Source organism: Rhizobium sp. NLR16a (assembly GCF_017948245.1).
Classification (GTDB): Bacteria; Pseudomonadota; Alphaproteobacteria; order Rhizobiales; family Rhizobiaceae; genus Rhizobium.
Genome location: NZ_CP072865.1, coordinates 912,390 through 966,918 on the forward strand (window position 1 = coordinate 912,390; position 54,529 = coordinate 966,918).

At 61.0% G+C, this 54,529-nt stretch carries 60 protein-coding genes, 1 tRNA gene and 2 pseudogenes (2 of these 63 only partly in view); 38 read left to right on the top strand and 25 right to left on the bottom strand.

The window, feature by feature from the left end; translation table 11 throughout:
* The 4 genes from J7U39_RS04180 to J7U39_RS04195 all read left to right on the top strand — a co-directional run.
* Positions 1–752: the 3' portion of a DMT family transporter gene (locus tag J7U39_RS04180; RefSeq protein ID WP_210630539.1), read on the top strand. It extends 142 nt beyond the left edge of the window; the window shows 752 of its 894 coding nt (coding positions 143–894); its start codon lies beyond the left edge, outside the window; the stop codon is at positions 750–752.
* A 2-nt stretch (positions 753–754) separates the two neighbouring features.
* On the top strand, positions 755–1,453 hold the full coding sequence (locus tag J7U39_RS04185) for a phenylalanine--tRNA ligase beta subunit-related protein (protein WP_210630540.1): 699 nt from the start codon (positions 755–757) through the stop codon (positions 1,451–1,453).
* Positions 1,454–1,533: 80 nt separating this feature from the next.
* Positions 1,534–1,932: a DUF427 domain-containing protein gene (locus J7U39_RS04190; RefSeq protein ID WP_183706683.1), complete on the top strand. Its 399-nt coding sequence runs from the start codon at positions 1,534–1,536 to the stop codon at positions 1,930–1,932.
* An 86-nt stretch (positions 1,933–2,018) separates the two neighbouring features.
* A complete protein-coding gene (locus tag J7U39_RS04195; RefSeq protein WP_020921849.1) occupies positions 2,019–2,249 on the top strand; it encodes a hypothetical protein in 231 nt (76 codons plus the stop codon).
* Positions 2,250–2,466: 217 nt separating this feature from the next.
* On the opposite strand, the gene J7U39_RS04200 is transcribed toward J7U39_RS04195, so the two are convergent.
* Positions 2,467–2,712, bottom strand: coding sequence for a hypothetical protein (locus J7U39_RS04200; protein WP_210630541.1), 246 nt, complete (start codon positions 2,710–2,712; stop codon positions 2,467–2,469).
* Between the two features lie 132 nt (positions 2,713–2,844).
* Between J7U39_RS04200 and J7U39_RS04205 the strand changes: the two genes are divergently transcribed.
* The 5 genes from J7U39_RS04205 (at position 2,845) to J7U39_RS04225 (ending at position 5,919) form a co-directional block, all read left to right on the top strand.
* Positions 2,845–3,564, top strand: a complete 720-nt coding sequence (locus J7U39_RS04205; RefSeq protein WP_210630542.1) for a Crp/Fnr family transcriptional regulator — start codon at positions 2,845–2,847, stop codon at positions 3,562–3,564.
* Positions 3,565–3,642: 78 nt separating this feature from the next.
* Positions 3,643–4,242: a DUF922 domain-containing protein gene (locus tag J7U39_RS04210; RefSeq protein WP_210630543.1), complete on the top strand. Its 600-nt coding sequence runs from the start codon at positions 3,643–3,645 to the stop codon at positions 4,240–4,242.
* 98 nt (positions 4,243–4,340) lie between these two features.
* The gene (locus J7U39_RS04215) at positions 4,341–4,763 is read left to right on the top strand and encodes a secondary thiamine-phosphate synthase enzyme YjbQ (RefSeq protein WP_210630544.1); all 423 of its coding nucleotides are present in this window, start codon (positions 4,341–4,343) and stop codon (positions 4,761–4,763) included.
* A gap of 338 nt (positions 4,764–5,101) precedes the next feature.
* The gene (locus J7U39_RS04220; RefSeq protein ID WP_085778850.1) at positions 5,102–5,407 is read left to right on the top strand and encodes a hypothetical protein; all 306 of its coding nucleotides are present in this window, start codon (positions 5,102–5,104) and stop codon (positions 5,405–5,407) included.
* Between the two features lie 167 nt (positions 5,408–5,574).
* The gene (locus tag J7U39_RS04225) at positions 5,575–5,919 is read left to right on the top strand and encodes a hypothetical protein (protein WP_097596884.1); all 345 of its coding nucleotides are present in this window, start codon (positions 5,575–5,577) and stop codon (positions 5,917–5,919) included.
* A 364-nt stretch (positions 5,920–6,283) separates the two neighbouring features.
* Here J7U39_RS04225 and J7U39_RS04230 read toward each other — a convergent pair whose 3' ends face one another.
* Both J7U39_RS04230 and J7U39_RS04235 read right to left on the bottom strand, forming a co-directional pair.
* Positions 6,284–7,021, bottom strand: coding sequence for an SIMPL domain-containing protein (locus J7U39_RS04230; RefSeq protein ID WP_210630545.1), 738 nt, complete (start codon positions 7,019–7,021; stop codon positions 6,284–6,286).
* 261 nt (positions 7,022–7,282) lie between these two features.
* Positions 7,283–7,456, bottom strand: coding sequence for a hypothetical protein (locus tag J7U39_RS04235; protein ID WP_210630546.1), 174 nt, complete (start codon positions 7,454–7,456; stop codon positions 7,283–7,285).
* 57 nt (positions 7,457–7,513) lie between these two features.
* Here J7U39_RS04235 and J7U39_RS04240 point away from each other — a divergent pair, with 57 nt between their 5' ends.
* Positions 7,514–7,765, top strand: a complete 252-nt coding sequence (locus J7U39_RS04240; protein ID WP_247241750.1) for a hypothetical protein — start codon at positions 7,514–7,516, stop codon at positions 7,763–7,765.
* Here the strand turns inward: J7U39_RS04240 and J7U39_RS04245 are convergent.
* A complete protein-coding gene (locus tag J7U39_RS04245; protein WP_168296739.1) occupies positions 7,743–7,886 on the bottom strand; it encodes a hypothetical protein in 144 nt (47 codons plus the stop codon). The two genes, J7U39_RS04240 and J7U39_RS04245, sit on opposite strands and share 23 nt — an antisense overlap.
* 249 nt (positions 7,887–8,135) lie before the next feature.
* Here J7U39_RS04245 and J7U39_RS04250 point away from each other — a divergent pair, with 249 nt between their 5' ends.
* From J7U39_RS04250 to J7U39_RS04260, 3 genes are all read left to right on the top strand, one after another.
* Positions 8,136–8,330: a hypothetical protein gene (locus J7U39_RS04250; RefSeq protein WP_085778846.1), complete on the top strand. Its 195-nt coding sequence runs from the start codon at positions 8,136–8,138 to the stop codon at positions 8,328–8,330.
* A 139-nt stretch (positions 8,331–8,469) separates the two neighbouring features.
* Positions 8,470–9,096: an outer membrane protein gene (locus J7U39_RS04255; protein ID WP_210630547.1), complete on the top strand. Its 627-nt coding sequence runs from the start codon at positions 8,470–8,472 to the stop codon at positions 9,094–9,096.
* Between the two features lie 532 nt (positions 9,097–9,628).
* Positions 9,629–10,786 carry a glycosyltransferase family A protein gene (locus tag J7U39_RS04260; protein ID WP_210630548.1) on the top strand — a complete coding sequence of 386 codons (1,158 nt, stop codon included), beginning with the start codon at positions 9,629–9,631 and terminating at the stop codon, positions 10,784–10,786.
* Between the two features lie 45 nt (positions 10,787–10,831).
* On the opposite strand, the pseudogene J7U39_RS32235 reads toward J7U39_RS04260, so the two are convergent.
* A pseudogene (locus J7U39_RS32235) lies at positions 10,832–10,978 on the bottom strand (DUF1236 domain-containing protein); the annotation flags it as partial.
* A gap of 12 nt (positions 10,979–10,990) precedes the next feature.
* Positions 10,991–11,066, bottom strand: a tRNA-Ile gene (locus J7U39_RS04265).
* A 201-nt stretch (positions 11,067–11,267) separates the two neighbouring features.
* Between J7U39_RS04265 and J7U39_RS04270 the strand changes: the two genes are divergently transcribed.
* Positions 11,268–11,633 carry a response regulator gene (locus J7U39_RS04270; protein ID WP_210630549.1) on the top strand — a complete coding sequence of 122 codons (366 nt, stop codon included), beginning with the start codon at positions 11,268–11,270 and terminating at the stop codon, positions 11,631–11,633.
* 131 nt (positions 11,634–11,764) lie between these two features.
* Here the strand turns inward: J7U39_RS04270 and J7U39_RS04275 are convergent, their stop codons facing one another.
* The 3 genes from J7U39_RS04275 to J7U39_RS04285 all read right to left on the bottom strand — a co-directional run bounded on the left by J7U39_RS04275 (position 11,765) and on the right by J7U39_RS04285 (position 13,554).
* Positions 11,765–11,956 carry a hypothetical protein gene (locus tag J7U39_RS04275; RefSeq protein ID WP_020921840.1) on the bottom strand — a complete coding sequence of 64 codons (192 nt, stop codon included), beginning with the start codon at positions 11,954–11,956 and terminating at the stop codon, positions 11,765–11,767.
* Positions 11,953–12,618, bottom strand: coding sequence for an acyl-homoserine-lactone synthase (locus J7U39_RS04280; protein ID WP_210630550.1), 666 nt, complete (start codon positions 12,616–12,618; stop codon positions 11,953–11,955). Before J7U39_RS04280 ends, J7U39_RS04275 begins: the two co-directional genes overlap by 4 nt.
* A gap of 210 nt (positions 12,619–12,828) precedes the next feature.
* A complete protein-coding gene (locus J7U39_RS04285; RefSeq protein WP_210630551.1) occupies positions 12,829–13,554 on the bottom strand; it encodes a LuxR family transcriptional regulator in 726 nt (241 codons plus the stop codon).
* Positions 13,555–13,676: 122 nt separating this feature from the next.
* Between J7U39_RS04285 and J7U39_RS04290 the strand changes: the two genes are divergently transcribed.
* Positions 13,677–13,871 (top strand): hypothetical protein, encoded by a 195-nt coding sequence (locus J7U39_RS04290; RefSeq protein WP_020921837.1) that lies wholly within the window; start codon positions 13,677–13,679, stop codon positions 13,869–13,871.
* Positions 13,872–14,313: 442 nt separating this feature from the next.
* On the opposite strand, the pseudogene J7U39_RS31670 reads toward J7U39_RS04290, so the two are convergent.
* The 3 genes and pseudogenes from J7U39_RS31670 to J7U39_RS04300 all read right to left on the bottom strand — a co-directional run.
* Positions 14,314–14,464, bottom strand: a pseudogene (locus J7U39_RS31670) (GIY-YIG nuclease family protein); the annotation flags it as partial.
* 209 nt (positions 14,465–14,673) lie between these two features.
* A complete protein-coding gene (locus J7U39_RS04295) occupies positions 14,674–14,913 on the bottom strand; it encodes a DUF2934 domain-containing protein (RefSeq protein ID WP_210630552.1) in 240 nt (79 codons plus the stop codon).
* Between the two features lie 25 nt (positions 14,914–14,938).
* Complete coding sequence (locus J7U39_RS04300; protein WP_210631590.1) at positions 14,939–15,145, bottom strand: hypothetical protein; 207 nt, start codon at positions 15,143–15,145, stop codon at positions 14,939–14,941.
* 353 nt (positions 15,146–15,498) lie between these two features.
* Here J7U39_RS04300 and J7U39_RS04305 point away from each other — a divergent pair, with 353 nt between their 5' ends.
* Both J7U39_RS04305 and J7U39_RS04310 read left to right on the top strand, forming a co-directional pair.
* The gene (locus J7U39_RS04305) at positions 15,499–15,882 is read left to right on the top strand and encodes a hypothetical protein (RefSeq protein ID WP_038690240.1); all 384 of its coding nucleotides are present in this window, start codon (positions 15,499–15,501) and stop codon (positions 15,880–15,882) included.
* A gap of 315 nt (positions 15,883–16,197) precedes the next feature.
* Positions 16,198–16,608, top strand: a complete 411-nt coding sequence (locus tag J7U39_RS04310) for a DUF4174 domain-containing protein (RefSeq protein ID WP_210630553.1) — start codon at positions 16,198–16,200, stop codon at positions 16,606–16,608.
* A 28-nt stretch (positions 16,609–16,636) separates the two neighbouring features.
* Here J7U39_RS04310 and J7U39_RS04315 read toward each other — a convergent pair whose 3' ends face one another.
* Positions 16,637–17,347, bottom strand: coding sequence for a GntR family transcriptional regulator (locus J7U39_RS04315; RefSeq protein ID WP_210630554.1), 711 nt, complete (start codon positions 17,345–17,347; stop codon positions 16,637–16,639).
* A gap of 269 nt (positions 17,348–17,616) precedes the next feature.
* Here J7U39_RS04315 and J7U39_RS04320 point away from each other — a divergent pair, with 269 nt between their 5' ends.
* From J7U39_RS04320 to J7U39_RS04355, 8 genes are all read left to right on the top strand, one after another.
* The gene (locus J7U39_RS04320; RefSeq protein WP_210630555.1) at positions 17,617–18,705 is read left to right on the top strand and encodes an ABC transporter ATP-binding protein; all 1,089 of its coding nucleotides are present in this window, start codon (positions 17,617–17,619) and stop codon (positions 18,703–18,705) included.
* A gap of 45 nt (positions 18,706–18,750) precedes the next feature.
* Positions 18,751–20,049, top strand: a complete 1,299-nt coding sequence (locus J7U39_RS04325) for a PotD/PotF family extracellular solute-binding protein (protein WP_210630556.1) — start codon at positions 18,751–18,753, stop codon at positions 20,047–20,049.
* Between the two features lie 156 nt (positions 20,050–20,205).
* Positions 20,206–21,120 carry an ABC transporter permease gene (locus J7U39_RS04330; protein ID WP_210630557.1) on the top strand — a complete coding sequence of 305 codons (915 nt, stop codon included), beginning with the start codon at positions 20,206–20,208 and terminating at the stop codon, positions 21,118–21,120.
* Position 21,121: 1 nt separating this feature from the next.
* A complete protein-coding gene (locus tag J7U39_RS04335) occupies positions 21,122–21,943 on the top strand; it encodes an ABC transporter permease (RefSeq protein ID WP_210630558.1) in 822 nt (273 codons plus the stop codon).
* Between the two features lies 1 nt (position 21,944).
* A complete protein-coding gene (locus tag J7U39_RS04340; protein WP_210630559.1) occupies positions 21,945–22,688 on the top strand; it encodes an aspartate/glutamate racemase family protein in 744 nt (247 codons plus the stop codon).
* A 3-nt stretch (positions 22,689–22,691) separates the two neighbouring features.
* Entirely contained in the window at positions 22,692–23,303 is a 612-nt protein-coding gene (locus tag J7U39_RS04345; RefSeq protein ID WP_210630560.1) for a flavin reductase family protein, read from the top strand.
* Positions 23,304–23,383: 80 nt separating this feature from the next.
* The gene (locus J7U39_RS04350; protein WP_064803906.1) at positions 23,384–23,878 is read left to right on the top strand and encodes a heme-degrading domain-containing protein; all 495 of its coding nucleotides are present in this window, start codon (positions 23,384–23,386) and stop codon (positions 23,876–23,878) included.
* A gap of 133 nt (positions 23,879–24,011) precedes the next feature.
* On the top strand, positions 24,012–24,635 hold the full coding sequence (locus J7U39_RS04355) for a DUF2799 domain-containing protein (protein WP_210630561.1): 624 nt from the start codon (positions 24,012–24,014) through the stop codon (positions 24,633–24,635).
* A gap of 63 nt (positions 24,636–24,698) precedes the next feature.
* Here the strand turns inward: J7U39_RS04355 and J7U39_RS04360 are convergent, their stop codons facing one another.
* Positions 24,699–25,958 carry an AGE family epimerase/isomerase gene (locus J7U39_RS04360; protein WP_210630562.1) on the bottom strand — a complete coding sequence of 420 codons (1,260 nt, stop codon included), beginning with the start codon at positions 25,956–25,958 and terminating at the stop codon, positions 24,699–24,701.
* Positions 25,959–26,126: 168 nt separating this feature from the next.
* Here J7U39_RS04360 and metH point away from each other — a divergent pair, with 168 nt between their 5' ends.
* Positions 26,127–29,900, top strand: coding sequence for a methionine synthase (gene metH / locus J7U39_RS04365; protein WP_210630563.1), 3,774 nt, complete (start codon positions 26,127–26,129; stop codon positions 29,898–29,900).
* A 159-nt stretch (positions 29,901–30,059) separates the two neighbouring features.
* On the opposite strand, the gene J7U39_RS04370 is transcribed toward metH, so the two are convergent.
* The 4 genes from J7U39_RS04370 to J7U39_RS04385 are packed head-to-tail and all read right to left on the bottom strand — an operon-like array spanning position 30,060 to position 32,454.
* On the bottom strand, positions 30,060–30,488 hold the full coding sequence (locus J7U39_RS04370) for a hypothetical protein (RefSeq protein WP_210630564.1): 429 nt from the start codon (positions 30,486–30,488) through the stop codon (positions 30,060–30,062).
* A gap of 6 nt (positions 30,489–30,494) precedes the next feature.
* Positions 30,495–30,749, bottom strand: a complete 255-nt coding sequence (locus tag J7U39_RS04375) for a type II toxin-antitoxin system prevent-host-death family antitoxin (protein WP_210630565.1) — start codon at positions 30,747–30,749, stop codon at positions 30,495–30,497.
* 59 nt (positions 30,750–30,808) lie between these two features.
* The gene (locus J7U39_RS04380) at positions 30,809–31,573 is read right to left on the bottom strand and encodes a GntR family transcriptional regulator (RefSeq protein ID WP_210630566.1); all 765 of its coding nucleotides are present in this window, start codon (positions 31,571–31,573) and stop codon (positions 30,809–30,811) included.
* On the bottom strand, positions 31,570–32,454 hold the full coding sequence (locus J7U39_RS04385) for an N-acetylglucosamine kinase (RefSeq protein WP_210630567.1): 885 nt from the start codon (positions 32,452–32,454) through the stop codon (positions 31,570–31,572). The genes J7U39_RS04380 and J7U39_RS04385 overlap by 4 nt, the downstream gene beginning before the upstream one ends.
* Positions 32,455–32,981: 527 nt before the next feature.
* Here J7U39_RS04385 and J7U39_RS04390 point away from each other — a divergent pair.
* From J7U39_RS04390 to J7U39_RS04410, 5 genes are all read left to right on the top strand, one after another.
* Positions 32,982–34,241, top strand: a complete 1,260-nt coding sequence (locus J7U39_RS04390; RefSeq protein ID WP_210630568.1) for an ABC transporter substrate-binding protein — start codon at positions 32,982–32,984, stop codon at positions 34,239–34,241.
* Positions 34,242–34,490: 249 nt separating this feature from the next.
* The gene (locus tag J7U39_RS04395) at positions 34,491–35,438 is read left to right on the top strand and encodes a sugar ABC transporter permease (protein ID WP_210630569.1); all 948 of its coding nucleotides are present in this window, start codon (positions 34,491–34,493) and stop codon (positions 35,436–35,438) included.
* A gap of 9 nt (positions 35,439–35,447) precedes the next feature.
* Positions 35,448–36,287, top strand: coding sequence for a carbohydrate ABC transporter permease (locus J7U39_RS04400; protein ID WP_210630570.1), 840 nt, complete (start codon positions 35,448–35,450; stop codon positions 36,285–36,287).
* Positions 36,284–37,345 carry a Gfo/Idh/MocA family oxidoreductase gene (locus J7U39_RS04405; RefSeq protein ID WP_210630571.1) on the top strand — a complete coding sequence of 354 codons (1,062 nt, stop codon included), beginning with the start codon at positions 36,284–36,286 and terminating at the stop codon, positions 37,343–37,345. The genes J7U39_RS04400 and J7U39_RS04405 overlap by 4 nt, the downstream gene beginning before the upstream one ends.
* Positions 37,346–37,355: 10 nt before the next feature.
* Positions 37,356–38,357, top strand: coding sequence for an ABC transporter ATP-binding protein (locus J7U39_RS04410; protein WP_210630572.1), 1,002 nt, complete (start codon positions 37,356–37,358; stop codon positions 38,355–38,357).
* 66 nt (positions 38,358–38,423) lie between these two features.
* On the opposite strand, the gene J7U39_RS04415 is transcribed toward J7U39_RS04410, so the two are convergent.
* From J7U39_RS04415 to J7U39_RS04440, 6 genes are all read right to left on the bottom strand, one after another.
* On the bottom strand, positions 38,424–38,729 hold the full coding sequence (locus tag J7U39_RS04415) for an NIPSNAP family protein (RefSeq protein WP_210630573.1): 306 nt from the start codon (positions 38,727–38,729) through the stop codon (positions 38,424–38,426).
* Positions 38,730–38,924: 195 nt separating this feature from the next.
* On the bottom strand, positions 38,925–39,986 hold the full coding sequence (locus tag J7U39_RS04420) for an ABC transporter ATP-binding protein (protein WP_210630574.1): 1,062 nt from the start codon (positions 39,984–39,986) through the stop codon (positions 38,925–38,927).
* 12 nt (positions 39,987–39,998) lie between these two features.
* Positions 39,999–40,787, bottom strand: a complete 789-nt coding sequence (locus J7U39_RS04425) for an ABC transporter permease (protein ID WP_210630575.1) — start codon at positions 40,785–40,787, stop codon at positions 39,999–40,001.
* Positions 40,784–41,677, bottom strand: coding sequence for an ABC transporter permease subunit (locus J7U39_RS04430; RefSeq protein WP_184459279.1), 894 nt, complete (start codon positions 41,675–41,677; stop codon positions 40,784–40,786). Before J7U39_RS04430 ends, J7U39_RS04425 begins: the two co-directional genes overlap by 4 nt.
* Positions 41,678–41,748: 71 nt before the next feature.
* A complete protein-coding gene (locus J7U39_RS04435; protein ID WP_210630576.1) occupies positions 41,749–42,852 on the bottom strand; it encodes an ABC transporter substrate-binding protein in 1,104 nt (367 codons plus the stop codon).
* Positions 42,853–43,041: 189 nt separating this feature from the next.
* Positions 43,042–43,914: a MurR/RpiR family transcriptional regulator gene (locus tag J7U39_RS04440; RefSeq protein ID WP_210630577.1), complete on the bottom strand. Its 873-nt coding sequence runs from the start codon at positions 43,912–43,914 to the stop codon at positions 43,042–43,044.
* Between the two features lie 176 nt (positions 43,915–44,090).
* On the opposite strand from J7U39_RS04440, the gene J7U39_RS04445 reads away from it, so the two are divergent.
* From J7U39_RS04445 to J7U39_RS04470, 6 genes are all read left to right on the top strand, one after another.
* Entirely contained in the window at positions 44,091–44,861 is a 771-nt protein-coding gene (locus tag J7U39_RS04445) for an N-formylglutamate amidohydrolase (protein ID WP_210630578.1), read from the top strand.
* 119 nt (positions 44,862–44,980) lie between these two features.
* Positions 44,981–46,543 carry an amino acid permease gene (locus J7U39_RS04450; RefSeq protein WP_210630579.1) on the top strand — a complete coding sequence of 521 codons (1,563 nt, stop codon included), beginning with the start codon at positions 44,981–44,983 and terminating at the stop codon, positions 46,541–46,543.
* A 147-nt stretch (positions 46,544–46,690) separates the two neighbouring features.
* Positions 46,691–48,058 (top strand): glutamine synthetase family protein, encoded by a 1,368-nt coding sequence (locus tag J7U39_RS04455; protein WP_210630580.1) that lies wholly within the window; start codon positions 46,691–46,693, stop codon positions 48,056–48,058.
* Positions 48,059–48,259: 201 nt separating this feature from the next.
* Positions 48,260–49,645, top strand: coding sequence for an aldehyde dehydrogenase family protein (locus J7U39_RS04460; protein ID WP_210630581.1), 1,386 nt, complete (start codon positions 48,260–48,262; stop codon positions 49,643–49,645).
* On the top strand, positions 49,642–50,793 hold the full coding sequence (locus J7U39_RS04465) for an iron-containing alcohol dehydrogenase (protein WP_210630582.1): 1,152 nt from the start codon (positions 49,642–49,644) through the stop codon (positions 50,791–50,793). Before J7U39_RS04460 ends, J7U39_RS04465 begins: the two co-directional genes overlap by 4 nt.
* A 227-nt stretch (positions 50,794–51,020) precedes the next feature.
* Complete coding sequence (locus J7U39_RS04470) at positions 51,021–51,719, top strand: ParA family protein (protein WP_210630583.1); 699 nt, start codon at positions 51,021–51,023, stop codon at positions 51,717–51,719.
* A gap of 76 nt (positions 51,720–51,795) precedes the next feature.
* On the opposite strand, the gene J7U39_RS04475 is transcribed toward J7U39_RS04470, so the two are convergent.
* A complete protein-coding gene (locus J7U39_RS04475) occupies positions 51,796–53,196 on the bottom strand; it encodes a L,D-transpeptidase (protein WP_210630584.1) in 1,401 nt (466 codons plus the stop codon).
* A gap of 604 nt (positions 53,197–53,800) precedes the next feature.
* Here J7U39_RS04475 and J7U39_RS04480 point away from each other — a divergent pair.
* Positions 53,801–54,529 carry the 5' portion of a DUF4432 family protein gene (locus tag J7U39_RS04480; RefSeq protein ID WP_210630585.1) on the top strand. It continues 111 nt past the right edge of the window, so only the first 729 of its 840 coding nucleotides appear in the window; its start codon is at positions 53,801–53,803; its stop codon lies off the right edge, out of view.

Sequence of the window (54,529 nt, forward strand, 5' to 3'; positions counted from 1 at the left end):
TCTTCTTCCTGCTGATGCGGGCAAGCGGAACCCGGTTGCCGAAGCTCTCCAGGTATGACCGTCTCATCCTCGTCATTCAGGCCGGCGCCGGCAGTGTCGGCTATACGACGCTGCTGATATCGGGCCTCAGCCTCACCTCGGCCGCCGATGCGGGCGTCATCATCGGCACGCTGCCGGTGGTCTCGGCGGCGGTTTCGATCCTGCTGCTGCGCGAACGGCCAGGGCGCGCCCTGCTTCTGGCCGTGGCGCTGGCGAGCGTCGGCGTGTTTTCGATCGCCTTCACACCGGAGGCGACCGGCGGTTCGCTTGCCGGCAATCTGCTGATTTTTCTCGCGGTCATCTGCGAGGGCTTGTTCATTCTGTTGAACAAGCGGTTGACCGCCAACATTGCCCCGCTTGCCCAGTCGACGCTGATGACCGGCATCGGCTTCGCTGTCTCGATCGTTCCGGCCATTTTAGAGGCGCCCCTCACGCATGGGTTTTCAGCCAGTGCTGCCGCTGCCGTCGTCTATTATGCTCTGGTGCCGACCGTCGGCGGCTTTCTGCTGTGGTATGCGGGGGCAGAGAGGGTGAGCGGCACGGAAGCCGCGCTCTTCACCGCGCTTGCGCCGGTTTCGGCCGTCATGCTCGCCTTCGTCCTCCTCGGCGAGCCGATCGGTTTAAACCATATTGCCGGCATTGCCTGCGTCCTGGCGGCCGTGTTCGGGCTTGCCTTTGCAGGAAGCCACAGGAAATTCATCGAAGGGAAATGATCATGCAGTTCAGCCATTCCAACGCGATATGGCAGGCTTTTCCGCAGCTTGCCGCCGGCGCGCTTTTTGCCGAAGGCATTCATGCGCTAGCTGACGTCGAAGAGGCGATCGCAAGTTTCAGCGCGATCGCCGCGGCCCGGCTCGCTGAAGCCCAGGAAAGCGAATTCCCGGAGATCCAGGCGTGGCGGCGCGGCTTTTCCCGCATGGGCTTGAAGCCGACGCAGTATCGCGCGGCATCCGAGGCGCTTCTGCGTCGCTTCCGCCAGGAGCACGCCCTGCCGCGCCTTCATCCGCTCATCGATCTCTGCAATGCGATTTCGCTCGCCTTTGCCATTCCTGTCGCCGTCTTCGACACGGAAAACATTGCCGGCGATCTCCAGGTGCGGCATGCAACGGGGCATGAGACCTATCTCACCTTCAGCGGTCAAAGCGAACATCCGGAGCCGGACGAGGTGATCTTCGCGGATGACGAAGGCAGAGCACATGCCCGCCGCTGGACGAACCGGCAGGGCGGCCTGTCGGCGGTGCGGGAGACGACGCGCTCGGTGCTGATCGTCGCCGAGGCGCTGCATGCCGGGGCCGGCGAGGATACCGCCAGCTTGGTTGCGACGCTCGCGGATGCGCTCGCGCGTCACTGGTCGGTGACAGCGGCGACCGCCGCCCTCAGTCAGGCATCGCCGCGTTTCGCATTCCAGGTGTAAGGGAAGGAAACGCTCGGGGCTTGGGCCGGCGGCATGAGCGCCCTATCTCAGGGGCATACTTATCTTCTGGAGACGAACCCATGTTGGACAAGTCGATCAAGATTCCGGGGCCGGACCATCCGATCACCGTCGAGCACAATCCCTGCCGCGTCGTCGTCACCGTCGCCGGCCGGACGATTGCCGATAGCCGCAACGCGCTGACGCTGCGCGAGGCCTCCTATCCGCCGGTCCAGTATATCCCTCGCAGGGATGTCGATATGTCGCTGCTTCAGCGCACCGATCACGCCACACATTGCCCCTACAAGGGCGATGCCTCCTATTACAGTATTGCTTTGGGCGGCAAACGCTCCGAGAACGCGGTTTGGACCTACGAAGCCCCGCATGCCGCCGTCAGCAACATCAAAGACCATCTCGCCTTCTATCCCGACCGTGTCGACGCAATCGAGGAATTGGCTTCGCCCGAGGCCGGCGCCTTCTGAGATCGCCGGATGGCGGGCGCTGAAAATCGTTCGGGCGGAACCTGTCGCCTTCAGCATCGTTAGGGGCATCATCGAAGGAGCATGCTGTGCCGAAATTCCACTTCCAGCTCTTCGATCGCGATGGTGTCGGCACCGAGACCGGATACGAATTCGAATCCGTCGAGGCTGCCAAGGCAGAGGCGCGAAGGGTCCTCGCGGAAATGGCAGCCGAAGGCCTGCCGACTGCGCCTTTGAACATGCTTTCGGTCGAGCTTTTCGACGAAAGCCGCAAACCGCTTGCGGAAATTCGGCTGATTCTGGAAGAGATCGCGAAATAGAAGCGACCGGAACTCCACCGCAGAAATGCCTGTCGACGCTTCCCGGCAATCGCGGAACTATGTCAAATTTAATTGCCGCCTGACAGGGCGGGGTCTTAATGCATGTCGCTCCCGGAAGTGTGCGGATGACGACATGCATGAAAGCAAGGAGCTGGAACGCATCCATCGACCAGTTGGATTGATGCGTATATGGGACCCGCCGGCATCCCAGAGGCCGTCATCGAATGACGTCGATCCATTCATTGCTGAAGACGAGACTGGCGACTGTGACAGGATCGCCGCGCTCGTCGCGGACGGTAACGGCAATCGTCATGCGGTCACCTGCCGGCAATTCGTCTCGCGCCACGTCCAGCAGGATGCGGGTCACCTCTTTGGGAATGTCTTCACGAGATTTGAGCTCGGTGCCGTGCTCGTCGCGGGTCGGACCTTCCCCGTTGTGTAGATCGAAATAGTAGCGAGCCATGTTCTTTCCTGCGCGTCAGAGAGGAAATAACCAATGAAGACAATTGTTCCCGAGGCTAGGCCTTGATTCCTATAGAAAATACAGGTTGCACCGAGACGGCCCCGAGCCCTTGCGATAGCGGGAGACAGGACCGTGATTGAACCCTTGTTGCTGAACCTTGGAAGCCGTGATGTGCTGTCGAACGACGAGGAAAACCTTCTTCGGTCGATCCTCGTCAAGGACAGGCAATTCGCCGTCGGAGAAGATCTCGTTTCCCAAGGCAGCCGCCCGCCCTTCAGCACGCTGCTGCTCGACGGGTTCGCGGCGCGCTACAAGGTGATGGCGGACGGCAGCCGGCAGATCACCGCACTTCATGTTGCCGGCGACTTTGTCGACCTCCATGCTTTTCCCGTCAAGGTAATGGATCATGGCATCGTTGCGCTGTCACCCTGCCACGTCGCTTTGGCCGATCATGCCGACTTGAGGGCGATCACCGAGCGCATGCCGCATTTGACGCGGCTGCTTTGGCTCGACACGCTGGTCGACGGCGCTATTCACCGGGAATGGATCGTCGCCATGGGGCGGCGCTCCAAACGCGCTCAGATCGCCCATCTCGTCTGCGAACTCTTCATGCGGCTGAAGGTCGTCAGGCGCACCCGGGGTGAAAGCTTTCAGTTTCCGCTGACGCAGATCGAGATGGCGGACGTGCTCGGCATATCGGTGGTCCACCTCAACAAGACGCTGCAGGCTCTCAGGCGCGAGGGCGTCTTCACCTGGGAGAACCGAACGATCACCATCGTCGATTGGGAACGCCTGCAGGAGATCGCCGAATTCGACCCCGCTTATCTCAGCATCTCCAGAGAGCCGCGCTGATATCTGCCGCATCGCATGCGCGTTGAAAGGGAGGAACGGCGCCGTTAGGGTGGCGGGAATCACTTGACGGGACGATGCGTGACGAAGACTTTTCTACCCTACCTACTGGCGGCAGTTTTCGCCGCATTACCGGCCGCGGCGCAGAGCGAATGGCAGGCGATCGAGGAGGTGCGGCCCTATTCGATTTCAGGCAAGACCGGCGCCGAACTTTATCAATCGATCGGGGCACAGGGCCCCAAGGCCGGCGTCACCGGCCGGGTCATCGCGCATACGACGTTCAAGCTCACCTGGACCCGCAAGTACGAGCCGCAGGGCAATGCCTGCGCCATCGTCACCAATCGGCCGAAGCTCATCATCACCTACACACTGCCGCAGCCCTCGGCCGGGCTGCCGCCAGCCGTCAAGAGCAGCTGGGATGGCTTCATTTCAGGCGTTGCCGCGCATGAGCGGGTGCACGGCGAAACCATCAAGGACATGGTTAGGGAAATCGAGGCGATGAGCGTCGGCTTCACCGTTGCCGACGACCCCGACTGCAAGAAGATCAGGGTCGAGCTGACCCGGCGCCTCGGCGAGATTTCCGCAAAGCAGCGCCAGCGCGGCCGCGACTTCGACAAGGTCGAAATGGGCGACGGCGGCAATATCCAGCAGCTCATCCTCAAGCTCGTGAATGGGCCTTAGCCGATGGCGGGCATCGATCTGCCCATTCGTGGGCCATTGACTTGGCCGTCACGGCGCGCCAACTCGCGGGCAATGTCATTGCGAGACGGAGACCGCCCGTGCCCCAGACAATCCTCACCCTGTCCACACGCGGCCAGGGACTTTACGAATTCACCGATCAGGCGGAGGCCTTCGTCCGCGCCGCGGGACGGGAGGAGGGGCTTCTCACCGTCTTCGTGCGCCACACATCCTGTTCACTGCTGATCCAGGAAAATGCCGATCCCGACGTGCGCACCGATCTTCTCGCCTTCTTCCGTCGGCTCGTGCCACCGGCCTCCGACCCATCGATGGACTGGATCGTGCACAGGGCCGAGGGGCCGGACGACATGCCGGCGCATATCAAAGCGGCGCTGACGCAGGTGTCGATCGGCATTCCGGTCGCCAGGGGACGCTTGACGCTCGGCACCTGGCAGGGCCTCTATCTCTTCGAACACCGAGACCGGCCGCACCAGCGCGAAATCGTGCTGCATCTCGGGGCCTGAGAGCGCCGTGCGTCCTTGCCGAGGCTATGGCACGGCGATCAGCCATCGGCCACGCGGCACACCGATCAGCCCACCAGCCCCATGGCACCACGATCAGCCCTCATCCTCAGGCGCGTAGGCCATAGGCCGGAGCCTCGAAGGAGGGGGCGGGTGATGAGCGATCTCCTTCAGACGAGAGATCACGCGAATCCCGATCGAAAGAAGAGCCGTCAAAAACCGCTCATCTTCTTGTGAATGCAAACTGAATGGTCGGTTCGAACAGCATTCAGCTTGCCGCATTTAGTGTCGAGGCAATCCCTTATGGGAGAGCTTAAAAGACCAATCGACGGAGACACTCCATGACGCATTTCCTCACCAAGGCTTGCCTTGCCGCAGTGCTCGCCCTCTCATCCATTCCGGCCACTGTTTCCACGGCGGCAGCCGCAGGGCCGCAGACAAACTTCATCGTCGAGGCGCAATATTATCGTCCAATCCGCGGCTGCTCGCCGATGCACGCCGTGAACAAGGCGCGCGATTTCGGCCTGCGCAGAGCCCACATCACCCGCATGTCGCCGCGTGTCGTCGTCGTCGCCGGGCGCGATCGTCGCGGCTGGGACAGGATGGTCTTCGCCAATGTCCGCGGCTGCCCGCTGATCCGGCGTTGAAAATTGCACGGCAAGCGCCTATGTGCGCTTGCCCTTTCGCCTTGACGGCGACACTTTCAGCCGTCTCTTCTCCGATTTGTATAAGTGATTCCACTGACGCCTCGGCGTGATGCGGAGAGTGGGGAGGGCGGCTCGACCGCACCGACTATGGAACGAAAGGTTTTCCGATGATGCAGTTTCTGGCAAAGGCGGGTCTTGCCGCCATGCTTGCCGCAGGCACTCTTGCCGGCACGGTGGTCCCGGCGGCCGCTCAATTTAGTATCATTATCGGCGATCAGGATCGTGATCCGCCGCGCGATTATCGCCGTCCGCCTCCGCCGCCGGGCTTCGGCCGGCGCCCGCGCGGCTGCGATCCGCGGCTGGCGGAAGATCTCGCCCGCGATTGGGGCTTCCGCCGCCCGCGCGTCGTCGACATCACCCCGCGCCGCGTCATCGTTCAGGGCTGGACCCGCCGCGGCCCCGATGAAATGAGCTTCGCCAACGTCCGCGGCTGCCCGGCTTTGCGCCGTTGATTGTCCTGCGCCCGTCTCGCTGAACCGGCACGGGCGGTTTCTTTGTGAGATTCCAAAGCCGCGCGCCTGGAAGGGCGCGCGGCGTTCAGTTTAGACGCAGGAGCTCCGTTTCCTGGGCCTTGTGCCGCGGCTGTCCTGTCGATGAAAATCACGAGATCAGCCCTCATCCGCCTGCCGGCACCTCTCCCCGCTCTGGCGGGCCGAAGGGGATATCTCGCTAGCTCTCTGTTCCCCGCTGAGCTCTCTTGGGGCACGTCCCCTCTCCCCGTCAGAACGGGGAGAGGGTTAGGGTGAGGGGCATCGGCGCTAGCAGGCGGCCGCCAGCAGTCAGCACATGGCGTCAAAAGACGCGCGGCGCTTCCGTTTACTGCTCAATGGCGAAGGTCACGGTGACGCTGACAGTGTAATTGTTCTCGCCGCCCTGGACGGGAACGGCAGCGTCGGCTTCCTTCATCATCGTGGCGCGATAAGCGGGCTGCGGCAGCGGGCGCGGCTCATTCTCGTTGATTTCGATGATACGGCCGAGCTTGACGCCGGCGGCTTCGCTCAGCGTTTTCGCCTTCTTGACGGCTTCGGCGACGGCGTTCTTGCGCGCCTCTTCGAGCGCCGCCTCCGGCTTGTCGTTGGTGAACTGGATGTCGCCGCCCTGGTTGATGCCGAGGGTAACGGATTGGTCGATCACCTGGCCGAGCTTGGAAAGGTCGCGCAGGCGCACGGTAACCGAGTTGATCGTCTGGTAGCCGATCAGCTGCGGCTGCTGCTGCTGGCCGTCGACCGGCTGCGGATAATTGAACTGCGGCTGGATGGAGAAGCCGGAGGTCTGCAGATCGCGCTCGGCGATTCCGCCGTCCTTCAGCGCCTTCAGCACGTCGTTCATCGCCTTGTTGTTCTCATCGAGCGCTTCACGGGCGGTCTTCGCCTGCTTGACGACGGCGAGATTGACGACCGCCATGTCCGGCGCCAAGGACGATTCGCCATCGCCAGTCACCGAAATCACCGCCTCACGCGGCTTTGCCTCCTGCGCCAATGCAGGCGCGGCGCTGCCGAGCGGCAGAGCAAGAAGGGCAGTCATCACAAGTGTCTTGGAAAAAATCGGCGCCATGTTTCATTCCCTAGTTGTCGTTTCCCGATGAGCTTTCTGTCGGTTGATTGTGAAGCTATTGCGGCGGAAGGGAGGAGCGGTGGCGGAACGGGAGAAAAATGTGAGGGTGCGGGAGGAGAGGGGTGCTGCCCCGGCCCCGCTAGGGTCTCGCCCCGTCATTAGGTTCCTCATGGGGAGGTTGGTTGGGGTGAAGGTCCCCTCCTTCTCATCCCTCATTCCTGACGAGCACAGGAATGAGGGAGGTTGAGGGTGACGCGCTGATCAATCGCCGATGGCTCGGCTTTCCGGCTCCGAAGCAACCTTCGGGCCGATGATTGGCGCAACACCGTTAAAGAACGGCATGACGATCTGCCGACATATGGCGCCCGCCTCCAGGACCGAGACCGGCACGAACTTTGTGGGCCTGGTCGGCAGTTCCACGATTTCTGAGGACAATCGGCGGTTCTCTTCATCGGCAATCTATGGGTCACGCAATCTGAACGGCCCAACGGCATCGGCACGAAGCTGATGGCGGCGGCGGAGGAGGGGCGCCGCCGCGCCGCAGTCGTGGCCTGCGTCGACACGCTCTCGACCCAGGCGCCGAGCTTCTATCCGAAGCTCGGCTATATCGAATTCGGCAGGATTGGCGGCTACGCCGAAGGCCGGCCGATCGACAGAATGGTTCAGGAAGGAGTTATCCGCCGCTTGAAAAGATTGGTCAGCGGCGGCTTTGCGCCGCGCGTCAGGCGCCGAAATCATCCATGAAGGAGGGATGAATCGCGGGCTTGCGCTCTTCGCGCGCTTCGCGAATGCGCTGGGGAACCGCACCGAGACCGGCGACAAAACGGGTCAGGAGGTTGCGGTTGAAAAGTTTCTGTAGGCTCATGGCAGTTCACTCATTCTTTTTTTTGTTAGCTGGCGGCATATATTTTGCGCAGGCTGCCTTAACAACGGGCAATTTTGCATGACAGTTATGTGACAGCGCATAGTCTTGAAAAGATGAGCTGAAAGGCGATCACTTTAGCGTGACAAGAACCTACCGGAGGCAGTCGATTGCCGCAGATCAATGCTCTCTGCACCGCGGCGTGTAAATTGTACGGCTTGGGTTGAAGCCATGCCCGAAGGAGAAGCTCAGATGAACCGATTTTTCGCATTGATCGCGACCGGAACGCTGATCAGCCTTGCCACGCTCATTTCGGCCTGCACATCATCAGGATACATCGACCAGACTTCGTCGATCGACGGCGGTTACTACTACGAGAGTCAGCCGCTCAATCCGGCCTGCGGTGGTGGGTTCAGGCCAAGCGATGGGCGTTCATGCAGTTATTAGAGGGTGCGCTACTTGCCATGACCGCTTCGGCGGATATGTTCTCTACCGTGCAGTTATGCGAGTGTGTCTTTGGCGTTACAGCTATTTGTTGAACTAGGCTGTACCCTCCAGTTGTGTTGCAAGACATGGGGTCACGAACATGAAGCTCACGATCGCCACAACTTTTCTAGCACTTGCCGCAACGACCGCCTTTGCAGCGGATGCCGTGCAGGATGTCCCGACCGCACCTGTTGCGGCTGCGCCAGTTTTTACCTGGTCGGGCCCATATCTCGGAATCGATGGCGGCGCCAGTTGGCTAAACGGTGACTTCAGCGCCGGCGGCGCCAGCGATTCCCAGGATTTCAACGGTGGCGTCTTCGGTGCATTTGCGGGTTACAATTTCCAGTTCGACAACAACATCGTAGTCGGCATCGAGGGCAACCTCGAATACAACTGGAACGAAGAGGAAGCGCTGGGGGCGGATGTCGGCACCGATTGGGCCGGTGCAGTTCGTGGTCGTGTCGGCTACGCCTTTGACAGAGCGCTGCTTTATGGCGCGGCCGGTTGGACCGCTGCGCGTGGATACGTTGACCTGCCGGGATTCGATAAGGAAACGGAGACCTTCAACGGCTACACTGTCGGCGCTGGCGTCGACTTTGCCATCACCAACAACATCTTCGCCCGTGGCGAGTATCGGTATAATGACTTCGGCGAGAAAGACATTCTCGGCGTTGATGTCGACCTCAACCAGCACGAACTCAAGTTCGGAATCGGTGTGAAGTTCTAAGAACTGCCATTGGATCAGCCGTAGGAGAGTCCCGCCAAGCTTAATCTCGGCCACAGGCTTCCGCGCAGTCCAATTTGCTCAGATATTCACCCGGCGTCACTTGGCGAGGTTGCCGCCCTCATTCGCGCTGCAGAGGAAGCGGAATTCCTGTGATTGCTATCGTCCACTGACGGGATGCCTGGCGTGACGTGGCGCCATGCCGGCGTCGCGGAGCGCTTCGGTCCAAACTGATCAAACCTCATCGCAACGCAAACGGGAGGGAGGGGTTAGCACTTCCTTTCAGATAATCTTCTTCCGGATGGCTGGCATACCTATCCCTTCTACGAAAGTAGAGGGGGCTACGTCAGACCAAAGTCCGTTGCGCCCGCAGATCAAAGTTGGAGAGTAGGCGTTTAAGGCGATCGTCTAAAGATGTCGGCGGCTGAGATTTTCCCGCTTCCGAAGTGAATGTAGAAGAACGCCGGAAATCAATAATGCAGTTCCTTCATCCGTACGAAAGTATCTTTGTCGTTGACGTGGCGAGAGATCTGCAATGCTGTCATGTACAGAGGAGGATCGACGAGGGACCACTAATTCTGACCAGACCTTGGTCTCTGTGGTCATCCCGGCCTTCAACGCTTCCATCTATATTGAGCGCACGCTTCGGTCCGCCCTGCGCCAGACCTACACTGTCCTGGAGATTATTGTCGTCAACGACGGCTCCACAGACGACACGGCAAAACTCGTCGCGCAGATAGCGATGTCGGATTCGCGGATCCGCCTCCTGTCCACGCCTAACCGCGGTGTCGCGGCCGCAAGGAATACGGGCATCGAGGCATCATCAGGTCGATTTGTGGCATTCCTCGACGCCGACGATCTCTGGCACCGGACGAAAATCGAAAAACAGGTGAACGCTCTCAACCGGTTGTCCTCGCGGTGGGCTGCGGTCTACGCGCAGCATTGCCTCATCAACGAGGACGACGAAATTATTCGCCCTGGCACTTCCCATGTCGCAAGAGGATATATCTATGCCCGGCATCTGTCTTTTAAGTACGTGGGCAATGGAAGCGCGCTTCTCGTCCGGCGAAACGTTGCGCTTGAGATTGGTGGATTTGATAGCTCATATGCAGCAACGGGTATCGGAGGCTGCGAAGACCTTGATTTCGAGCTCAGGCTCGCGGCACGCTACTGCATCGAAGTCGTTCCCGAGCAGCTGGTGGGATACCGACAGCATCCCGGCAGCATGTCTTCCAATCACCTGCGAATGGGCAAAGGTGCTCTGGAAGTCGTCAGGCGTTCGCTGGCCGCAAATCCGCACCTCCCCCGATACGTGGTTCGAAGTGCAATCGACGCCACGCAAAAATTTGCGTTCTGGGAATTCCGACAAGATCGGAGAACATATCTGTCACTCGTGACCATTGGAGTGATTTTACGAATCGACCCCTGTTACGTGGTTCGGCTCGTGCTTCAGAAGGGTCTGCGCGGGATACAACACTGTCTTCGTCTCCGGACGAGCACCGCAGGCGGTGAAGATCCACCGCGAAGGAACAGGTCGAAATTCGACGAACAAATTGTCCCTTCGTTTCTTGAATGCACAAAGGAGACGCCGCGGTTAAGACGTCACCTGACGCGGCTGACCGCGGTGGATGTAATTCTGAATCAACTGTTTGCCCCGAGCGAACGGAGCCTGACGCGGACGAAGGTGGAATGATAGAGGAATCGCGGGCCTTGGAACCGGGCCCGCGATGCTTTCAGCTTATTGGATGACCTCGATCACCGCGCGGGCCTTCGGATTGACGAGCACACGACAACATAGCCGTAATCAGGTTGATCTGGGATTGTGGATCTCGACTGTGTCAGGAAGGGTCGTTCCGACTGCAACGTCACCTTCAAGCGTGACAGCGAACTAGAAAAATGGTGGGCCCGGAGGGACTCGAACCCCCAACCAAGCGGTTATGAGCCGCCGGCTCTAACCATTGAGCTACAGGCCCTCAGCGTCGGATGTCCGACGCCTGGTTGCCGGGGCAATGGTTCCCACGGCATCGGTTCGCTCTAGCTCATATTGCAGGGAGCCACAAGCGGGCAGGGCAACATCTGTGGATGATGCATATTTCATGGGCAGAGGCACTGGAACCTTCGCATGGCGGATACACTTATTCGAATCATATTTCGCACGGAAAGGGCGATTGCAGATGACTTCGAACAGTGCCGTGGTGCTCATCGTGGAGGATGAGCCGCTGATCCGGTTCAATATCCTCGATGTGCTGGAGGACGTCGGTCATGTGGCGCTGGAGGCGGCGAATGCGGATGAGGCGCTGGTGGTGCTGAAGGGGCGGCAGGATATCGATATCCTGTTCACTGACGTCAACATGGCCGGTTCGATGGATGGCATCCAGCTTGCCAAGCGGGTGAGGGCGATGCGGCCGAATATCGGCATCATTATCACCTCCGGCATGGTGCGGCTCGATCCGATGGCGCTGCCCGCCAATACCGCCTTCCTGCCCAAGCCCTATCTGCACGACACGCTGATTGCGGCGATCGATTCCCTGATGGCATAAATGTCCTCCCCGATGAGGTGACGACCTCGGCTAACCGGGGCGCGCGGCCGCAAAACGGGGACAGGTTTTGCGGCCGCGCGAGGCGCTGCGAGGCGAGCCCCTCTTCAGGCGCGGCGGAGGGGACCGCACCCTCAGCCGAAGCTGCTCTTCAGCGCCTCATTCTCATGCTGAGCCTTCTTTTCGTAGATTGTGAACAGCGCCATCGAAAGCAGATAGGAGAGGAACGGATCCCCTATCTGCGTGGCGATGTCGCGGGATGCGAGGACATGGCGCTCCAGGGCGGAGATGTCTTTCGGTGTTGCGGTTTCAACGAGGCGTTTCATGCTGCCATCTCCAGGAATTGCGTCACGACCGAGCGGGCCGGAACATGTCTGACATAAAGGGGTAGGGTCAGGCCGAGGGCGGCGCGCATCTTGCGCAGCACGCGGTCCGACACTTCGAAGGCGCCGCAGCAGACGGGATACTTGCCGTAGCCGTCGGCGCGGCCGAGTTCTTCCACTTCGGCGCCTGCGCGTTTGTAGACGCGCTTGAGATAGGGTTCGTAGTTGGAAATCATCGTATGGATGCCGTGGTCGAGCGCGCATTCGCAAAGCGCCAGCAGCATCATCGAGAAGGCGCGCCCGGCATCGATATTGGGGAAATCCTTGGCGATCGCCTCCTCGTCGATGCACATGCGCGTGCCTTCCCAGATGCCCGGGGCGACGAGATCGGCGGCAGCTGGAAAGGTCTCACGGAAGACGTCGTAGAGAAGCGTCGGACCGGTCGTCGGCATCAGCCGCATGCCGCCATAAAGGCGGGTGCGGCTGTCGTTGCACCAGACGAGGTAGGCCGGTGAAAGCGAATCGTAGCTGTCGCGTTCGTAAGGGCCGATGACAGGAACGTCCCAGCCGAGCTGGTCGGCGAAGACCTTCTTTCGCAGGCGGAACATCTGCTCGAGTACGGCGGCGTGTTTCTGATACTCATGTGCCTGAATGATAACGAACATTTTGCCCTCCAGCGTTTGCAGTTCGTGGAGAGCACAATGGTTCAGGCGGGCCGGATCGGAAATTCCCTCAGATGGGCCCCCTCAGATGGGGGGATTAGCCCAAAAGTATCAGGATTGGGTGGCGACGGGCAAAGACGAGGCGCGGCCGGGAAGGATCGCGATCCTCCGGCTGTTGAATCAACACGTATTTTCGGAAATCGATTCCGATTCTCAGGGATTGATGATGCGCAATTGCACGGCCCGCGAGGCCGCGGCCGAAATCGTGGCGCAGCCGAGCTTGAAGCGGGCAGTTTTCAGGTAGTCGCGCGTCGTGTGCTCCGATATGCCCAATATGACCGAGATATCCTTGTAATCCTTGCCGAGCGCCGTCCAGTGCAGGCACTCGATCTCGCGCGGCGACAATGTCGGCACCGGATCGTTCTCGCCATGCAGCTCATAAACGGCCTTGCGGTGGATCAGATGGGCGATCTCAATCCATTCATTGCGGCAGCGGCGCACGAGCTCGGCCCAGTCGTCGGCCGGAATGCGGGCGTTCAGCGACAGGAGCGCGCGGCGCTGCGCCTTGTCGGCGACGGGAATGGAATAGCCGTTGCCGCCGATGCCGTGCTTCTGGGCGTCGACCAGCATGGCATAGGCTTCCGGCGTCGGCTCGACCTCGCTCCAATCGAAGGGCAGCTGGCGCTCGAAGCCCTGCTTGACGATCGGATCGACCTTCACATAGCTGTTCAAGAGGTAGCGGGAGACCCAGGCATCCGGATAGGTGGTGCGCACGAAGGGGGAATCGATCTTGCTCGCGATCGTCTGGGCGAGATGGTAAGTCACGAAATCGAGGCCATATTCCGCCTGGAGAATACGGATGGCGGCATCCACATTGGTTGCGGCCTTGATCTGTTCGAAAGCGGGTTCGAACTTGTCGCTGTAGGTATTCTCGATCATTTCCGTTGTCCCAGTTCCCTCAATCCTACCGTGAGGACCGTCATAAATACAAGGCATCCCCACATATGCGGGGAATGACAATCCGGCCGCCGCCTGCTAGCGCCTTCATGAGGAGACCTCATATGGACAGCAAGAGACCGTTCGAGATTGCCGAATGCCGACAGGCCGCCAAAGGCCTGAAATCCAGCTGGCAGGACATGGCAGGTTCCGAAGCGTTGATCCGCGCCCTTGTTGCCGAGCGCAACGGCGACACCCCGCTGGCACTGTTCTGGACCGAGGTCCACCGGGCACTTTGCCAGGAAAACAACGCCTTCTGACATGGCCCGCCCCGGCGGGCGGCGTGAGGCTTCCCCGACATGAGAGGCTCGGCCGGGCATCAATCAGCGCCGCGGCCGGATGGAACCACGCTTCGCGCATGCGCAGTTTTTCATCCCCGTTCCGTTTCCGATTTTGCGAGGAGAGTGTCGAGGGGCAATGTCGGGGGCGGGTGAAAGAAAAACCCGTACTCCGTGGATTTGTGCCAATATGCTTGACGAAGTGTTTCAAGCGGAAACAGCGGCGTTCGGGGAAGGAGGTTGGACTGTGCCATTTATTGACGCTCCGCCGTGCGCCGTTCTCCGGTGAGCCAAACCGCGCCCTCTATCCGCCCTCGGCTGAGGCACCGCATCCCTCTCTCCGCCATCCGTGAGGCAAGCTGCCCCTCTCTCCGCCCTCATCCTTGTCCGTTGCCGTTGGTGTATAAACGGGTTGCGCGACGGGGATACGGTCATAGGTTTCGGTAAAGACGAGGTCGACCGGGAGGCGCTTGGCAGTGTAGCCGGCATGGGTCCCGGCATTGTGCTCCACACGCGTGCCTCGATCTCCTGCTGGTCAGCCCGGTATAATGGGAGCCGTCGCTGCAGTGTAGGATACAGACGGTGACTTCCCTGGCGGCAGGCTAGCATGGCGAGCGCAGCGCGCCGGCGCCAGGGTGCTCCCGCGCCGGTGAGGCAAGCCGCACCCTATCTCCGCCCATATCCTGATGTGCCCCGTCGCGGCTCGAAGAGCGAGGGCATCGGCATCCGGGGATGCAGTGCAATTGAACGGCGCCGTGCAAAATCTCGCGGCTGGCCGCTGGGGTCAACCGGCCTTGGCCGGCGGGGTGAGCCAGCCGTCGCGCGGCAGTTCCGGCCGTGGCGGCTTCGGGCGAAACTTCACCAGCACTTCACGTCCGTCGACGGAGGCCTGGGTGCGTTCCAGCGCGTCCCGCTCGGCGACCGCCTGGCGCCAATGTTCGCTATCCCGGCCGTCAGGGCGGCCCTGTTCCTCCCAGATCGCATAGGCCCGCTTGCTAATCCATTCGTGGCGTCTGTCGCTCATCCGTCGGTTCCGTCCGTGAAAGGCGTTATTCGGCAATTCTGTCCGGCAGAACAGGCGCGCGGCGCTTGGCTGCCATCAGCAAATCGAGTTCGATCGAGGAAGGCCCGAAACGGGTAAACAGGCTCTCGGCCTGGTCGCTGCGCAGGCCATATTTTGAGGCGAATTCATCAAGGCTGTAAGGACGGCCGCGCAGGACTCTGGCCCGCCGCTCCGGTTCACGGATTTGCGTCATTGCTGGTAACCCCATCTGCTTTTGCGAAGTGCGCGAACAAAACAGATTACAGCCGCAAAAGTTCCGTGATTTTTCAGGGTTTTTTCCGCCTCCCGCACCATGCTCACGCGGCTGGCATGGATTTTCATGAACGCGGCGTACTGAGAAAATTTCGCCTAAAACATGCAGGAATTTCATGCGTTTAGGAAAACGGGTGCCACCTCGGCCGAGAAATGGGCTTTATTCACGAAAGGTTACTCTATAGAATCAATCGTGTTATTCGGTCCGCAGGGGCAAAAAAGACGCTGTGTTCCCCGCGTTCATGCCGACCGATCCAGGAGGATTTTGGCTTAATCCATCAAGAGGAGACAGACATGATGAATGCCCTGCCGCCACTTCATAACGGCCACGCGCCGTTTACCCTCCAGCAGCTGTTTCGCGAAGCACTTTACGCCTTCGAGGAGTGGGACAGCGAATTGACCGAACCGATCGTGACCCATGAAGGAAGGGTCATCCCGATAAGCTTCGTTTTCGAAGCCATGCGCGAATGCACCGATATCGTGCCGATGAATATCGTCGGCGCCGTCACCGAGCGGCTGACCAAGCCGTGGGAGGGCGAAGGTCCGCTCGACCAGATGACCTTCTCGACGGCGGCACGCGTCATGCGCGTGCTGGTGCGCAAACGCCTCCTTGCGAACGGCACAGCGGACCTCGTGGCCGTCTCGGCGCATGCGGCCGAGGACCAGAGCCGCGATTGACGGGAAAGAAATCGCGGCCAAAGCATGTCGCGCAAAAGTGTGCTGCGGTTTTGCGATAAGGACATGCGTCAAACAAAGACCTAAAGCGCAAGAAGCGAATCTGAAAGATCGCGTTGCGCTTTAGGAGCTGCGATCCTTTTCCGCTTCGTCGGAACCTCCCCCGATTCCAGCCGTTTACTGCATGATCCCAGTTCGTATCGGATTTGGGAATTATTCAGTTATTCAGCGCGTTACAGCGTTCTTGCTCGTCTTGAAATACGCGGCCGCTGGAATGCGCAGTCACAGCCCGTGAGATGACGGGCGAGGAATAGCACCATGCTGAGATCCATCGTTCATGAAATCATCGGCACACCGCGACGTGAGCCGGAACTCCCGCAATCGCTCGAGCAGTTTCGAGGCAGCAAACGGGTGCTGATCATCTTCGCCGATGCGCAGGACGACCGCCCAGCAATCCAGGACGAATGGTTGCGGAACGCACAGATGCGCCTCATCGAGGAAGACGTCGAAGTTTTCATCATCGCCGGCGGCGGCGCCTTCTCGCTGTTCGACGATGCTTGGGAGCTTGATGCGGACGATATTCGCGAGCGGCTGCAGGGACCGCCTTACAGCGAGTTCGGGCTGATCCTGATCGGGCGTGACGGCTCGGTGAAGCTGCGTTCGGGCGAGCCGCGCACGGTGGAAGAAATTTTCGCCGCGCTGGACAAGCTGCCGAAGAAGGCGTCGTGATAGCTGCGGGCGACGTGCGCCCACCCGTTCAGAGTTCGAAGGCTTCCTTGAGACCGAGGCTCTTGCGTTCGCGCAGGTCAAGATCGGACTCGATATGGGCGATGTGATGCAGCATCAGCCGACAGGCGCGGTCGAGTTCGTTGCCTTCGATCGCCGAGATGATGTCGCCATGTTCGGAATGGCCGCAACTGGAAGCGGTCGACTGGCCGTAGAGCGCGATGACGAGGGATGAGCGGGCGACGAGCTCCTCCATGAAACGCTGCATGATGGCGTTGCCCGAAATTTCCGCCAGCATCAGGTGGAAATCGCCGGATGCCTTGATCTCGGCGCGCCGCGCCGTCTGGCCGCGCTCGTTCATCAGGCGGCCTTCTTCCTGCAAAAGCTCTCGCAGATTCCTGATGTCATCGGGGGTGATCCGCGCCGCCGCCTCGCGCAATATGCCGGGCTCGACGAGGCGCCGGGCGGAAAAGATCTGCCGCGCCTCATCAGGGGAGGGATAGGCGACGAAGGCGCCGCGGTTCTTTTCGACGCTGACGAGGCCCTCATAGGAAAGCGCCTGCAGCGCCGCGCGGGCAAGTGTGCGGCTGACGTTGAAAAGTTTGCCGACATCGCCTTCGGAAAGCTTGGTGCCGGGGGAAAGCCTGCGCTCGACGATTGCCTCGCGAATGGCGTCGCGGATCTGGTGCGCGCCGGTTTCGGCGACTTCTTCGGCCTGGATGGCCTTGGCGGCGGATTTCATGAAGACTATTCCCTGATGGCGGGCAAACCATACCCGGCTTCGCGGCAAAAGTTAAACGGAATTTGTCATCGAAACGCCGGTTAAATTGTATACGATTTTCTGCGTAAATTGCAGACGATAGCCTAAATGATGTGCAGACGATGCGGTGCCCATAAAATGTGCCTGCACGGTCTCGAGTATTAAAATCCTTTCCTGTTAATAGCTTAGTCGAGGTTGGATGCGATTGGCACGGCAGATGCATCGTCTTTCCCGAACAAGGGGAAGGCATGATGTCGAAAGCGGCAGAGATCGATATAGTATCCGTTTCGAAGGTTTACGGAACGACGACGGCCGTGCATGGGATCAGCCTGAAGATTCCGGCCGGTTCCTATTGCTGCTTCCTCGGCCCGTCGGGCTGCGGCAAGACCTCGACGCTGCGAATGATCGCCGGCCATGAGAGCATTTCTTCGGGCGACATCAGGCTCGGCAAAACAGTCGTCACCGATCTTCCGCCAGCCAGGCGCGGCACGGCGATGATGTTCCAGTCCTACGCGCTTTTCCCGCATCTTGACCTGGTCGACAATGTCGCTTTCAGCCTCAAGATGAAGGGCGTCGACAAGCCTCAGCGGCGGGCCAAGGCGCTCGAGATGCTGAAGTTGATGCAGATGGAGCCCTATGCCAACCGGCGTCCGGCTCAGCTTTCCGGCGGCCAGCAGCAGCGTGTGGCGCTGGCCCGCGCCTTGATTACCGATCCGGAGGCGCTGTTGCTCGACGAGCCGCTGTCGGCGCTCGATCCGTTCCTGAAGATCCGCATGCGCGCCGAACTGAAGAAGCTGCAGAAGTCGCTCGGCATCACCTTCGTCCACGTCACCCACAGCCAGGAAGAGGCGATGGCGCTCGCCGACGTCATCGTCATCATGAATGACGGCCGGATCGAGCAGGCGGCGGCACCCCGCGAGGTTTTCGAGAAGCCGGCAACCGCCTTCGTCGCCCGCTTCATGGGTGATCACAACGTCTTGTCCGGCCGGGTGACGTCGAGCGCGGACGGCATGCTCGTCATGACCGTGCCGGAGGGGCAGAGCTTTTCCGTGCGGGGCGAGGGCAGGGAAGTCGGCGAGCCGGTCGATATCGGCATCCGCACCGATCGCGTGCGCCTGCAGGTGGCGACTGAGTGGACACTCGGCTTCAACGGCATCGTCGCTAACGTCGAATATCGCGGCTCCTCGGTGAAGATCACCGTTCTCGGCGCCGGCAGCGACGACTTCACCGTCATATCTGACGATAGCGACTATTTCGCCCGCCCGGTCGCCGTCGGTGACGCGGTCTCACTCAGCTGGGAACGTGAGGATGCGGTGCTTCTCGGCCGCGCCTCTGCATGAGCAATCAAAAACATCAACTTCCACATCAAGAAAAGGGGAACTGACATGACGACTGAAACGACATCGACCAAGGCGGAAAAGGGTCTTTCCCGCCGCACGCTCTTGAAGACGGGTGCTGCCGCCGTCGGCGCCATCGCCGGCTCCGGAGCTATCTCCGGCTTTCCCACCATCTGGGCGAAGACGAACATCACGCTTCGCCAGTTCGGCACCGGCGTTTCCAACATCAATGCCATCGCTGAAAAGTGCAAAGCTGACCTCGGCATCACGCTGGAGATGACGGCGACTGATTCCGACGCCGCGGCCCAGCGTGCCGTCACCCAGCCCGACAGCTACGATATCGCCGACATCGAATACTGGATCGCCAAGAAGGTGTTTCCAACAGGCGTGCTGCAGCCGATGGACGTCAAGAAGCTCAAATATTACGACAAGATCGTGCCGCTGTTCATCAACGGCAAGCTGAAGCCGGACAGCGTCATCGCCCAGGGCACTGCGCCACATACGGTCGGCTTCGTCGAGGCGCAGGGCGCCAAAAAGTTCGCCAAGGAGCCGACGCAGTGGATGACGATGGTTCCCACCATCTACAATGCCGACACGCTCGGCATCCGCCCCGATCTCGTCGGCCGAGACATTACCAGCTGGGCCGACATCATGGATCCGAAGTTCAAGGGCAAGACTTCGATCCTCAACATCCCGTCGATCGGCATCATGGATGCGGCGATGATCATGGAAGCCATGGGCAACATCAAATATGCCGACAAGGGCAACATGACCAAGGAGGAGATCGACAAGACGATCGAATTCCTGATCAAGGCCAAAGGCGACGGCCAGTTCCGCGCCTTCTGGAAGAGCTTCGACGAGTCGGTCAACCTCATGGCCTCGGGCGAAGTCGTCATCCAGTCGATGTGGTCGCCGGCCGTCGCCGCCGTCCGCTCCAAGGGCATCGCCTGCAAGTATCAGCCGCTCAAGGAAGGTTACCGCGCCTGGGGCGGCGGCCTCGGCCTCGCCTCGCATCTCAAGGGGGCACAACTCGATGCGGCGTACGAATATATCAACTGGTATACGTCGGGCTGGGTCGGTGGCTACCTCAACCGCCAGGGCTACTATTCTGCCTGCATGGAGACGGCCAAGAACTTCATGACGGCAGACGAATGGGGTTACTGGATCGAAGGCAAGCCGGCACAGGGCGATATCCTCTCGCCCGAAGGCAAGGTCATGGAGAAGGCCGGCGCTGTGCGCGACGGCGGCTCCTTCGAAGCCCGCATGGGCGCGGTCGCCTGCTGGAACTCGGTCATGGACGAAGACCGCTACATGGTCCGCCGCTGGAACGAGTTCATCGCGGCGTAAGCGGTTGCCGCTTTCCCCTCCCCAACCCTCCGCACAAGGGGAGGGAGTCCGGAGGTGGCGCGGCACAGAAACTCCCTCCCCCTTGTGGGGAGGGTTGGGGAGGGGTCTTTCGAGCCCTCCCATGCGGATGATGAATGACTTCCGAAAGGGCAAGGAATGGCGGCGATCGTTTCAGAGCAGACGGATCAGGCTTCGCGGCCGGCGAACCGCCATACCTTCCGCCTCTCCCCCTCGGCCATCTCCTATCTCCAGGCGACGCCGCTCATCGCCATCCTCGGTTTCTTCTTCCTGCTACCGATCGCAATGATCGCTGTCGTCAGCTTCTGGGACTACGACTTCGCCGGCCTCTATCCCGCTTTCCTCACCATGAACTACACCGACACGCTCGGTTCATGGGTGACGTGGAAGACCTATCTCAACACGCTGAAATTCACCGCCATCGTCTGGGCGCTGACGCTGGTCATCGGCTTCTGGGTCGCCTATTTCCTGGCCTTCCACATCCGCAAGACCTCGACGCAGATGATCCTCTTCCTCGTCTGCACGGTGCCGTTCATGACCTCGAACATCATCCGCATGATCTCCTGGATCCCGGTGCTCGGGCGCAATGGCCTGGTCAATTCGGCGCTGATCAAGATGGGCATCGTTCCGCAGCCGATCGAATGGCTGCTCTATTCCGATTTCGCCGTCGTGCTCGCCATGGTGCATCTCTATACGCTGTTCATGGTGACGCCGATCTTCAACACGCTGATGCGTATCGACCGGTCGCTGTTCGAGGCGGCCCGCGATGCCGGCGCCTCCGGCTGGCAGGTGCTCTGGAACGTGGTCATTCCGCTTGCCAAGCCCGGCATGGCGATCGGCACGATCTTCGTGGTCACGTTGGTGATGGCCGACTTCTCGACGGTGCAGGTGATGTCCGGCGGCCAGAGCGCCTCGGTGGCGCTGATGATGAAGAACCAGATGTCGTTGCTGCAATATCCGGCCGCCGCCGCCAATGCCGTGGTGCTGCTTGCGGTGGTGCTCATGATGGTCGCCGCCATCCTGCGTGTCGTCGATATCCGCAAGGAGCTTTGAGATGAACCACGAAAAACGCGGCCTCGAATTCTATCTGCTGGCGACCTTCTTCGTCCTCTTCGTGCTGTTCCTCTACGGCCCGCTCTCGGCGATCCTCATCCTCTCCTTCCAGGGACCGGACGGCGGCCTGACCTTCCCGATGAACGGGATTTCCACCCATTGGTTCTTCAACCTGTTCGAAAAGCAGGCGGTCGGCGATTTCGGCGCCTCGTTCCGTCGCTCCTTCACCCTCGGGCTGATGGTGATGGTGGTAACCGTCGTCGTGTCGCTGCTGGCCGGCCTTGCCTTCCGCCGCCGTTTCCGCGGATCGACGGCGCTGTTCTACGCCACGGTCGCAAGCCTCGTCGTGCCGTCGATCATCATTTCGCTCGGCATCGGCGTCGTCTTTCAGGAGGGCGGTCTCAAGCCCGCATGGTATTCCTCGGCCTTCGGGGCGCATCTGACCTGGACGCTGCCCTTCGGCGTGCTGATCATGTTTGCCGTCTTCAACCGTTTCTCGCCCGCTTACGAGGAAGCGGCCCGCGATCTTGGCGCCACCTCCTGGCAGACGTTCCGGCATGTCGTGCTGCCGATGATCGCCCCGAGCCTGATCGGCGTCGGGCTGTTCGGCTTCACGCTTTCCTATGACGAATTCGCGCGCACATTGATGACGTCGGGCAGCTACAATACGCTGCCGCTCGAAATCTACGGCATGACGACCAATGTCACGACGCCGGTGCTCTATGCACTCGGCACGGTGACGACGCTGTTTTCCTTCACCATCATTCTCATTGCGCTCGGCATCATGACGATGCTGGGGCGGCGGCAGGCAAAGATAGACTGATATGCGCATCCTCATCGTCAATCCGAATACCACGGCCTCCATGACCGAGAAGGCTGCGGCCGCCGCGCGGGTGGTCGCAGCATCCGGCACCGAGATCATCGCCGCGACATCCACCATGGGGCCGGCCTCCATCGAGGGGCATTACGATGGGGCGCTGGCGATCCCCGGCCTGCTTTCCGAACTCCACGCCCGGCAGGCGGCGGGCTACGATGCAGCCGTCATCGCCTGCTTCGACGACACCGGGCTCGACGCGGCACGGAGCTTCGCCGATGTGCCGATCCTCGGGCTTTGCGAATCCGCCGTGTTCACGGCGGGCTTCCTGGCGCAGCGCTTTACCGTGGTGACGACGCTGGAGCGGTCGCGGGTGCTGATCGACAATCTGGTGCGCCGCTACGGCATGGGCGAGCGCGCCAAGGTGCGCGCCTCCGACATCCCGGTACTGGAGTTGGAAAATGCGGCCTCGGGCGCGATCGGCAAGCTGAAGGCCGAGATCGAGCGGGCGCTTGCCGAAGACGGCGCCGAGGCGATCGTGCTTGGCTGTGCCGGCATGACGGATCTGGCCAGGCAATTGCAGGAGATTTACGGCGTGCCCGTCGTCGACGGAGTGGCGGCCGCCGTCAAGCAGGCCGAGGCGCTGGTGTCGCTCGGGCTTTCCACCAGCAAGCGCGGCTCCTACGCCTCGCCGCTGCCGAAACCCTTTATGGGCGCGATGAGCGGTTTCTCGCCGGCCCCGGAAATCGGCTAACCCATGGCCGTCTCCTTCGATTTCAAAGAGCTTTCGGAGCGCGAGCGTTACAAGCTGATGATCGGCACGATCATCCCGCGGCCGATCGCGCTGGTGACGACGGTCGACGAGCATGGCCGGATCAACGCGGCGCCCTTCAGCTTCTTCAACTGCCTGTCGGCCGAACCGCCGATCCTGGCGATCGGCGTCGAGAACAATGCGGATATGTCGTTCAAGGATACCGGCCACAATATCCGCATGACCGAAGTCTTCACGGTCAACATCGTCTCCTTCGCCATCGCCGAGGCAATGCATGTCTGCGGCAGCAAATATCCGCGCGGCATCGACGAGTTGAAGGAAGCCGGGTTGACGGCGGTGCCGGGCGAGAAGGTGGCGTCGCCGTTCATCGCCGAGGCACCGGCCGCCTTCGAATGCCGGCGGCATGTGACGCTGGAGCTTGGCCGCTCGCGGCAGATCGTCATGGGCGAAATCCTCTACGCGCATTATCGTGACGGCGTCGTCGATCCCGAGAGGCTGCATGTCGATCCTGCGGCGGTCGATGCCATTGCGCGATTGGGCGGCGATACCTGCGCCACCATCCGCGACCGTTTCGAGATGCTGACGCCGAAGCTCTGATAGACCCAAGTTTTGCTTTACTTTTTCTCTTCTGATGAGAATGGTCTGCAGCGGATCATTGCAGGAGAGGAGCGCCTATCATGACAATCGACAACGATCTCAGTCGGATCGCCGAGCAGGAAAAGGCGCTGAGCTTCGACGCCTTCGATCTCACCACTGCCTGGCAGCTCGGCAAGCTTCTGCAGGAACTCGCCAGCGAGCGCGGCCTCGGGATCGCGATCGACGTGACGCTGCATTCGATGCCGGTCTTCTACGCAGCATTGCCGGGCGTGACGCCTGACAACGTCAACTGGGTCCGCCGCAAGCGCAACATGGTTCTGCGCTATTTCCGCAGCAGCTATGCCTCCGGCCTGAAGCTCAGCAAGGATGGCAAGACCGTCGAGGACAACGGGCTTGATGGCGCCGATTATGCGCCGCATGGCGGCAGTTTTCCGATCAACGTCAAAGGCACCGGCTGCATCGGCGCCGTGACCGTCTCCGGCCTGCCGCAGCGCGACGACCACAATCTTGTGGTCGAGGCCTTAGCGCTGATGCTGGCGAAAGATCTGGATACGTTGCGGCTCGCTCCGCTCTGAGGTGGCGCGCGCCGCCCTGATTTCGACAGAAAAAAGCCATGAAAAATGCAAAATCGCGCCGCCGCTCCGGTGACGCGGCCTTGTCCTGCAGTTAAGGTGCGGCATCCGCCCTCCTTAACCTTCCCGGGACGCTATGATCCGCTTGTTCTTTGCGCTTGCCGCCGCCATCGGTTTCGGTCTTTTGCTTGCCTCCTGCAATACGCTGTCCAAGGAGGAATGTGTTGCCGCCGACTGGCGGGTGATCGGCGAGAGCGACGGGGCCGCAGGCTATGAGCCGCAGCAGCGTTTCGCCGCGCATGCGAAATCCTGCGAACGCGTGAAGATCGTGCCGGATCAAACGATCTGGTTCCAGGGATACCAGTCCGGCCTGGTGCGTTACTGCACGCCCCTCAGCGGTCTGGCGCGCGGCCAGGCGGGCAGTGGCTACGCCAATGTCTGCCCGCCCGAAACGGCATCCGGCTTCCTGCGCGGCTTCAACCTCGGCAGCAAGCAGCACGGGCTACAGGAGCGACTCAATTCGATGCAGAACGATTACAGCTCCAAGGAGGCTGAAATCGACGAGCTGTCCGACAGGCTGAAGGATGCGAAGGACGGCGACAGGTCGGAGTTACGCCGGCGGATCGAGGATCTCGAAGACGACATGCACGACATTCGTCGCGACCAGCGCGACGTGCAGGACGAACTCGACCGTGTAAACGAGGATGTCGAGTGGTTCCAGCGCAACCCCACCGCAGAGTTGAGGGCACCGGGCTATTGAAGTTTGCAGCCCAGCGCGTCTTTTCAGACGCGCTGGGGGGACGGTGAACTTTGGATCGATGTCTCAGAGCCTGCCGCCGACGTCGGCAATGCCCTTCGTCAGGCTGCCGGTTGCCGGAAAGAGCGGGATGAGGCAGGCCTGCAGGGCGTGGTAGATATCGCCCTTACCTGGGAAAAGCGAGTGCGACGGGATGAGATCCTCCGTCAGTTCCTCATGCCAGCCGCCGTTCCTGTGATCGATGAAGGCGCGCTCGATAACGTTCCAGATCTTGCGGTAGCATTCCTCGTGGTAGTCGCTCGGCAGGTGCTCGTTGAGGAAGTGTGCGGCGGCAGCACCTTCGCAGGCCGGCCACCAGAGCTTGTTGCGCTTGGCCGGTTTATCCGCCCAGTCGAGGGTGTAGAAGAAGCCGCCCTTGTCGTTGTCCCAGCCGAGGACCATGGATTGCTCGAAAAGGGCTTTCGCCGCATCCGGCATCCATTCGATGCGTTTGCCGCCGAGCGCCCAGAGCTGCAGGATGAGGCGGGCCCATTCCAGCCAATGGCCGGGCGTCGTGCCGGCCGGACGGAACATTTCGTTCGGATGATAGTAATCCTTATCGAGGTTCCATTCGGCATCGAAATGTTCGGCGACGCGCCAGTCGACCGAACCGGCCGCGCGGCGGATGACGAGATCGGCGATGCTTTCGGCCTTGGCGAGGTATTCCTTGTCACCGGTGGCTTCGAAGGCGGCCATCAGCGCCTCGGTCAGGTGCATGTTGGAGTTCTGGCCGCGATAGGCGCCGCCCTCGAGCGGCTGCCAGTCGGCGGTGAATTCCTCGGCGATGGCGCCGTGGCGCGGCTCCCAGAACCTGGTGTTCAGGATCTCGGTGATATCGGCGAGCATGCCGTCGGCAAGCGGATGGCCGATCGTCTTGGCCGACGAGGCGGCGAGCAGCACGAAAGCATGACCGTAACCCTGCTTGTTGGAATCGACCGGACCATTATTGTCGAGCGACCAGAAATAGCCGCCATTCTTGCGGTCACGATGGTGGTTCCAGAGATAGTCCATGCCGTGGTCGACGACATTGGAGGCGCCGGGACGGCCGAGCAGGGCGCCGATCGAAAAACAATGGACCGCGCGCGCCGCGATATGGATGCCGCGCACCTGGCCCTCGGCATCGAGGGGCCGGCCGGCGTCGTCGAGATCGTAGAAGCCGCCCTTGGGATTGATCGAATCATGCTGGAAGAAATCGAAGAGACCATTAGCCTGCGCCAGCAGCCAGCTGCGGTGATAGGCGCGGCTTGTCCAGTTTCCAAGCGCGGCGTTGCCGGTTGCGGATGCCATGATACTCCTCCGATTTCGTGCACAAGCCTGGCAAAGGCCTATATAGGGCTCGGGCGAGCCTGTCATCGGCGAAGCTTTGCGAAGCACGAAATCGATAGTCATATATTGACATAAAGATATCTTTATGTGATCTGGAAGTCTGGTCTTACGACGTCAAGGAGCCCGCCCGTGTTTGAAAATCTCTTTGGTCCGGAAACGGGCAAGCGTGACGGCAGTGAAGTTTTCGCCGCTTTGAAAAAGGCCGCGAGCGAGCGCATCCTTGTTCTCGACGGCGCCATGGGCACGCAGATCCAGGGGCTCGGCTATGACGAAGACCAGTTCCGCGGAACCCGCTTCATCGGCTGCGCCTGCCATCAGAAGGGCAATAACGACCTTCTGATCCTGAGCCAGCCGGATGCGATCGAAGAAATCCATTACAAATACGCCAAGGCCGGCGCCGATATCCTCGAGACCAACACCTTCTCCTCGACCCGCATCGCCCAGGCCGATTACCAGATGGAAGGCGAGGTCTATGCGCTGAACAAGGAAGGTGCGGAGATCGTCCGCCGCGCGGCGATCCGCGCCGAACGCGAGGACGGCCGCCGTCGTTTCGTCGCCGGCGCCATCGGTCCAACCAACCGCACCGCCTCGATCTCGCCCGACGTCAACAATCCTGGCTTCCGCGCCGTCACCTTCGACGACCTCAGGGAAGCCTATGGCGAGCAGATCGACGGGCTGATCGACGGCGGCGCCGACATCATCCTGATCGAGACGATCTTCGACACCCTGAATGCCAAGGCCGCGATCTTCGCCTGCGAGGAGCGTTTCGAGGCCAAGGGCGTGCGCCTGCCGGTGATGATCTCCGGCACGATCACCGACCTTTCCGGCCGCACGCTCTCCGGCCAGACGCCGTCGGCTTTCTGGAACTCGGTGCGCCACGCCAATCCTTTCACGATCGGCCTCAACTGCGCGCTCGGGGCTAACGCGATGCGCCCGCACCTGCAGGAGCTTTCGGGCGTCGCCGATACCTTTATCTGCGCCTATCCGAATGCCGGCCTGCCGAACGAGTTCGGCCAGTACGACGAAACGCCGGAGCTGATGGCGGCACAGATCGACAGCTTCGCGCGTGAAGGCCTGGTCAATATCGTCGGCGGCTGCTGCGGCTCGACGCCGGAACATATCAGGGCGATTGCCGAGACCGTTGCGAAATACAAGCCGCGCCCGATCCCGGAGCATCGCCCCTTCATGTCGCTGTCGGGTCTCGAACCCTTCGAACTGACCAAGGACATTCCTTTCGTCAATGTCGGCGAGCGCACCAACGTCACCGGCTCGGCGAAGTTCCGCAAGCTGATTACCAATGCCGATTACACGCCGGCACTCGACGTCGCCCGCGACCAGGTCGAAAACGGCGCGCAGGTGATCGACATCAACATGGACGAGGGCCTGATCGATTCCGAGAAGGCGATGGTCGAGTTCCTCAACCTGATCGCCGCCGAGCCCGACATTGCCCGCGTGCCTGTCATGATCGACTCGTCGAAATTCTCGATCATCGAATCCGGCCTGAAGCGGGTGCAGGGCAAGCCGATCGTCAACTCGATCTCGCTGAAGGAAGGCGAGGAGAACTTTCTCGCCCAAGCGCGGCTCCTGCGCAATTACGGCGCTGCCGTCGTCGTCATGGCCTTCGACGAAACCGGGCAGGCCGACAATTACGACCGCAAGGTCGAGATCTGCACGCGCGCTTACAAGCTGTTGACCGAGAAGATCGGTTTTCCGCCCGAGGACATCATCTTCGACCCGAACATCTTTGCGGTCGCGACCGGCATCGAAGAGCACAATAATTACGGCGTCGACTTCATAGAGGCGACGCGGACGATCCGTGAGCGCATGCCGCTCGTGCATATCTCTGGCGGCGTCTCCAACCTGTCCTTCTCGTTCCGCGGCAACGAGCCGGTGCGCGAGGCGATGCATGCGGTGTTTCTCTACCACGCCATCCAGGCCGGCATGGACATGGGCATCGTCAATGCCGGCCAGCTCGCCGTCTACGACAACATCGATCCCGAGCTGCGCGAGGCCTGCGAGGACGTGGTGCTCAACCGCCGCGCCGACAGCACCGAGCGGCTGCTCGAAGTGGCCGAGCGTTTCCGCGGCGCCGGGGCAAAGGAGGGTCGTGTCCAGGATCTCTCTTGGCGCGAATGGAGCGTCGAGAAGCGTCTCGAACATGCGCTGGTCAACGGCATCACCGAATATATCGAGGCCGATACGGAAGAGGCGCGCCGGCAGGCCGCCCGGCCGCTGCACGTCATCGAAGGACCGCTGATGGCCGGCATGAACGTCGTCGGCGACCTGTTCGGTTCGGGCAAGATGTTCCTGCCGCAGGTGGTCAAGTCGGCGCGCGTCATGAAGCAGGCGGTCGCCGTACTGCTGCCCTACATGGAAGAGGAAAAGCGCCTCAACGGCGGCGAGGAACGGCGGTCGGCAGGCAAGATCCTGATGGCGACGGTCAAGGGTGATGTGCACGATATCGGCAAGAACATCGTCGGCGTCGTGCTCGCCTGCAACAATTACGAGATCGTCGACCTCGGCGTCATGGTGCCGGCGACGAAGATCCTCGAAACAGCGATCGCCGAAAAGGTCGATATCATCGGCCTTTCCGGCCTGATCACGCCGTCGCTCGACGAGATGGTGCATGTCGCGGCCGAAATGGAGCGGCAGGGCTTCGAGATCCCGCTGCTGATCGGCGGTGCCACGACCAGCCGCGTGCATACCGCCGTGAAGATCCATCCCGGCTACGACAAGGGACAGGCGATCTACGTGACCGATGCGAGCCGCGCCGTCGGCGTCGTCTCGGCGCTGCTCTCGCCAGAAACGCGGCAGGGTTACGTCGACGATGTAAGAGCCGAATATGCCAAGGTGGCCGCCGCTCATGCCCGGAGCGAAGCGGAGAAGGTGCGCCTGCCGCTGGCACGAGCCCGCGAGAATGCGCATAAGGTCGACTGGTCGGCCTACAAGCCGACGAGGCCTGAGTTCTTCGGCACGCGGGTGTTCGAGGATTACGATCTGGCCGAGCTTGCCAGATATATCGACTGGACGCCGTTCTTCCAGACCTGGGAATTGCGCGGCCGTTTCCCGGCCATTCTCGAAGACGAGAAGCAGGGCGAGGCGGCGCGTGCGCTCTGGGCCGATGCGCAGGCCATGCTGAAGAAGATCATCGGCGAGAAGTGGTTCCGCCCGCGCGCCGTCATCGGCTTCTGGCCGGCCGGCGCTGTCGGCGACGATATCCGCCTCTTCACGGATGAAAGCCGCAGCAAGGAGCTTGCCACTTTCTACACGCTTCGCCAGCAGCTTTCGAAGCGGGACGGGCGGGCGAACGTGGCGCTTTCGGACTTCGTGGCGCCTGTCACCAGCGGCGTTCAGGACTATGTCGGCGGCTTCGTGGTAACGGCCGGCATCGAGGAAATCGCCATTGCCGAACGGTTTGAGCGGTCGAACGACGACTATTCCTCAATCCTCGTCAAGGCGCTGGCCGACCGCTTCGCCGAAGCCTTTGCCGAGCGCATGCATGAGCAGGTGCGGCGCGAATATTGGGGCTATGCAAGAGATGAGCACCTCAGCAACGAGGATCTGATCGGCGAAGCCTATGCCGGCATCCGTCCGGCGCCCGGTTATCCCGCCCAGCCCGACCACACGGAAAAGGCAACGCTCTTCAAGTTGCTCGATGCGGAAAAAGCCGCCGGAGTGAAACTGACTGAAAGCTATGCGATGTGGCCCGGCTCCTCCGTATCCGGCATCTATATCGGCCACCCCGACTCCTATTATTTCGGCGTCGCCAAGGTCGAGCGCGATCAGGTGGAGGACTATGCCAAGCGCAAGGGCATGGAGGTTTCCGATGTCGAGCGTTGGCTCGGGCCGGTACTGAATTATGTGCCGCGCAAGGCGGATGAGGAGATTGAGGACGCGGCGTAGAGACGTTCGCCGCTGTTAATACAATGAACCAAGAGACGATGAAGCCGGAAAGTGATTCAGTTTCCGGCTTCATGCTTTTGAAATTGAACGTGAAAACTATGCTGCAGCTTTGATTTTGCCGCATGTCGTCCCTCGAAAGCCGCTCTTGAGCGATAGGCATCAGCGGCGGACGGGATCGCTCTTCCTGGCTTTGGCAAGATCAAGAAATTTCCCTTTGATCGTTACGAAAAGACTGGGCGGAATGAAGCCGTAGGCGAATATTCCCTCGCTGCCCGGTACGGGCGAAAGCCCGCCATTCGGCCATTCATCGATATTATGTTCGGAGACGATGACCCAACTCGGCGCGTCGTCCAGACCGATTGCCTGCTTCACTTTCGGCGGGATTTCTATTCCGACCGTGTCGCCGGATGGCGGCGTATGCGTGATCGGCAGCAGAACGACGTAGCGCGGATTGGCGAGGCTATCGCTTGCCGCGACGAGGCAGGCGGGCCTGTCCTTGCCTTGGTCGCGACCCGCCGATGCTTCGCGCGACCAGAGGTAATCATAGCGCACGACGAGGCCGGGCTTAGGTTCGGGAATTGCGGCCATGCGGCTTTATTTCAGCAGTTCATCGAGAGGGGCATGCGCGGCATCCATCTCCGCTCTTTCGACGGCATCGATGACGACGGACAAGGCGTCGGCTGTGACGTGCGTCCGCTGCGCGGCGGCCCTCAGCCAATCATAGTGCTCGGCCGACATCAGCACGAATTCGCGGCGGCCATGACGGGTGATTTCGACAGGCTCGCGCTGTGCCTGATGCTGAAACTCACCGAATTTTCGCTGAAACTCCAGAGACGTGGTTCGAGTCACGATAGGATTCCAAACTTCAATACGCGGATTATACGTATAATTTGGATAAGCTCAAGCCGTCAGCTCACCCCGATCGTCAGCTCGGCCACGAAGTCGTAGGCATCGCCGCGATAGAGCGAGCGGGTGAACTCCACGGCACGGCCGGAGCCGAGATAGGAGATGCGTTCGATCGACAGGCCGGCCGCACCCACGGAGACGCCGAGAAGCTGGGCGTCGGCTTCCTTCATATTGGTCGCCGAAATGCGCTGGACGGCGCGCACCGGACGGACGTTGAGGCGTTCGAGTTCGGCGTAGAGCGAATTGGTGACGGAGGAGGGATCGGGGAGGAATTCGCCGGAGACGCTGGCATTCTCGATTGCCAGCGGCTGGTCGTCGGCGATCCGCAGGCGCGAGAGGCGCGAAACCTTCACGCCCGCGGCGAGGCCAAGGATCATCATCTCGTCGGGCGAGGGGGTATGAATGCCCTTATGCAGCCATTCCGAGCGGGAGGACATGCCGCGGCGTGCCATGTCTTCGGTGAAAGAGGTGAGCTGCGACAGGCGCTGCTCGACCTTGGAGACCGGCTTGGCGACAAAGGTGCCCGAGCCGTGGCGGCGCACCAACAGGCCGTCGGCGACGAGTTCGTCGATCGCCTTGCGCACGGTGACCCGGCTGACGGCGGCAAGTTCGGCGATGTCGCGCTCCGGCGGCAGCGCGTCGCCGTGACCAAGCGTGCCGGCGCGCACGGCCTCTTCGAGCGTGCGGCGCAGCTTGACGTAGAGCGGGCCGGTGCCGGCCGCCTGCAGGCGTTCCAGGGAGAGGATTGTGGCGAGATCATCGGTCATGCCGCACCTCTCTGTCGCTCATTCAGGAGCTTGACCGCAAGTTCCACCGCGCCTTGAAGGGCATCGTTTTTCGGTTTGGCAAGCAGCGGCCTGTAGCGTTGGGGAAGCCAGGGCTCATAGGCTACCGCAAGACCGCCAAGCAGGCAGATTGACGGGCATCCGGGCCAGAGCAGCGCTTCAAGGCTTTCGCCGATCGCCGTTGCCGCGTCCGTGACGATGGCGACCGCGACCGTATCGCCCCTCGTTGCATGTTCGAAGACTGCAGGCGCGTAACGGGCAAAATCCGTCGGTCTTGCCGAATGCGCAAATTCGACAATGCGCTCGGGATCATTGCCGTATTCGGCCATGACCGCTTCGGTGATCGCGGAAGCCGGGCGCACGCCGTCATGGGCGAGCAGCGATCGTTCCATGAGGTCGCGGCCCAGGCGGGCGCCGCTTGCCTGGTCGCCGACGACGAAGCCCCAGCCGCCGATGCCGTTCAGCCGACCGTCTTTCCGGGCGTTATAGACCGAGCCGGTGCCGAAAGCACCGACAATGCCGTCGCCATCGCCGAGCGCGCCCTGGAGCGCGATCAGCGCGTCGGTAACAACGCGGCCTTCGGCAAAGGGCAGGGCCTTTTCGATTCGCTGGCCATAATCCGTGACGTTGGCGCCAGCGACGCCGACGACCGCTGCGACGGAGGAAATTGTTTCCGCGGCGAGCCCGGCATCGCGCAAAGCCTGCCGGGCGGAGTCGACGATATTGAGAAGAGAATTGTCCAGATCGGACAGGATATTGGCAGGCCCCGATTTGCCGCGGCCGATGATAGTGCCGTTTCTGTCCGCGACCGCGGCCCGGCAGCTCGTTCCGCCGCCATCTATGCCGATTGCAAGCTCTGTCATCGGACCTCCGAATACGCCGTTCCCACCTGTTTTTCCTACAATACCAAAAAAATACCATTTACCAAGTGGGAATGGCTGAGAAATTGCGCCTTTTTATCTATTTGATTTTACTTAATAAAAATTTTTAATGAAGCCGTGGAGGCCAAAAAGTTAAAATTCGTCTGGACAATTGGTATTTTTTTGGCCTTAATTCGACAAAAGGGAACAGCGTTTCGAAGCCCACGAAAACCGGCAGCAGAGCCAAGCCGGAACCGCTTCGAGGATGATTGCCAGAATGCCAGCGGCCTGTTGGTCCGGCGATGGAATTCAGGCATCCATTGGCTTTCCCATGATTTTCGGCGCGTCCGGTGCAGTCACCGAAAAGCGCGCAGTCCGGCCGCAGGCGATCCGCCTTCGTGTCCGTCGAGCTTTCGGGACCGGCAGCCGCTGGCGGTCCTCCAAGGGGCGTTGGGTGTTTCCTCATACACGCCAATTGCTTGTTTCAGATCGAAAACGGCGCTTTCCGGCGCTAAAAACAGGAGAGGGAAATGAAAAACACTGCTCTGAAAAGCCTGCTGCTTGCCTCAAGCCTGCTGACGTCGGCAGGTCTCGTCCATGCCGCCGATGTCACGCTGACCGTCGAAAGCTGGCGTAACGACGACCTGCAGATCTGGCAGGAAAAGATCATTCCGGCGTTCGAAGCGAAAAACCCCGGTATCAAAGTCGTCTTCTCGCCGACCGCGCCGACTGAATACAACGCTTCGCTGAACGCCAAGCTCGATGCCGGTTCCGCAGGCGATATCATCACCTGCCGTCCGTTCGATGCCTCGCTCGAACTCTTCAATAAGAAGCAGCTCGTCGATATCACCAGCCTGCCGGGCATGGAGAATTTCTCGCCGGTCGCCAAGGCCGCCTGGACGACCGACGACGGCAAGTCGACCTTCTGCGTGCCGATGGCTTCGGTCATCCACGGCTTCATCTACAACAAGGATGCCTTCGACAAGCTCGGCATCTCCGTGCCGAAGACGCAGGACGAGTTCTACGCAGCCCTCGATAAGATCAAGGCCGATGGCACCTATATTCCGCTTGCCATGGGCACGAAGGATCTCTGGGAAGCCGCCACCATGGGCTACCAGAACATCGGCCCGAACTACTGGAAGGGTGAAGAGGGCCGCGAAGCCCTGATCGCGGGCAAGCAGAAGCTGACCGATCCGGAGTGGGTCAAACCGTTTGAGGAACTTGCCAAGTGGAAGCCTTATCTCGGTGACGGTTTCGAAGCCCAGACCTATTCGGACAGCCAGAACCTCTTCACGCTCGGCCGCGCCGCGATCTATCCGGCTGGTTCCTGGGAAATTGCGCTCTTCAACACGCAGGCGCAGTTCAAGATGGGCGCCTTCCCGCCGCCGGTTCCGAAGGCCGGTGACCAGGGCTACATCTCCGACCATCCCGATATCGGCGTCGCCTTGAACGCGAAGAGCACGCATGCCGAGGAAGCCAAGAAGTTCCTCAGCTGGGTCGCTTCGCCTGAGTTCGCCGATATCTACGCCAATGCACTGCCGGGCTTCTTCAGCCTGAACTCCAACCCGGTGAAGATGTCCGATCCGCTTGCTCAGGAATTCGTCTCCTGGCGCGGCCCGTACAAGTCGACCGTGCGTTCGACCTACCAGATCCTGTCGCGCGGCACGCCGAACCTTGAAAACGAGACCTGGGTCGAATCGGCCAATGTGATCAACGGCACGGATACGCCGAAGGTCGCCGCCGAGAAGCTGCAGAAGGGCCTCGACAGCTGGTACAAGCCGGCCAAGTGATGTGAAACCCCTCCCCAACCCCTTCCTACAAGGGGAGGGGCTTAGCCTGCCGCAAAAAAAGCGGTTCCGGCAGGGAGGGAATCGCTCCGCGAGTCTTCTTCCCCCTTGTGGGGAAGATGGCCGGAAGGCCAAAAGGGGTCTTTCGTCACGCAGAGGCATGGCGGTTCGCCTTAGCGAAGAAGCACCCTGACGGTGCATAATAGTCCAGCTTCCCGGCACCAAGATCTATCTAGCAACAAGGCAAAAGCCATGAGCGAAACCCACAACGCGGCCGAAATCGTCCCGATCAAGCGCCCGGTGCGCTGGCACATCTTCGTCTTCATGCTGCCCGCCGTGATCGTTTATTCCGCCGTCATGGTGCTGCCGCTCATCGAGACGCTCAGGCTGTCGCTTTACAACACGGTCGACGGGCAATCAGCTTTTGTCGGACTTGCGAATTTCAAGGTTCTGTTCGGCGATCCGCGCTGGGCGCATGATTTCTGGAACGCGCTCGTCAACAATCTGATCTTCTTCGCCATCCATATGTGCGTGCAGAACCCGATCGGCATTGCGCTCGCAGCCCTGCTTTCGGTGCCGAAGCTGCGCGGTGTCGCCTTCTACCGCACGGCGATGTTCCTGCCGACGCTGCTCTCCTTCGTCATCGTCGGTTTCATCTGGAAGCTGATCCTTTCACCGATCTGGGGTGTCGCGCCCTGGATGCTCGATCTCATCGGCCTGAAATTCCTGTTCGCACCTTGGCTCGGCAAGCCGGGTTCGGCGCTGATCGCCGTGTCGCTGATCTCGAACTGGCAGTATATCGGCATTCCCATGATGCTGATCTATGCAGCGCTTCTCAGCATCCCCGAAGAGGTGATCGAGGCTGCCGAATGCGACGGCGTCACCGGCTGGGCGCAGTTCTGGAAGATCAAGCTGCCGCTCATCCTGCCGGCGATCGGCATCATCTCTATCCTCACCTTCGTCGGCAATTTCAACGCATTCGACCTGATCTACACCGTGCAGGGGGCGCTTGCCGGGCCTGACATGTCGACCGACATTCTCGGCACGCTGCTCTACCGCACCTTCTTCGGTTTCCAGCTGCAGCTCGGCGACCGCTCGATGGGTGCGACGATCGCCACCGTGATGTTCCTCATCATTCTCGCCGGCGTCTCGCTTTATCTCTTCGTCATCCAGCGGCGCATGCGTCGCTACCAGTTCTGAGGAGCGCGCATGTCCAAGGCACGCACATCTCCCATCCGCACCGGCCTCGTGCACCTGGCGCTCAGCACCTATACGCTGGTCGCGCTGTTTCCGGTATTTCTGACGATCGTCAACTCGTTCAAGGATCGCGCCTCGATCTTCCGTGAGCCGCTGATGATCCCGACGCCGTCGACCTTCAGCCTCGTCGGCTATCAGACGGTGCTGGGGCAAGGCGATTTCGCCACCTATTTCCAGAACAGCTTCGTCGTCACGATCGTCTCGATCCTCTTGGTGCTGCTCTTCGGCGCCATGGCGGCCTTTGCGCTGTCGGAATACCGCTTTCGCGGCAACTTGCTGCTCGGGCTCTATATGGCGATCGGCATCATGATCCCGATCCGCCTCGGCACGGTGGCGATCCTGCAGGGCATGGTGGCGGCCGGCCTGGTCAATACGCTGACGGCGCTGATCCTCGTCTACACCGCGCAGGGCATACCGCTGGCGATCTTCATCCTGTCGGAATTCATGCGCACGGTTTCGGACGATCTCAAGAATGCCGGGCGTATCGACGGGCTTTCCGAATATGCGATCTTCTTCCGCCTGGTGCTGCCGCTGGTGCGCCCGGCCATGGCGACGGTCGCCGTCTTCACCATGATCCCGATCTGGAACGACCTCTGGTTCCCGCTGATCCTGGCGCCTGCGGAAAGCACCAAGACGGTGACGCTCGGCTCGCAGATCTTCATCGGCCAGTTCGTCACCAACTGGAATGCGGTGCTGGCGGCCTTGTCGCTCGCGATCCTGCCTATCCTCGTCCTTTACGTCATCTTCTCGCGGCAACTGATCCGCGGCATCACCTCTGGAGCCGTCAAATGAGCCAGGAGAAACCGATCCGCGTCCTCGTTGCCGGCCTCGGCAATATGGGCCGCAGCCATGCGCTTGCCTATCACAACAATCCCGGCTTCGAAATCGTCGGTCTCGTCAATCGCTCGACACCGGAGCTGGAGCCCGCGCTGCAGGGCTATGCTGTTCATCCTGACTTCACTACGGCCCTTGCCGAGCTGAAGCCGGACCTCTGCTCGATCAACACCTATTCCGACAGCCATGCCGATTATGCCGTCGCCGCCTTCGAGGCCGGCTGTCATGTCTTCGTGGAAAAGCCGCTGGCGACCACCGTCGCCGACGCGGAGCGGGTCGTGGCGGCGGCTGAGAAGGCCGGGCGCAAGCTGGTGATCGGTTATATCCTGCGGCATCACCCATCCTGGACGAAGCTGATCGAGGAGGCGCGCAAGCTCGGCCCGCCTTACGTCTTCCGCATGAACCTCAACCAGCAGTCCAGCGGCCCGACCTGGGCGACGCACAAGTCGCTGATGCGCACGACCTCGCCGATTGTCGATTGCGGCGTTCATTATGTCGACGTGATGTGCCAGATGACCGACGCCAGGGCCGTCGAGGTGCGCGGCATGGGGCTGCGCCTGTCCGATGAGATCGCTGCCGACATGTATAATTACGGTCAGCTGCAGGTGCTTTTCGAGGACGGTTCGGTCGGCTGGTACGAGGCCGGCTGGGGGCCGATGATCTCGGAGACCGCCTTCTTCGTGAAGGACGTGATGTCGCCGAAGGGGGCGGTGTCGATTGTCATGGATCCAAACGCCAAGTCCGACGATATCGACACGCACACCAAGACCTCCGTGATCCGTCTGCATACGGCCGAAACCGGCCCGGACGGCAAGTTCATCCGGCCAGACCAGGACATGAGGATGACGGGTGAGCCCGGTCATCAGGAGCTCTGCGACCTGGAACAGGCCTTCATGCTGAGGGCGATCCGTGAGGATCTGAACCTCGACCGCCATATGGCGGATGCGGTGGCGTCACTGCGCATCTGCCTTGCCGCCGACGAGAGCGTGCGCACCGGCCAGCCGGTCAGATTGTAAGGGAAAGACAGTGGGATCACTTCAACTCAAATCCATCCGCAAGACCTATGGCACGCATGAGGTGCTGAAAGGCATCGACCTCGAAGTCAGGGACGGCGAATTCGTCATCTTTGTCGGGCCGTCGGGCTGTGGGAAATCGACGCTGCTGCGCAGCATTGCGGGCCTTGAGGATGTCACCTCGGGCGCCGTGGTCATCAACGGCCGCGACGAAACGCTGACGCCGCCGGCCAAACGCGGCATCGCCATGGTGTTCCAGTCTTATGCGCTCTATCCGCACCTGACGGTCAAGGACAATATGGGCCTCGGCCTCAAGCAGGCCGGCACCTCCAGAGAGGAGATCGACAAACGCGTCGGCAAGGCGTCCGGCATGCTATCGCTGGCACCTTATCTCGCACGTCGGCCGGCAGAGCTTTCCGGCGGCCAGCGCCAGCGCGTCGCGATCGGCCGCGCCATCGTGCGCGAACCGGAACTCTTCCTGTTCGATGAGCCGCTGTCGAACCTCGATGCGGCGCTACGCGTGCAGACTCGCCTGGAAATCGCTCGGCTGCATCGTAGCCTGAAGGCGACGATGATCTACGTCACCCACGACCAGGTCGAGGCGATGACGCTTGCCGACAAGATCGTCGTGTTGAATGCCGGCGCGATCGAACAGATCGGCTCGCCGATGGAACTCTATAATCGCCCGGCCAACGTCTTCGTTGCCGGTTTCATCGGCTCGCCTCAGATGAATTTCATCCCGGGCGAGAAGGTCGGCGATCACAGCGCCAAGACGATCGGGGTGCGCCCCGAACACATGACGCTGTCGCGCGAGCAGGGGAGCTGGGCTGCGAAGGTCGTGCATGTCGAGCATCTCGGCGCCGACACGATCATCTATCTGGAATCCGACCAGTGCGGCCTGCTGACGGCGCGCCTCTTCGGCGAGCACCAGTATGAGCCCGACGAAATCGTCTATGCGACGCCGGACCAGGCGCGCGTGCATCGCTTCGATGCCGACGACCGGGCGATCCGCTGAGCGGATGACGGAACGAATAGCCCCGCCAGCGTGCGGGGCTTTTGCTTCCAGTCGGCGCGGGCTCGATCAGCCGAGGACGGGCCGCATGAAGCTGCGCTCATAACTGACGATGCTGCGGTTGCGCTTGTCGAGTTCGAAAGCCGCCTGACATTCCGGATCACTTGCCATGCGCGTGCGGTAGTCCTCGTAGGTGGCAAGGCTTGAGAAGGAAAACAATGCCACGGCAATGTTGTTGGCGCCTTCAGAGGGTAGGAAATAACCGTGATGGGTGCCGCCCATCCTATTGACGATCGGAATCCAGAGCCGGGCATATTCCTCGAATTCGGCAAGCTTGTATGGATCGATCACATAGCGCAGGTGGCAGGTAATCATTGAAATATCCCCTCGCGCAAAATACCGGGCCGCGGGCTGCCCGGCTCGTTTGGTTTATTCAACTTCTGGCACGGAGCTGGGAGAGTTCAAGCGCTTTGTCGTGATGGCTGCATCACCTTTTCTGACAGTTCGGGCGGCCTGAAATGAAAAAGGCGCTGCGTCGGCGGCGCCTTTCGCACGAGTTGCGTTTCCGGATCAGTCGCGGATGATCAGCAGGTCGGCTGCCATGAAGCGCAGCGTCACGGTTTCGCCGGCCTGCGGTGGCGTGGTGCCGGGGCTGTTGAACATGTCGAAGGAGATGACGTTGCCGCCGACATCCATTCGGGTGCGGATGACCGAGCCTAAGAAGTGAGCCGAGACGACTTGGCCCGTCAGCGCGGTGTCGCTTCTGGCGCTGTCGGAGAGGGAGCCGGCTTCCGGGCGCAGCGCCAGCGAGATGGTTTCGCCGGCCTTGTTGGCTGCGACCGACTGCTTCAGCGTGATCTTCTGATCGCCGATCTGGATGAGGTTGGCATCGGGATCGACGACCTTGGCCTCAATGAGGTTCAATGTGCCGACGAACGAGGCGACGAAGCGCGTGGCTGGCGTGTTGTAGATCTCGAAGGGCGAACCGATCTGATCGGCCTTGCCGGCATTCATGACGACGATGCGATCGGAGATCGACAGCGCCTCTTCCTGATCGTGGGTGACGAAAACAGTGGTGATGCCGAGCTGTTGCTGGATCTGGCGAATTTCCTCGCGCAGCGATACGCGGATCTTGGCGTCGAGTGCGGAGAGCGGCTCGTCGAGCAACAGCACCTGCGGCTTGACGGCAAGCGCGCGGGCGAGCGCCACGCGCTGCTGCTGGCCGCCCGACATCTGGTAAGGGAAGCGATCGGCAAGGTGATCGAGCTTAATCAGGCCGAGCATTTCCTTGACGCGGGCGTCGATCTCGGGCTTGGCGGCGCCGGCGACCTTGAGGCCGAAGGCGACATTGTCGTGCACCGTCATGTTCGGGAACAACGCGTAGGCCTGGAAGACCATGCCGATATTGCGCTGGTTCGGCTTCAGCGAGCTCTGGTCCTTGCCGTTGATGGTCAGCGTGCCGCCGGTCGGTGTTTCAAAGCCGGCGATCATGCGCAAAACGGTCGTCTTGCCGCAGCCCGACGGTCCGAGGAAGGAGACGAATTCACCCTTCTCGATGTTCATGTTGAAGTTCTTGACGACCTGGACCGGGCCGAAGGATTTCTGAATGTTGTTCAGTGCGAGAAAGGACATGAGCCAGTTACCTTAAGCCTTTGCCGGGCGGGCTTTGCCGAAGCGGGAAACGAGGTTGAGCAGGCCCATGCTGAGCCAGGTGATCGAGAAGGCGATGACGGCGAGCGCCGAAGGCTCGTAGGCCTTGTTGGCGCCGACGAGCTGCAGGTACGGACCGAAGGCCGGGCGGTTGAGCAGCGCGGCGAAGGTGAATTCGCCCATGACGATCGCCAGCGTGATGAAGGCGCCGGAGAGTACGCCGCTCATCACGTTCGGGAAGATGCAGCGGAACATGATGGTCGTCCAGCGGGCGCCGAGGCTTTCGGCCGCCTCCGTCAGCGTGCGGACATCGATGGCGCGCATGGCGGTATCGACAGCGCGGTACATGTAGGGCAGGGACAGCGTGATATAGGAGAAGACCAGCAGGGCGTTAGTCCCTGTCGTCGAACCCGTCAGCGGCAAGTAGGATGACGAATTGTACATTCTGAGGTAGCCGAAGACGATGACGATCGCCGGAATGACGAGCGGCAGCAGCGTGATGAACTCGACGACCGGACGCATCTGCGGCAGGCGCAGCCGCACCCAATAGGCCGTCGGCACCACGAGCAGCATGCCGAAGACGATGGTGAGCAACGCCATCAGCATGGAATAGCCGAAGGTCTCGCGGAACTGAATGTCCGAGAAAACCGACTGATAGGCGTCGAGGCTGTATTCGCCGCGGCGCATGCGCAGCGAAAATTCGACGGTGCCGATCAGTGGGATGATGAAATAGGATGCGCCGAGAATGATGGCAGCCCAGGCTCCGAGACGTTGTGTTTTCATTTCTGCCACCGCTCGGCGCGCATGCGCAGCATGAGATAAAGGATGTTGGATACGCCTGTGATGACAATCATGCCGAGAGCGATGGCGTAACCGAGGTTGGCATTGTGCAGAACGTCTCCGCGGATCTGCGCGTAGAGCAGGATCGGCACGATGTTCAGCGAACTGCCGGTCAGCGCGAAGGCGGTGGCGATGGCGCCGAAGGCGTTGGCGAAGAGCAGCAGAGTCGTGCCGAGCAGGCTCGGCCAGAGGATCGGCAGGGCGACCATCGTCCAGTATTGGCGGTTGGTGGCGCCGAGGATTTGCGATGCTTCGCGCCATTCCTTCTTCATGCCGTCGAGCGCCGGCGTCAGGATCAGCACCATCAGCGGGATCTGGAAATACATGTAGGTGATAGTGAGGCCGAGGAAAGACAGCAGGTTGAAACCTGTGCCATAGAGATTGAAGCCGAACCATTCCCGCAGGAAAACCGTCACGAGCCCGGTGCGGCCAAGTGTTGCGAGAAAGGCGAAGGCGAGCGGCACGCCGGCGAAATTCGAGGCGACGCCGGAGAAGGTCAGAAGCGTCGAGCGCACCGAGGCGGGCAGGCCGCCGAGCACGACGGCCCAGGCGAGGAAGAAGCCGATCAGCGCGCCGCCGAGAGCGGAGGCGACGGACACGCGAATACTGATCCAGTAGGCGCTGATAATGGATGGAGTGAAGAGATCGCCGATATTCTTCAGCGTGAAATCGCCCTCGGGCGTCAGGAACGCGCCGGCCACGAGATAAAGCGTGGGGATGATCAGGAACAGCAGGGAAAAAATAATGAAGGGTGCAATACCCAGCCAGTCGATCACGCGGTCTTTGTTGATCAAGGGGGCGCTGCTTACCATCGGTGTTGAAACGGTACTCATGGAAAGCTCATCCTGGGGCGTCGGAGTGAGAAAGCCTCCCCGCCTTTTGGGCGGGGAGGCCGGATCGGATTTTACTTGACGGCTGCGCCGACGACGGAATCCCAGTTCTTGGTGATGGCTTCCTTGCCGGCAGCCTGTTCTTCGAGCGTCGGGAAGACAGCCTTTTCATAGGCTGCTGCCGGCGGCAGCTTGTCGAGCAGGTCCTTCGGGATCTTGTTGTTCTTGGCAAGATCGTTGAAGCGGATCGGGTGACAATAGCCCTTCAGCCAGCCGAGCTGACCTTCGTCGGAGTAGAGGTATTCCATCCAGAGCTTGGCAGCGTTCGGGTGCGGAGCGAAGGCGGAGATCGCCTGCACATAGACGCCGGCAACGACGCCGGTCTTCGGAACGACGACTTCGAACGGGGGATTGCCCTTCAGGCTTTCACCCCACGAAAGTGCGTTGTAGTCCCAGGCGACGATGATCGGCGTGGAGCCCTGCGCGAAGGGGGCAGCCTTGCCGACGACCGGCACGAAGTTGCCGGCCTTGTTGAGTTCGGCGAAGAACTTCAGGCCTTCTTCGCCTGCCTTGGCTGCATCACCGCCGGACGCGGAAAGGCCAGCGGCATACACGCCCTGGACGGCCTGGTTGGCCGTGCGCGGGTCGCCGGCGAGTGCGACGGTGTTTGCATAGTCGCTCTTCTTCAGGTCTGCCCAGTCTGCCGGCGATTCCTTGACGAGATCCTTGTTCACGAGGAACGAGAGAACGCCGTAATAGTCGCCGTACCAGTAGCCTTCGGAATCTTTTGCGGAATCCGGGATCGAGTCCCAGGTGGAGACCTTGTAGGGCTGGATCAGGCCGTCCTTCTTGGCGGACGGGCCGAAGGAGAGGCCGACGTCGATGACATCGGGAGCCTGCGGGCCGGTGTTGCCCTTGTTGGCCTTGATGGCTTCGATTTCGTCGCCCGAACCGGCATCCGGGTTCAGTTCGTTGACTTCGAGACCATACTTGGCCTTGAAGCCGGCAATGACGTCGCCGTAGCCGCACCAGTCATGCGGAAGGGCGATCGTGGTCAGCGTGCCTTCCTTCTTGGCGGCGGCGATGAGTTCAGCGCTCGGTTCTGCGGCAGCAATCGCGGTCGAAGCCACGATCATCGCAGTAGAAAGCGACAGGAGTCGAGAAAGATTAGAGATCACTGTTGTTCTCCTTCGGGTTTTCAGTGTCTGGCGATGCTGTTAATTAGCTTACATGAAGCTTGTGTGACGGTTGGATGACGTTAATTTTGCCGGGATAGCAGGCGCTTGCGACAGATGTTTCGATTGCGACTGCATCGCTCACTTCCGCCAAATCCGTCATTGTTTTTCCTCTCCTTTAGTCTTGTCCTCCTAACCGAGTTTGCGGAAAAGCGTGGTCTGCTCGAACAAGCCCTCCAGGGTCTTCATGCGTTCCTTCGTCTCATCCCAGGTGGAATTCTGAACGGCCTCGATCAGCGCCTCGACGATGAAAAGAGTAACGACGGACGAATCCCAGGCTGAGGGCGCCTCGATCCGCACACGGAAGGCATGCCTGGCCAGCTTGGCGGCGGGCGAGCCCCACTGGTCGGTGAAGACGACGATTTCGGCGCCGCGCTTTCGGGCGGCGGTTGCCAGGCTCACCATCTCCTGTTCGTAACGGCGGATATCGAAGATGATCAGGATATCGCCGGCATTCATGTTGAGGACATATTGCGGCCAGCTGCTGGAATTGGAGGACAGCAGCGTCGTGGCAGGCCGGATGACCTGCATATGCGTGAAGAAATATTCGGCAAGGGCGCCGGTGATGCGGCCGCCGACGAAGTAGAGGCCGCGCTTGCGGTCCGACAGCAGCGAGGCGACGCTGTCGAAGGTCGCGGTGTCGAGATCGGTCAGCGTCTGGCGCAGATTGCCCATGATGGCATCGGCGAAACGGTTGAGGATATGGGTTCCCGGTGCATTCTGCGCCCAGCGATCATGCTTGGCAATTGGGTTGGAGATCGTCGCTTCGACCTCCAGATGCAGGTGCGCCTGAAAATCCGGATAGCCTTTGAAGCCGAGCTTTTGCACCATGCGCACGACGGTCGGCGTGGACACGCCGGCATTCTCGGCGATGGTGGTAATACTGCCGAGGCCGGACACCGGATAATTGTCGAGAAGGCTTTCAGCCAATTGTTTTTCGGCGCGCGTCAACAGCCCGAAATGCGAGTGTATGACGTCCGAAACCGTCTTTGACGCAACTGTCACCTAATCTTGCTCCCCGGGATGGTCTAGCGCCACTTTCCCAACCAAAGTTAACAACGCTGTCATAATCCATGTCAACCGGTGTCATGAAAAGAATTTTTCAGAGGATGCTTGACAGTGATGGAAACCTGAAGAATTCTTTTCTTATAACATTTTATTAATGGATAGGAGTGGCGCCTTTGGTGCTGGCCCGGCCGAAAATCCTCAGCGAAGCGGACGGCAACTGCGTCGGGATCGAGCGCGTCGGCGGCCAGAGCCCGGTGTTGCTCGTCTGCGAGCACGCTTCCAATGCGCTTCCTGCCTGCTTCAGCGATCTCGGTTTGCCGAGCGAAGCGCTGTCGAGCCATATTGCGTGGGACCCCGGCGCGCTCGCCGTTGCCCGCGCCATATCGCAAGCACTCGACGCAACGCTCGTCTACCAGCGCTTCTCCCGACTCATCTACGACTGCAACCGGCCGCCGAGTTCACCGGGCGCCATGCCGGAGACCAGCGAAATCTATGCCATTCCCGGCAACAAAGATTTGACCGCCGAAGAACGCCTGGCGCGCACCGATGCGCTCTACGTGCCATTTCACGACGCCATTCGCGAGCTGATCCGCGATCGCAGGGCGAGGGGGCAAGACAGCATTATCGTGACGATGCACAGCTTCACGCCGGTCTATCACGGCCGGCAACGCGCCGTCGAACTTGGCATACTGCACGACGAAGATAGCCGGCTGGCCGACCGCATGATGGATGCTGCTGCTGAAGCGCCGCTTTACAGGACTGAACGCAACCAGCCTTATGGGCCGGAGGACGGCGTGACCCACACGCTGATCCTGCACGGGCTTTCGAACGGCTTGCGCAATGTGATGATCGAGGTCCGCAACGACCTCGTCGCAGACGATGGCGGCCAAAGGGTCATGGCCGACTATCTGACAGGGCTTCTCCAGCGCAGCCTGGAAGCCTGAATAAAAAAAGACCCGAGGGAGCAGTTTATCTGCGGACGTCCGCACGGCGAAAATGCCGCGGGCAATTGGCACTGAACCGGCCTGCAATCCCGCGGCCGGTTCGTCAACAGGGGGAAGTCATGTCGGACTACACCGAACTGGACAAGAAGCAGGATGTGCACATCCTGCATTCCATGGGCTATGCCCAGGAACTCGAACGGCGAATGAGCTCATTCTCGAATTTCGCCGTCTCATTCTCCATTATCTGCATTCTCTCCGGCGGCATCAATTCGCTGGCGCAGGCGACTTCGGGCGCCGGCGGAGCGGCGATCGGCATCGGCTGGCCCGTGGGATGCTTCATCTCGCTCGTTTTCGCCGTCGCCATGGCGCAGATCAGCTCCGCCTATCCGACGGCGGGCGGCCTCTATCACTGGGGCTCGATCCTCGGCAACCGCTTCACCGGCTGGCTGACAGCCTGGTTCAATCTGCTCGGTCTCGTCACCGTTCTCGGCGCCATCAACGTCGGTACCTATTACTTCTTCATGGGCTCCTTCGGCACCACTTATCTCGGGCTGACGGACACGATCACGGTGCGGATCATTTTCCTCGTCATAATTACCGGCGCGCAGGCGCTGGTAAACCACATGGGGATTGGCTTGACCGCGAAGCTCACGGACTTCTCGGGCTACCTGATCTTCGCAACCTCGATCGCGCTGGCGGCCGTCTGCCTTATCGCGGCCCCTTCCTATGAGTTCGGCCGCCTCTTCACGTTCGCCAACTATTCCGGCGAAATCGGCGGTAGCGTATGGCCGTCGACCTCGGGCGCCTGGGTCTTCCTTCTCGGCCTGTTGTTGCCGATCTACACCATCACCGGCTATGACGCCTCGGCGCATACGTCGGAGGAGACGGTCAAGGCCGCCCATTCGGTGCCGCGCGGCATGGTCGCCTCGGTCCTGTGGTCGGCGCTGTTCGGTTATATCATGCTGTGCGCCTTTGTGCTCATGCTGCCGAACATGGACGACGCGGCCAAACAGGGCTGGAACGTGTTCTTCTGGGCGATGGACAGCCAGGTAAACCCCGTCGTCAAGGACATCCTCTATCTAGCGATCTTCGTCAGCCAATGGCTGTGCGGCCTTGCGACCGTCACCTCGGTCTCGCGCATGATCTTCGCCTTCTCGCGTGACGGTGGCCTTCCGGCCGCCAAGGCGCTGTCGAAGGTCAGCCCGCAATACCGCACTCCGGTGGCCGCGATCTGGACGGGATCGATCCTGTCGGTTCTGTTCGTTTGGTTCACCTCACTCGACTTCGTGAAAATCGGCGATACGCCGGTTTACACGATCGTAGTTTCGTGCACGGTCATCTTCCTGTTCTTCTCCTTTGCGATCCCGATAACGCTCGGCCTCTTCGCCTGGGGTACGTCTAAGTGGGACAAGATGGGCCCGTGGAACCTCGGCGAAGGCCTCTTCAAGCTCTTTGCCGTGCTCTCGATCATCGCGATGGTCCTGATCTTCGTTCTCGGAGTCCAGCCGCCGAACGGTGCTGCGCTTTACGTTACCGTCGGGTTCCTCTTGCTGACGGCGATCGTCTGGTTCGGCTTCGAGAGCCGGCGCTTCAAGGGGCCGCCGATCGGCGCCGAAGTGGCGAAGCGCCAGGCCGAAATCGCGGCGGCAGAAGCGGCCGTCGGCGAAAGCGGCGAACGTTAAGCAACGAGGCTTCCCTCTCAAATGGCGGGGCCGCTCCTGCGGCCCCATCACCGGTTCAACGAAAAGGCATCGGGCCGCCACACTAGGCCGGGCGCATGCGATTTTGTTGCCCCGATTTTTTCAATCCCAATTTCAGGCGGATTACTCATGAGCAGCAGCTATACAATCGACGATCTCAGGAAGGATGTTGCCGAAGGGCGCATCGACACCGTTCTGGCCTGCCAGGTGGACATGCAGGGGCGGCTGATGGGCAAGCGCTTCCAGGCCGAATATTTTGTCGAAAGCGCCTGGAAGGAAACGCACAGCTGCAACTACCTGCAAGCCACCGACATGGAGATGGAGACCGTCTCCGGCTACAAGGCGACGAGCTGGGAGAAGGGTTACGGCGATTATACGATGAAGCCGGATCTTGCGACGCTGCGCCGCATTCCCTGGCTCGAGGGCACGGCGCTCGTACTCTGCGACGTGCTCGACCATCACACGCATGAGGAAGTCGCCCATTCGCCGCGTGCGATCCTGAAGAAGCAGGTGAAGCGCCTCGAAGACATGGGCATGAAGGCCTATATGGCCTCCGAGCTGGAATTCTTTCTGTTCGACCAGAGCTACGAGGCGGCGCATGCCTCGGGTTACCGCAACCTGAAGCTCGCCAGCGCCTACAACGAGGACTACCACATCTTCCAGACCACGAAGGAAGAAGAGGTGATGCGGGCGATCCGCACCGGGCTGCAGGGCGCCGGCATTCCGGTCGAGAACTCCAAGGGCGAGGCTTCCGCCGGTCAGGAGGAGATCAACGTGCGCTATGCCGACGCGCTCGCCATGGCCGACCGGCATGCGATCATCAAAAACGGCTGCAAGGAGATCGCCTGGTCGAAGGGCAAGGCCATCACCTTCCTCGCCAAGTGGAACTACAATGCCGCCGGCAGCTCCTCGCATATCCACCAGTCGCTCTGGAGCCTCGAGGAAAAGCCGCTGTTCTTCGATCACACCGGCAAATACGGCATGTCGCCGCTAATGCACAATTACATCGCCGGGCTTCTCGCCCATGCGAGCGAGATCACCTATTTCCTGGCGCCCTACATTAATTCCTACAAGCGCTTCATGGCCGGCACCTTCGCACCGACCAAGGCGATCTGGAGCAAGGACAACCGCACTGCCGGCTACCGCCTCTGCGGCGAGGAGACCAAGGGAATCCGTATCGAATGCCGCGTCGGAGGCTCCGATCTCAATCCTTATCTCGCCTTCGCCGCGCTGCTTGCCGCCGGTATCGACGGCATCGAGAACAAGCTGGAGCTCGAAGCTCCGTTCGTCGGTGACGCCTATGGCGGCAAGGACATTCGCGAAATTCCGCGCACGCTGCGCGCGGCAACGACTGAAATGACGGAATCGGCGATGCTGCGCAAAGCCTTCGGCGACGACGTCATCGACCATTACACCCGTGCTGCCGAATGGGAGCAGGAAGAATACGACCGCCGCATCACCGATTGGGAAGTGGCGCGGGGTTTCGAAAGAGCTTAATACGGATTTCGCGGGATTGCTCCTCACCCTAACCCTCCCCCCGTAGAAACGGGGAGGGGACGTGCCCTTGCGGGGCTGGCGGTTGAGGAAAACGGTGCTGCATATCCCTTCTCCCCGTAAGCGGGGAGAAGGTGCCGGCAGGCGGATGAGGGGCTGCGGCCTCACTCAATTTTTGATGAATACGAGGACAGGAAATCGATCATGGCAATGATCCAATGCATTTCACCGGTCGACGGATCGGTTTACGCGGAGCGCCCGGCACTTTCGCTCGACGCCGCCAAGGACGTGGTGGCGCGCGCCCGCAAGGCGCAGAAGGCCTGGGCGAGGCGACCGCTTGAAGAGCGTGTCCAGCTTGTCCTGAAAGGCGCCGCACGGCTGAACGAAATGTCCGACGTCGTCGTGCCGGAGCTTGCCTGGCAGATGGGCCGGCCGATCAAATACGGCGGTGAATACAAGGGCTTCAACGAGCGCTCCAATTATGTCGCGTCGATTGCGGCGGGTGCGCTGGCACCTGTTGTCGTCGAGGAGAGCGACCGTTTCGAGCGCCGTATCGAACGCGAAGCGCATGGCGTCGTCTTCGTCGTTGCACCCTGGAACTACCCCTATATGACGGCGATCAACACGATCGCGCCGGCGCTGATGGCCGGCAATACGGTGGTGCTGAAACATGCCTCGCAGACATTGCTCGTCGGCGAACGGCTGGTGCAGGCCTTTATCGAGGCCGGTGTTCCCGAGGATGTGTTCCAGAACGTCTTCCTCGACCATGAGACGACCTCGGCGCTGATTGCCGCCGGCAGCTTCAATTTCGTCAACTTTACCGGATCGGTCGAAGGCGGGCGGTCGATGGAGCGGGCCGCCGCCGGCACCTTCACGGGCCTCGGCCTCGAACTCGGCGGCAAGGATCCGGGCTACGTCATGGAAGACGCCGATCTCGATGCGGCCGTCGACACGTTGATGGACGGCGCGACCTATAATTCCGGCCAGTGCTGCTGCGGCATCGAGCGCATCTATGTGCATGAGTCTCTTTACGATGCCTTCGTCGAGAAATCGGTCGCCTGGGTGTCGAACTACAAGCTCGGCAATCCGCTCGATCCTGAGACTTCGCTCGGGCCGATGGCGAACAAGCGCTTCGCCAAGGTCGTGCGCGAGCAGATCGCCGATGCGGTTTCCAAGGGCGCCAAGGCGCTTGTCGACCCCAAGCTTTTCCCACAGGATGACGGCGGCGCCTATCTCGCGCCGCAGGTCCTCGTCGATGTCGACCATTCCATGGCCTTCATGCGCGAGGAGACCTTCGGCCCGGCGGTCGGCATCATGAAGGTGAAGAGCGACGAAGAGGCACTGGCCTTGATGAACGACAGCCAGTACGGGCTGACCGCTTCGCTATGGACCAAGGATGCCGAGCGGGCGGCGCGGCTTGGCCGCGAGATCGAAACCGGCACCGTCTTCATGAACCGCGCCGACTATCTCGATCCGGCGCTCTGCTGGACCGGTGTCAAGGAGACCGGCCGCGGCGGTTCGCTCTCGATCATCGGTTTCCAGAATCTGACTCGCCCGAAATCCTTCCACCTGAAGAAAGTCACAGCATGAGCAGCAACATCACTGCAAACTGGAGCTATCCGACATCGGTCAAGCTCGGCCGGGGCCGCATCAAGGAACTGTCCGACGCCTGCAAGAGCCTTGGCATCAAAAAGCCGCTGCTCGTCACCGACCGCGGCCTCGCCTCGATGGCGATCACCAAGAACGCGCTCGATATCCTCGAAGATGCCGGTCTCGGCCGGGCGATCTTTGCCGATGTCGATCCGAACCCGAACGAGAAGAACCTCGAGGCCGGCGTCAAGGCTTTCAAGGATGGCGGCCATGACGGTGTCGTCGCCTTTGGCGGCGGCTCCGGTCTCGATCTCGGCAAGTGCGTCGCCTTCATGGCCGGCCAGAGCCGGCCAGTCTGGGATTTCGAGGATATCGGCGACTGGTGGACACGCGCGAGCCTCGAAGGCATCGCCCCGATCGTCGCCGTGCCGACGACGGCCGGCACCGGCTCGGAAGTCGGCCGCGCCAGCGTCATCACCAATTCCGTCACACATGTGAAGAAGATCATCTTCCATCCGAAGTTCCTGCCAGGCGTCGTCATCTCCGATCCGGAACTGACGGTCGGCATGCCGAAGATCATCACCGCCGGCACCGGCATGGATGCCTTCGCCCATTGCCTGGAGGCCTATTCCTCGCCCTTCTATCACCCGATGTCGGCCGGCATCGCGCTCGAAGGCATGCGTCTCGTCAAGGAATTCCTGCCGCGCGCCTATCGGGAAGGGACCGATCTCGAAGCCCGCGCCAACATGATGGCCGCCGCTGCCATGGGCGCGGTCGCTTTCCAGAAGGGGCTCGGCGCCATCCATGCGCTGTCGCACCCGATCGGCGCGGTCTACAACACCCATCACGGCATGACCAATGCGGTTGTCATGCCGGCGGTGCTGCGCTTCAACCGCGCTGTCATCGAGGAGAAGATCGGCCGGGCGGCCGCCTATCTCGGCATTTCGGGCGGTTTCGACGGCTTCTACGATTATGTGCTGAAGCTCCGTTCCGATCTCGGTGTGCCGGATACGCTGACGGCAATGGGAATCGCGTCCGACCGCATCGACGAACTGTCGGCCATGGCGATCGAAGATCCGAGCGCCGGGGGCAATCCGGTTGCCATGACGCTCGAAAACACCAAGGCGCTTTTCAGGGACTGCTTCTGATAAGATCAGATGGACCTGCAGATCGGCCCGGAAAGCTCTTGCTTTCCGGGCTCTTTCATTTTGGAGGCATCCTGAATTTTTGGGATGTGAAAAATACCGCCTGCAATTTCGCCGCGCGCGTTCGCAATTTGTTAACCATGATTGTAAAGGATGGGTTAACCGCACGATGCTCCGACAGTGCGCACAAGAGCGATGCCGGCTCGCGCCATTTCCTCCGAGGACCGAACATGCCAGTCATTACATTCGCAAATACCAAGGGCGGCGCCGGCAAGACGACCGCTGTTCTCTTGCTCGCGACCGAGCTTGCCCGTCAGGGCTATCGCGTGACCATTCTGGATGCCGATCCGCAGCATTGGATTTCACGTTGGCACGAGATATCGGGGCACGTGCCTAATATTTCAGTGATCGATTTCGTGACGACCGCCTCGCTGCCGCAGCATATCAGCGAAAACAAGCATAATACCGACTATTTCATCGTCGACCTGCCGGGCGCGCGCAATCCGCTGCTTGCCACCGCCGTCGGTCTTTCCGACCATGTACTGATCCCGATCCAGGGCTGTGCCATGGATGCGCGCGGCGGCGCGCAGGTGCTCGAACTGCTGCAGTATCTGGACGAGAAGGCAGGCATCAAGATCGGCCATTCGGTGGTGCTGACCCGCGTCAGCTCGAAGGTGACGACCCGGGCGCTGCAACTCGTCAAGTCGCTGCTCAGCGAGCGGCACGTGCCGGTGCTGGACACGGCGATTATCGAACGTTCGGCCTTCCGCGACATCTTCGACTGTGGCGGCACGCTGCAGACCATGGACCCCACGCGCGTCAGCAATCTCGACAAGGCGCGTGAGAACGCCGCCTGTTTCGCCCAGGAAATCATGCGCAAGGTGCCTGTTCGGTTGACAGCCTCGGCTCGCATGGCGACGGCGGCCTGAATACCCAAGCATTGAAACAGAAAGGCCGTCGGGGCGATCCGGCGGCCTTATCGTTGGTGACCAGTTTGGCTTTGGCTCAGTCGACGAACTCGACCGTCACACCGGGCTTGACCATTTTCGCAAGCTCGGTTGCATCCCAGTTGGTCAGGCGAATGCAGCCGTGGCTCTGGGTGCGGCCGATCTTGGAGGGCTCCGGCGTGCCGTGGATGCCGTAAGTCGGCCTGGAAAGCGCCATCCAGACGGTGCCGACCGGGCCGTTCGGGCCTGGGGGAATGTTGAGGATCTTGTCGTTGGCGCCCTGCTGAAAGTTGATCTTCGGGTTGTAGGTATAACCGGGATTGAACGCGACGCGCTCGACCGTCACCGTGCCGGACGGGGAGGGGGTGTCGGTTGAGCCGATCGAAGCCGGGTAGGCGGCGATAAGATTGCCGGTGCCGTCATAGGCGAAAACCTGTTTGCGCCCCTTGTCGGCGATGATGCGGGCGACCTCGCCGGTCTTCATCTCGCCGGGATTGACGACCTTGATCACCGTGCCGGGAACACTGAAATCGGCGCCGGGATTCATCTCCTTGAGGAAGGCCTCGTCCATATGGAAACGCTCGGCCAGCATTTCAGTGGTCGAGGTATAGGCGAGCGACGGCAGCAGCGCCTTATGCGAATAATCTTCCGGGATCTCCGCGACGAAGGGGCCGGCGGCATCGGCCGGCGTGATCGTATAGCTGACGACGGGCAGGCCGCCGTTCATGCGCAGCTCTTCCAGAATGGCATCGGTGTCGTTGGGGTCGAGCTTTGACCCCGTCATCTGGTCGTAAGCATAAATGCCCTTGGTGACGTTCGAGCCCATGTGCCCGTCGATGACGCCGGGAGAGATGCCGGCGCGGTCGAGGAAGACCTGCAGCGCGACGATCTCGGGCTTCGATTTGTTCTTCAGCGTGATCACGGGCTCGTCGGGTGCTGCCTTCGGCGCATCGGCGGGCGGGATCTGCTGATCGGGATCGATCGAAGCGTAATCGTCGCCCGATTGCGGATTGCCAATGCTGTTGTCGTTCGGATAGGGCTCCTCGCCGAGCGGCAGGCGCTCGATTGCAGCGTCGCGCGGAATGCCACCGGTGACGGCGCCGCGTTCGGAATAACGCGTATCGCCATAGGAATTGTCGTCGGCATAATAGGGATCGTTGCCACCCTGGTCGGTATAAACCTCGCGCGGGCCGGGCCGTGGTGGATAGTAGCCGCGGGCGCGCATTTCGGTGGCGACGACGTTGCCGTAGGCGTCGATCAGCACGCGGTTGCCGCTGCGGTCGCGGGCATAGGCAAAGCCGCGCGGGACATAATCGAGGATTTCGCCGTTCGGCGTGACCAGCACGACATCGCTCTGGCGACGGTCACGAAACTGCTGCGCGCCGGCCTGCGGTGCTGCAGCCGCAACGGCTGCCAGCACGGCCGCAAGCGAAAATGCCGACTTCAAAAAGCGATTCACGTCTCACACCTCGAACAGTGACTGGGCCGACACACACCCGCGAATTTTGACGCTAGTGTGGAATTTATGAAAGCGTGCTGAACAAAATATGAAAATCCCTAAGATTTCCTTTTACTCATAAACGTTTGCATCCTTGTGTCCGTTCCGCAAAATCCACGGTTGCGGCAAAAGCGCAAGAGGAGAACGGCGCGATTGACGAAAGAGGGCGCGAAACTTAGAGCTTTTCCGGGTTAGACTGCGGCATTCTGCCGGAGCAGGTTTTCGTCAGGGCAAAGGCGATTGGCGAAGGGCATACCCCAAGGTACGTCCGAGCCGATCGCCTCTGATCCTGGCGGAAACATGCCCGGCCCACCGGCCGCACCGCTTCGCCGTGGCGTAGCGATGTGCGTCCGGCGATTCCAAAGTCTTGCAGATTTGCCAGCCAAATTTGCGGGAGGGTTGGCTGAAACAGGGCGGCTGATCGACCGGCCGGCTTGGCCGTAGAGCTTGGCTACGACGCGCGCCGGCCGGTCGACCATCCGACCCGTTTGAGCCAACAGAATGCTGCAATCTAACCCGGAAAAGCTCTAACGCTACGGCGGCCGCTAACCTTGAGGAGACCGAGATGATCGAATTTGCCGCTGCAAGCGGGCCGCGCCTGATGCTGGATGAAACATCGGTGCTCGATATCGGCGGATGCATTGTCGACGGCGTCGATATTGCGCCAAAGCGTGCCATTCCGGACGATGGCGATCCGCGAATCGATCACTCGCTCGAAGGTTTCCTCTTCACCTGCGGCCCGGACCATATCCGCCATCGCCAGCCGATCGCCGGCCGTGCCGACGGCAAGGTCTATCCGCTGCACGGATCGGCCTCCGGCCACGCCGCCAAGATCCTGTGGACGAAACACGAGAATGGCAATGCCGAATGCCGCGCCGATGTCGACATTACCACGGTCGAGGGACTGCCGCAGCGCATCGAGCGGCTGTGGCGGATCGACGGCGCGAACGGCGAGGTGCGGCTCGAAGACCGGGTTATCAATACCAGCGATCAGGCGGTGCCGACCTTCCTGATGTACCATATGAATGTCGGCGGCAAATGGCTGGACGACGGCACGCGGCTCGAAGGCCGGATGCTGGAGAATGGCGGCTTCCCCTGGACATTCGGCGAGGAGCCCGGCGGCATCTTCTGTGTGCCGGCGACGGCGACGGAGGAGGGCTCGGCGGAAGTCCGGCTCGGGCCGATCGCCGCAATTGGCGGCAGGACGCTCAACGTGCGCTTCCGCGCCGATACGCTGCCTTATCTGCAGGTTTGGCGGAACCAGAAGGCACCCGCTCATATTATCGGCATCGAG

Coding starts and splice junctions, on each gene's coding strand:
- J7U39_RS04185 (WP_210630540.1), top strand. CDS start 755: ATGCAGTTCAGCCATTCCAACGCGATATGGCAGGCTTTTCCGCAGCTT.
- J7U39_RS04190 (WP_183706683.1), top strand. CDS start 1,534: ATGTTGGACAAGTCGATCAAGATTCCGGGGCCGGACCATCCGATCACC.
- J7U39_RS04200 (WP_210630541.1), bottom strand. CDS start 2,712: ATGGCTCGCTACTATTTCGATCTACACAACGGGGAAGGTCCGACCCGC.
- J7U39_RS04220 (WP_085778850.1), top strand. CDS start 5,102: ATGACGCATTTCCTCACCAAGGCTTGCCTTGCCGCAGTGCTCGCCCTC.
- J7U39_RS04225 (WP_097596884.1), top strand. CDS start 5,575: ATGATGCAGTTTCTGGCAAAGGCGGGTCTTGCCGCCATGCTTGCCGCA.
- J7U39_RS04230 (WP_210630545.1), bottom strand. CDS start 7,021: ATGGCGCCGATTTTTTCCAAGACACTTGTGATGACTGCCCTTCTTGCT.
- J7U39_RS04245 (WP_168296739.1), bottom strand. CDS start 7,886: ATGAGCCTACAGAAACTTTTCAACCGCAACCTCCTGACCCGTTTTGTC.
- J7U39_RS04250 (WP_085778846.1), top strand. CDS start 8,136: ATGAACCGATTTTTCGCATTGATCGCGACCGGAACGCTGATCAGCCTT.
- J7U39_RS04255 (WP_210630547.1), top strand. CDS start 8,470: ATGAAGCTCACGATCGCCACAACTTTTCTAGCACTTGCCGCAACGACC.
- J7U39_RS04260 (WP_210630548.1), top strand. CDS start 9,629: ATGCTGTCATGTACAGAGGAGGATCGACGAGGGACCACTAATTCTGAC.
- J7U39_RS04270 (WP_210630549.1), top strand. CDS start 11,268: ATGACTTCGAACAGTGCCGTGGTGCTCATCGTGGAGGATGAGCCGCTG.
- J7U39_RS04275 (WP_020921840.1), bottom strand. CDS start 11,956: ATGAAACGCCTCGTTGAAACCGCAACACCGAAAGACATCTCCGCCCTG.
- J7U39_RS04280 (WP_210630550.1), bottom strand. CDS start 12,618: ATGTTCGTTATCATTCAGGCACATGAGTATCAGAAACACGCCGCCGTA.
- J7U39_RS04285 (WP_210630551.1), bottom strand. CDS start 13,554: ATGATCGAGAATACCTACAGCGACAAGTTCGAACCCGCTTTCGAACAG.
- J7U39_RS04290 (WP_020921837.1), top strand. CDS start 13,677: ATGGACAGCAAGAGACCGTTCGAGATTGCCGAATGCCGACAGGCCGCC.
- J7U39_RS04295 (WP_210630552.1), bottom strand. CDS start 14,913: ATGAGCGACAGACGCCACGAATGGATTAGCAAGCGGGCCTATGCGATC.
- J7U39_RS04300 (WP_210631590.1), bottom strand. CDS start 15,145: ATGACGCAAATCCGTGAACCGGAGCGGCGGGCCAGAGTCCTGCGCGGC.
- J7U39_RS04305 (WP_038690240.1), top strand. CDS start 15,499: ATGATGAATGCCCTGCCGCCACTTCATAACGGCCACGCGCCGTTTACC.
- J7U39_RS04310 (WP_210630553.1), top strand. CDS start 16,198: ATGCTGAGATCCATCGTTCATGAAATCATCGGCACACCGCGACGTGAG.
- J7U39_RS04315 (WP_210630554.1), bottom strand. CDS start 17,347: ATGAAATCCGCCGCCAAGGCCATCCAGGCCGAAGAAGTCGCCGAAACC.
- J7U39_RS04320 (WP_210630555.1), top strand. CDS start 17,617: ATGTCGAAAGCGGCAGAGATCGATATAGTATCCGTTTCGAAGGTTTAC.
- J7U39_RS04325 (WP_210630556.1), top strand. CDS start 18,751: ATGACGACTGAAACGACATCGACCAAGGCGGAAAAGGGTCTTTCCCGC.
- J7U39_RS04330 (WP_210630557.1), top strand. CDS start 20,206: ATGGCGGCGATCGTTTCAGAGCAGACGGATCAGGCTTCGCGGCCGGCG.
- J7U39_RS04335 (WP_210630558.1), top strand. CDS start 21,122: ATGAACCACGAAAAACGCGGCCTCGAATTCTATCTGCTGGCGACCTTC.
- J7U39_RS04340 (WP_210630559.1), top strand. CDS start 21,945: ATGCGCATCCTCATCGTCAATCCGAATACCACGGCCTCCATGACCGAG.
- J7U39_RS04345 (WP_210630560.1), top strand. CDS start 22,692: ATGGCCGTCTCCTTCGATTTCAAAGAGCTTTCGGAGCGCGAGCGTTAC.
- J7U39_RS04350 (WP_064803906.1), top strand. CDS start 23,384: ATGACAATCGACAACGATCTCAGTCGGATCGCCGAGCAGGAAAAGGCG.
- J7U39_RS04355 (WP_210630561.1), top strand. CDS start 24,012: ATGATCCGCTTGTTCTTTGCGCTTGCCGCCGCCATCGGTTTCGGTCTT.
- J7U39_RS04360 (WP_210630562.1), bottom strand. CDS start 25,958: ATGGCATCCGCAACCGGCAACGCCGCGCTTGGAAACTGGACAAGCCGC.
- J7U39_RS04370 (WP_210630564.1), bottom strand. CDS start 30,488: ATGGCCGCAATTCCCGAACCTAAGCCCGGCCTCGTCGTGCGCTATGAT.
- J7U39_RS04380 (WP_210630566.1), bottom strand. CDS start 31,573: ATGACCGATGATCTCGCCACAATCCTCTCCCTGGAACGCCTGCAGGCG.
- J7U39_RS04385 (WP_210630567.1), bottom strand. CDS start 32,454: ATGACAGAGCTTGCAATCGGCATAGATGGCGGCGGAACGAGCTGCCGG.
- J7U39_RS04390 (WP_210630568.1), top strand. CDS start 32,982: ATGAAAAACACTGCTCTGAAAAGCCTGCTGCTTGCCTCAAGCCTGCTG.
- J7U39_RS04395 (WP_210630569.1), top strand. CDS start 34,491: ATGAGCGAAACCCACAACGCGGCCGAAATCGTCCCGATCAAGCGCCCG.
- J7U39_RS04400 (WP_210630570.1), top strand. CDS start 35,448: ATGTCCAAGGCACGCACATCTCCCATCCGCACCGGCCTCGTGCACCTG.
- J7U39_RS04405 (WP_210630571.1), top strand. CDS start 36,284: ATGAGCCAGGAGAAACCGATCCGCGTCCTCGTTGCCGGCCTCGGCAAT.
- J7U39_RS04415 (WP_210630573.1), bottom strand. CDS start 38,729: ATGATTACCTGCCACCTGCGCTATGTGATCGATCCATACAAGCTTGCC.
- J7U39_RS04420 (WP_210630574.1), bottom strand. CDS start 39,986: ATGTCCTTTCTCGCACTGAACAACATTCAGAAATCCTTCGGCCCGGTC.
- J7U39_RS04425 (WP_210630575.1), bottom strand. CDS start 40,787: ATGAAAACACAACGTCTCGGAGCCTGGGCTGCCATCATTCTCGGCGCA.
- J7U39_RS04430 (WP_184459279.1), bottom strand. CDS start 41,677: ATGAGTACCGTTTCAACACCGATGGTAAGCAGCGCCCCCTTGATCAAC.
- J7U39_RS04450 (WP_210630579.1), top strand. CDS start 44,981: ATGTCGGACTACACCGAACTGGACAAGAAGCAGGATGTGCACATCCTG.
- J7U39_RS04455 (WP_210630580.1), top strand. CDS start 46,691: ATGAGCAGCAGCTATACAATCGACGATCTCAGGAAGGATGTTGCCGAA.
- J7U39_RS04460 (WP_210630581.1), top strand. CDS start 48,260: ATGGCAATGATCCAATGCATTTCACCGGTCGACGGATCGGTTTACGCG.
- J7U39_RS04465 (WP_210630582.1), top strand. CDS start 49,642: ATGAGCAGCAACATCACTGCAAACTGGAGCTATCCGACATCGGTCAAG.
- J7U39_RS04470 (WP_210630583.1), top strand. CDS start 51,021: ATGCCAGTCATTACATTCGCAAATACCAAGGGCGGCGCCGGCAAGACG.